Consider the following 50014-nt stretch of genomic DNA (forward strand, 5'->3'; position numbering starts at 1 on the left):
CGCCAACTTTAAATGGCCTATCCAGATAGATGACCAAACTGCCAAAGAAATTGGCGAGCAAATCCTTGGATGCAAACGCGATGGCTGCGCCACCTAAGCCACCAAAAGCCAAAAGCCCTGAAATAGGCAGGCCAAAAATCTGCATCGCCACCAAAATGGCGGTAATTGCAACTGAAATCGTTAAAAGCTGGCTCAAGGCATGTACGAGTGTTTTATCGATTTCTTTGCTGTTTTCTATGCAAAAGCGAATGTAGAGCTCTTCTGTGTTATGAATAAAACGGATAGCACACCAGCTTACAGCAAAGATTATTCCAATCTTTTTAATCTCTGGCAGGTATTGAAAAATGGTCAGATTGGGATTATGAGCGAAAACAACACTGGTTGCGATGGATAATCCTGTGAGCCAAATGAGGAATACCACCGGTGCATTTACAGCCTTCAATAACGCTTCATCATAAATAATTTTGGTTTTTTCAGATTTTTCGGCTAAACGGTTTAGTATGCGAGAAATAACCATATGCAGTAAAGCAGTCATAAATACCACAAAAAAAATGTGGAAAATCCAGGCATGTTCTTCTAACAGGCGGTGAACATCAGACATAAAATATTGTCTCAATTAAAACAAAAAGAGTAATGATCATACCTTATTTTACTGGCCATGCGAATTCTATGAGCAAAATGATCGGCGCAAAATAATACCGTCATGAGTTAATTAAATACAACTATATTGCTCGAATTATCGTCATCCTGAGTGAAGCGAAAGATCTCCTCGCTTCGCTCAGGATGAGGTGGTTTGCTTATATTATAGGCAAAGTAATGATTTTGCCCTGATAAAATGACTAAGTCACATTGTTACTTTGCCTGGTAGCGATTACATTGACTGCCTATATACATAATGATAAAGGCGACTGAAGAACCATACATCACGTTTAAAAATCGAGCTAAAACCACTTCAAATTGAGTTAGGTTAGGTACCTCAACGAGTAAAACCACCGATAAAGCCACACCCATGGTATTTGCCATTGGAGATAGCCAAGTATTTTGTCCTAAATAATAACCACAAATAAACAATCCAATAGCTAGCGGCAATAGAATTAGATTGTTCTCTGCAGTAATGAATAATGCAACGATGCTTGCGAAGGCGGTGATGACGATATGGGCTTTTATACGTTTCCACGCATTCTTAATAGTATGGCCTAAGTTTTCTTCTAACACAAAAAGACACGTGATGGTTGCCCAAAACCCTAATGGATACTTGAACCACTGCCAAGTAAAAAACGTCAGAGCGCAAGCAGCGCTCATAAGCACGGCTTCAATGATCATTCCATGATGAAAAATAAAACTTAACGACATTGCTTGCTTCTCGCCTTTCATGTGTGGTGCTAACCTTTGCAACAAGAGGCTTACTATAAAACAAACCAGGCATCCAAATATTACCTCATAGGTTCTTTCAATTGCGATTTCAACCACGTGATCGGTTATCCCTGCCGCAGCCACCAGTGAAAAAGTCAGACCTGCAATGATCATCATATATCGGTATTTGGTGGCAGCTAAGGTTAATAACACCGCAAGAAACATGCCGAGGAAAAAAATAGGAAAAAATAATATTTTTGGTAAGGCGATAACAAATAAATAACCAATACCTGCACCTATAATGGTTCCACTACTGCGGAGAATGACTTTTATAATGGTGTTATGCACCTTGTCTTGTGTAACTGCTGCTACAGTAATGACTGCCCAGTAGCCTTCAGACCATTTAAAATAACGATAACAACAAAAACAAATAATGGCACTTAATGTGAGTACGGTGGCTGGAAACAATCCATCATATTTTTCAAAAAAAATGCGTATTATTTTCATTTCGATGGTTTCCTTTGGCCTAGGCTGTCATACAGTTTCCTTGTTGGCAAGCGTTTCTTACCTGTTCGCGGCTAAGCCAAAGCGCATGGTCCGCGATAGGCTACGATTTTTTTTAATCAACCCGCAGAGGGTGAAAAAAATCTCCAATCAAGATAAAGAATGAATCGCTTCGCTGTCACACATGGCCAAATCAAAAGAACTGGATTTTTCTTTCACTTGTTTGTTTAACTCGCGTAAAGCCGTACGCATTCCTTCTTCAATAACCGGATGATAAAAAGGCATTTGCAATACATCGAAAGCAGTTAATTGTTTATGGATGGCCCAGGCTAATAAATGGGCTAAATGCTCACCGCCCGGTGCAATAAGTTCTGCTCCGAGCAACCTTCCCGTATCTTTTGCACCATACACTCGTAATAAGCCATGATTGCTACCCTTAATTTTTGCCCGTCCCTGATGCGTGTAATCGACTTCTCCAATGACAAATGAAGCAGGATTTTGATTTAATTCTTTAAACGTTTTACCAACCATTGCAATGGTTGGCTCTGTAAACACTATCCGGATGGGCGTTCGACGCTGGAAACATTTAGATGCATTCGCAGCATTATAAGCAGCGATTCGACCTTCATCGGCTGCCTCATGCAGCAGCGGCCTGAATTGATTCACATCTCCTGCCAGATAAATAGGTAAATTATGAACCTGCATCGTGGTTTCATCGTACGTTGGCATTCCATTTTCAGCCCTAGGAATATCAATATTTTTTAATCCCAATGAATCAATATTGGGTGTCCGCCCTATCGCTGCAATAATCTGGTCAATCGGTAGTTTTTGCTTTGCCTGAACAAATAACTGGTTGTTTTCGCTTATTAAGGATGCTTTTTCATTAAGATAAATGGGAAATTCTTTGCTCAAAGCAGCTACTGCGGCTGCATTCACTTTAGGATCGGTAAGGCCGCCAATAAAGCTTGTTGCATGATAAAGAGAAATATTAATTCCCAAGCGCGCTAGAGCCTGTCCAAATTCCAAACCGATGCTGCCTCCGCCGATAACTGCAATATTCTTCGCCAACTCATCTTGCTCAAAAATGGTTTCACTGGTTAATATTTTTTCTTTAAGTGTCTGCCATTCATCTGGAATAATGCTGCGAGAACCTGTAGCAATAATAATTGTCTCAGCAGTAATTATTTGTTTACCTACTCGCAGCGTATCTGTGGCGATAAACTGTGCGTCCCCATGAATAAATCGTTCTCCCAGCGACTGGGTATACTCAATCACGCCTTCCGTAAAATCATCTCTCATTTTGCGCACATACGCCAACATCTCTGAAACATTCACACTGAGTTTTTCAGAACCATGAATTCCTTGCTCTGCAAAATGATGTCTATCATAAAAATAATTTGCGGCCTGAATTAACGTTTTAGATGGCATACACCCCACCCGAGCGCATGTTGAACCTAAAGGACCTTTATCAATGATTAAGATATCTTTAGTATATTTAGCCGCTTCCTTAAACGCTGACAATCCCGCAGTTCCTGCACCAATAATGGCTATCTTGACGTTTTTATTCATTGATAATTTCATCCTGTATTCATATATACTCAAGATTGATTTAATCTATCCCTTTGCACCACGACCATCGTTAGAAGAAAATAAGGAAACTTTATGGGTCTTCGATTATTAACTTTAGCAGATGTACAACAAAGTATAAGCATGGAGCAAGCCATTGATGCCATGGAAAGCGCTTTTAAGCAGCTGGCCCGTCAAGAAGCAACCGTACCATTAAGAACCGCCATTGCCATTGAGCAAGAACAGGCAATGACCCTGACGATGCCCGCATATCTTGTTCAGGAAAAAATCTTAGGTTTAAAGGTTGTGTCCATCTTTCCTAACAATCTTGCTCATAATAAACCCTCGATTAACGGATTTATTATGTTGCTTGATGCTGAGACTGGTGAACCGAAAGTGCTGATGGATGCAGGCTATTTGACCGCAATGCGAACAGGGGCGGTCTCAGGCTTAGCCACTCGTTATTTCGCCAAAGAGGATGCTCATCATGCTGCCATCATTGGCTCAGGTCAGCAAGCCCTGACTCAACTACAAGCCGTTGCCGCCGTTCGTGATATCAAGCAAGTTTCTATATGGTCACGTAATAAAGTCAATGCTGAACAATTTGCCAAGCAATTTGCGCATGCATTTGATATTTCAGTGCACTCGTCGGTGTCATCGGCCGTAAAAAACGCAGATATTATCTGTACGGCAACCAGCAGCACGGAACCATTAATTCATCTTGAGGATATTGCCCCGGACATTCATATCAATGCCATTGGCTCCCACACCAGCGCCATGAGAGAGATTAGTAATTCTGTTTTGGGAGAAGCAATCGTCATTGCCGATCAACGGGAAGCGGTTCTTGCAGAATCTGGCGAAATCATGAGTGCCATTAATCAACACCATTTGGCTAAAGAATCCATTATTGAACTGGGCCATTGGCTTTTACATAAAAAGGACGATTATAAAAAACAGCTCACCATGTTTAAATCCGTAGGACTTGCCATCCAGGATTTAAGCGTTGCAGAAGTGGTTTATCAAAATGCACAAGCACACAACCTTGGTATGCCTTTTGCGTTGAGTTAGGCAGAAGCAACTATACTATTATACTACTCTTCGAATATAGCAAAGGAAAAATCATGCGCGTTCTTATTGTGGAAGACGACAAAACAAACCAAATGCTTGCCTCACTCTTTTTTAAAAAAGCAGGCATTGCGAGTGGCGATATTGTCATTGTCAATGACGGGCAAGAGGCTATCGAACTCATCACTGAGAATGCCGCGAATAGGGGGTGAAGAAGCAACACGAATCATTCGTTCCATTGAAAAAGAACATAACCTACCACCTGCCGACATTCGAACCTGTTCCAGCACTTATGAAGGAGCATTTCCCGGTGCCAATGGCCGCTTGAGTAAACCTGTTGTGCTAAAAGAATTTATCGAGTTAGTCCAAGAAAAAAGACATCAACAGGCAAGTAATCGCCCGCAAAGCCTCAAGCCAGGCCTTTTTTCAGGCTCCAAGCCCCGGGAGGTAAAAGAGGAACCGCCAACAGATCAATCGACTCCTCGCCAGGGTGGTTAGTTAACGAGGACTGACAATCGCATTAATTGGGGTTTTGACAATAGTCACCCAATTGTTTCGGCACTGAAATAGCTAATAGTTGAGCAAAATGTTTGTAAAATCCAATGCGGTTTTCCAATTGCGCATTCATTCCATAACCGCATTCAATGCCGCCATTAATAATATTCACCGTTTCACCAAACAAATCGTTTTTATAAGCGGCGGGATCGCCCATCATCACTTCATGCGCAGAAGGTTTAGGGGCTTGCGGTGTCATCCAAAACCAAATGGCAGTCTCCCAAGCTAAAACGGGATCCGTAGCCACCAAGCCAGGCTCTTGCAACAGTTTGCTGGCATTGCCATAAATCGCTTCACTGGCTTGGCCATAGTTATAATTCCAGGATAACTGCATAGCACCCCGACCATGATAAGTCTGACCAGCCACAGGTTTGTAGGCACTGCTGGGATCCGTATATTGGGTACAATGACCGCTTTCACAACCAACCTCCTGGGCAAAATATAATCCCCAAGCATAAGGTCCGCCCGGTGCAGTCGGCCACCCTCCGGTGGTTTCATGCGCCGCATTGGCTAAAAAAGCAACTAATTCTGATTTTATTTGTTCCTTGCTTCCTTGATTTAAAAAACCAGGGTATTTGGCTGCTGCCTGGACTAGCCCCTCATAAGTAAATACAGCATTTGCATTTGGAAAAAATGTCTTAAACGTTTGCTTACTAATAGGAAATTGTGCGCTATCCGCCGCGTGCAATAGATTAGGCATTAGCACGTTTATAATGATCGCAGCAGCGAGACTGAAACACCAAAATGTATTTTTTATAATCATTTAGTTTCTCAAATTGTCATGGTGATGATAAAAAAAGATTATACGCACAAATGCTTTTTAGGAAAATAGTTTCACTTATAGTGGTTTATTTTTATCGCGTACTTTCGCTGCTTGTATATCAGTCGTATGTTTACCAACAGCATTTTTAAAAAATGTATATGTTTTTGCTGCTCTTTGTTCATCGATCTTATGTTCTTTGGTTAGATAAACCCTGCCACGTTTTCCCAAATGTCGATGAGAAGCCAATGCCCCTAAAACATCGTTTGTTTCTTTTGTTTCTCCATAGTCAACCAGACCTCTTTGCTCCAATGGTACATGACTCATGGCCCGTTCAATTCTATCTGCTTTCATGTTTTTTTGGATAGTATAAAAACGAACCCCTCTGCGTAACATTGTAATAGCATCTCTTACAGCTTTTATAACCGGGTCTTGTTGAAAGGTATTTAGCACCCCTCTTAAGGATTTTTGAATTTCATTAAGCTGTTCATCATTGGCTTGAGATATCTCTTTTTTCTTAGTTTCAATAAACTTGTTCATTTCGATATCATTATTGCCAAATTTATGAATTTCAATTTGATTTAAAAGTTGATAGCATGATTCTTTAGCAGCAGCAATAGTCTGAAGGGCCGCTTCATCCAGCTCTTCTTGGGTTAATTGTTGCTCCAGATAGGCAATGCGTTTTTCACATCGACGTACTCTTTGTACTTGAGTGCTTGTTTTACTAGCTACTAACTCTTCTAATTTATCCTTACGTCCAATAATATCCACCAAAGCTTGCTCAAAATCTTCGTTCGTGCGTAACATACCAAGATAAAAAGTGGTGTCAAAAAGCGCAGGATCTATTTGATAAAGATAAGGTTGTATATCTTGATAACATCGTAAGAACTCATGTTTTACTGCAATCGACTCAAATATCGATGGCGAAGAAGAAAAATCAAATAATTTGGGGTCATAATCCTGATATTCTTGATACAATGCTTCTAGTTTTTTAAAGCTTCCGACTTGATAATGTCGTACATTTTCAAGTCTTACCTGCTGTAACTCGCTGAGTGCCCGGTACATTGCTCGTTCGTCAGAAACATTAGCCAGGTAACTGACATCAAATGTTTCAGGTAAATATGGATATAATTTAGCGTACCAGCCAACAAGTTCTCCTTTTATAACCATGGGTGATTCTTGATGCTCAAGCAAGCTATCTAACTCCATAAAATGGGTATTAATTTCTTCAAAATATTCAGGCGAAGAAAAAATACGTGCTTTTGTTCGCTGACGCTCTGAATCAGAAATTAGATATTGTAAGCGCTCTTGCTCCTTTCTGAAGCGATTTCTAGTTACTTCAGCACCTATTGCCATCCTCAAACGTTCATGTTCATTTTGAACCGGTAAATTTTGTATAAATGCTTCATAGAAATTGTTAAATTTTTCCGCTAGTTTTTCTGATAAAGCACCTGGTTTTAATCCAAGCTGATATTCACTGTCATCAGTGACTGTGAGTAATTTAGTCGCTAAGGCAACACTAAACTCTTGTGTCCTGTCTAAAATCAAATGACGGCTTTCTATGCCAATTTCCACAAGTATTTTATATAAATCGTCAATCAACCTCAGAATGTTTTTTAAAGAACCAGGACCAAAAGATAAGTCACGCAAAACATTCATTAAGGCAGACATTCGGCCTTGAATGTCTTCTTCATCATAGATAAGGTCTGTATTTGGAGAATTTATCTGCTGTAGTTTTCGGGAAACTTGATACAGTTTTTCCATGACTTTTTTGATATAAAATTCTTGAGCATTAGGAAAATTTCTTACAGAATCATGTGAGGCTTTAGCAGCAGAAGATACTGTCTCTAAAACAACCGGCCCTTCTGCATCACCGCTATGATAAAGTTGATATTTCTGTACATTTTCGATTCTTATTTGCTGTAATTCATTCAAAGCATCATGCATGGCCTTTGAATCCGAAATACGGGCAATGTACTCTGGGCCAAAGGAATTATCTCCAGGTAAATATTGATATAATTTGGCGTACCAAGCGACAAACACTTCCTTTCTATCCATCAGTGATTCTACGCTTTGCTCCTCCAGTAAATCATCTAAACCTAGAAAAATCTCATTAACGGCTTCAAAAGTTTCGGACAGAGAAAGCATGGCCTTTTCTGATGGAGCGGTGGTAGTGCCAGAAGAAGATAACTCTTTTGTAATAAACGCTTGTCGTTCTTCCCACAAAGCAATCATATCAAAGGGTTTTTCTGCCTCCGTAGCCTGTCTTTGGGTTGAAGATAAAGTGCATAAATGCCCTCCAATAATCGGGATATCTTGCAAAGGAGTCAACAATTGTAAAGCGTCCCGAACAAGTGGATTCAACGCAGGATTTTCTGCTGCTGCCTTAAGATAGAGAAAGGCGTTATAAAATTCTGGTGTTAGCATGTATGCCCTGGATAAGAGATATCCTGCCCTATTTCCCGTGCGAACAAGCCGCTCCTCATAAGAGAGCTTTGTTCTATAAATTCCATAGCCTAAATAACGATCATCGTCATTCATGGAATCATCCATTTCTTCTAATACATCAAAAGATTCCAATTTGGCCAATCCTTGTCGTATGTAAAAAAAAGCATTAAAAAGCCTTTTATACATGGCAACTTCCTCAGGGTCCCGGTGCAATTCTTGATAAGGTAACTCTTGTGCAGAAAGATGCTCTAATATCCCTGGCTCAAGATTTTCTTTTAAGACGTCCTTAAGTGTTTTTTGGATAAAATCCTTAATTTTTTCTGACAAATTTAAAACCCTGATATGGGCCAAAATTGTATTGAGTTTTGGGGTGGTTTGCTCGATTGGAGCTGGTAGTTCTTGTTGAGCTTGTTGAGCCATTTTTTTACAAACAAAAACATCTTTTTCATAATGCTTTATATATTTTTTAAGATGTCCCTCTACTGGTTCTAATATCATACTCTCTAAATCGGTTGTCCTTAAAGAATCAGAACTACTACTATGAGTTAGCACCTCTACGATGCGCTTATTTAATACTGGATTAAGATATTGAACATGCGTTTGAAATGCTTTATATAAATGACGCAATTTTTCTTTATCATCTTCATCCAAATTTCGAAGTTCTGGGTCGCTATCTGGAAACTTATTTTGGATGTATTCAAAAAAATCTAAAAGGCCTTCCTCGGCACTTTGCAACTTATATAATTCGATTAAAACAGTGATTCTTGTTTGTCGATAAAATTCAGCGGGTTTCCCTTTCTCAAGATCAAACTCATGTGTAACGAAAGGGGGAGCTGATTCATTCAACGGGGTTAATGTGTCTTGTACTCCATAAAGAAGTCTATCCCGATGCTCCAAGGAATGTTTTACAAGATTTACTTTAAGGAGCGCATCTGCTTTCGATCGCATCATGGCAATCATTATAGATTTTTCACAACTTAATACTTGCTTAAATTGGTTTTCTCCCCAAACTTGTTTAAAATCAGAATTATAGAATCGTTGAAAAAAGTTACCTTTATTAATTTTAGTGAGAGCCTCGATAATTAGTTTATCCATCATTGGATGATGTATTGAAAAATAAGGGCGAATCAACCGGTATTCCTTGAGCAGTTGTTGTTTATCATCCGAAGACAAATTCGCCAGGCTCCACCGATAACCTGCCTGAGAAAGCTTGCTGTAAGATTTTAATTTCATGAAAAAACGTTCTGCAGCTTTCTCGCTCTTCCTGTAATCAGCATATGCTTGTTGTGCATGAATTAAGCGCGCAATTTTACTTTCTCTTGCTGTCGTAACAAACTCGTCATCCCGTAAAGTGGTTAAGCCTGATGCTGGAGAGATCGCCTCACCAACATCCAACCTATCGGAACCAACCAGGCGCCTAACTAAGGCGACCGTTCCTTTGTTCATTTTTAATGCATAATGATCAAGTACTCCAGCAACCCCTGCAATTTCATTTACTCTGGATGCTAATTGAAAATAATAGTGCTCCAAGTGCTTGAAGATAGGCTCAGAGATTAAACCAGATTGTAAACCCATGTTTTCTTCAGCACCTTCTAATTCGGAGAGAAGCTGAGGCAATAACTCATGACGAATCTTATTAAGTATGACGACTGCTTCTAAATAAGCGTGTTTAGTTAATGGGGCCGCTGTATTCATTAAGTCAGTACTATGCTTGATTAACAACACCATTATTTTTAGATAGCTTGGAATTAATGTTAATAGATTGCCTTTTTCTGCTACATCAACAAAATAACTTGTGAGTTTTAAAGCTCTTTCATTCATCCTGCGTTGATAATCCTCTGATGTAATGGTTTCTATCGGTTCGACAACCATCAGCGCCTGTAGTTGTGCAAAATATTGAGGGAGTTGAATTAACAGATGCCCTAAAAATTCCGTACCTTGATGCGGTTTAGCTTTTTCATCAGGAAGAGCATGAATCAATGATACGAAGATACGGCCTGCCGCAGTACTATTTGAATCATTGGCTACTAATTTTAAACTTTGCACGATTGGATCTAATCTTAGTAAAATTTGGCTTAACTGAGGTTCAATAAGCACCTTCATTTCAATGGAACTATGGTTAATTTGCCGCATCGCAAGATATATGCCATCAACTGTGCCAACACATGCTTGAATAATATTTTTATAAAAAGCCAAATCAGAATCTGTATCCTGAAGATTTATCTTTTCCAGTTTACTCAGAGAATTTTTTACATAAAAAATTGCATTAAGGAGCTTTTTTAACGTAACAACACGAGAAGGCTCATCTGCCAAAATCCGATATTCGAATTCAGCATCAATGCTTGTACCGAAATAATGACTTAATTCTTCAGAAAAAATCCGTCTATTTTGCAAAGAAGTAATAATGTTTCTATGAATTTTATCTAATGCACTTGATAATTTTGCTTGTTTTAAATAAGCCAAATAAACTTCTATAGCACTTTTAATAGTCATGCCGGTCTGAATTTTCACGTCTATATCTGTATTATAAAAAAACAAATTGGTTTTGTATATAACAAAAATCCCGGTTGTGCGATAACCCATCAGGACTTAAGAAAAAATTTAAATTCTCAGTCAAAGAACAGGTGGATATAAGAAAAATCTTAATCATCTAATAGCGAAAGGATCATTTGAATTTTGGATTTTGTTATTTATTTTTTGTAGATTATTAGATTGAGTATGGATTAAGCCATTGTCCCGCCCAAAGAAGCCATTTAGCCGACTGGATTCTTGCCAATATTTATTGAGCAACCAGGTTAATTACACCCTAACGAACTATTCTGCTCATGTTTCTGAAGTGAGTCATGATTTGGTTAGGTTATACTTAGACCGCGACCGCTTAACGGCCAGCGGAGTATGGTCGCATGTAAAAGATGATATAGTTGTGAATGATGATGGTTATGTCATATTTTGGTAATGCACATCAGGTGATATGAGGAATTGGGCTAGTCAATTCGACTAAAAGGTATGCCTGAACATTTAGCGATGAAAATGTTTTCTGTTGCTGTTTCTTCCAACAGGACAGATTATGTCGTGACTAACGACCATTCTCAGCACTGCACTGATGATACAAAGAAAATTTGTGCCATCAGATGGTTTGTTGAGCAATTTCATCGCGAAATAAAACAGCTTACCGGAATTGATAAATGCCAATGTAGAAAGCAACGAATACAGCGAAACCACATTGCATCCGCTATTCATGTTTGGGTTAGTTTGAAAAAATTGGCATACAAAACAGGCCAAACTGTTTATTAGGTCAAGAAAAATTTGCTCAAAAATTATCTGGTATATCAGTCGTATGTTTACCAACAGCATTTTTAAAAAATGTATATGTTTTTGCTGCTCTTTGTTCATCGATCTTATTTTAATAAATAGAACTCTGCTTTCGCAAATCAAGCTCTTTTTTCCTGCCTTGACAATGTGAAGTAGGTAAATACGGATAGTCCCCAAATGCATATCGCATAGATTGCGAGAGGCAATAGTCTGGACAAATTAAGATTTGTGAGAATGAAAGACAAAAGCGCACCAGCTGCATAGACACTTGCGCCAATAATGGCATTACCAGCCCCTACGATGTTTTTAACAGATCCCATGGCTCCTGCATTTGCATTTGGAGAGATGATTCCCGCCGATAAAGTATAAAAAGACATAGGGAGTAACACCGTCATGATCGACAGAGGATAAATCCAGGCAAACCCAGTCAATAAAAAAGCAGCAATTGTGTTTAAGCCAATCCCGACCATCAATGCATGATCAATTCCAAAACGACGACTCAGTTTCCGACTGATGAATGCGCCCAAAATGTAGGTAGTGACAGTCGCAAGGGATAAATACCCATAGACATTGGCTGCCAAATGCAAATGTTGGATGAAAATATAAGGCGTTGCTGCATAATAGCCTAACATCCCACCAGTCACTAAATTATAAGGCATTAAATACCCCCAAAAGGTTCGATTTAAAAAAACGGATTTGTACTGCAAAATGGCTTGTTTGACGGTGAGATGTTTATTCAAGTAACGATTTTTTTCCTCCACTTCTCGATAAAAAATAAACAACAATAAGAAGCTATAGACGAGTAATACAAAAAAGATGCTGCGCCAACCCAATGTTGTTAACAAATGACCTCCAATAATGGGCGAAATAGCAGGCATGATATTGGTCAAAATCGTCGCCGTGGCAATGATCCCAGCCAATTCGCTTTTCTCATAATAATCCAGTAATAAAGCCCGGCCGAGCACAGGAATACATCCTGCCCCAATGGCTTCAATAATACGTCCTGAAATAAACACCTCAATATTCGGTGAAATCATAGCAATCACCACGCCAATGCAATTGATTGTCAAAGCATGAATTAAAATTTTTTTCCGGCCATAACGTTCAGACAAAGAACCCCAAAACAGTTGTGCTGCCGCAAATCCGAATAAAAATAGCGAAATGGACAATTTCAGATTTGTGTCTGAAGTATTGAAATACTGGCTTAAATAAGGCAATGCGGGTAAATAAATATTGACGGAAACCCAAGCATAAACAAATAACGCGATGACTAGTGAGACAAAAGCAGTGCCAGGTGTTTTAATCATTTCTTATTCAACATAATTTGTTTGTTCTATTCTGATATCCGCCGAGAAACTTTTCAATCACTTCTATGTGGCCTTTAGAATCATATCTTATAAACATTTTTTTCTTTTATATCTCTTTATGCTACCTTGAACCGGTTAAACGGATAAATCAATGAAGATAAAAATTAAAAACAGGAGTGCATTTTTTAAGACCCTGATCATTGCAACAAACCAGTACATGACTAAATAGCAACTCATTAACGAGGAAATCAAATCCCCCATTTTATTCTATTTAGATGTGAGGATTTTGATACATTGATCACTGTTTGCTTCTCACGAAAACCAATGGTCATCTAATCCAGATAATTGCAATAGCACATCAAACTCTAACGTTCGGCCATTCATATAAGAATTATCCTTCGCTTTCAACTGCAATCCAGTACAGGCATACAGGGCACCGGTCATTAATGAACCGATAAGCATCGGTGTACATAGAAATACTGCATTTTTTATTCATTGTATTCTACCCCTTCTTTCTTAAGATCAAAGGGTTTTAAGAAAAGCAGTAAGGTCTTGTTTTTCTTGAGTATTCAATTGAAGTTCCAGCACGATATTAAAAAACTCCACCGTATCGGCAAGCGTCAAAAGACGGCCATCATGCAAATAAGGTGGGGAATCTTTAATCCCTCTTAAAGGAAATGTCTTGATGGGGCCATCGGCCGACGCTTTCCTGCCATTAATCATCTGCGGCTTAAAGAAACGTTCCGTTTTCAGATTATGCATTAAATTATCGGTATAGTATGGAGGCACATGACAGGTAGAACATTTTCCTTTACCAAAAAATACTTCCTGTCCACGCAATTCCGCCGGAGTCGCCTTTGCTGGATCCAGTTTTCCTTCCCAGTTTAATTTAGGGGCTGGTGGAAAATCCAACAATTCCTGAAACTCTGCCATGAAATGGACTTGGCTTCCACGCTCTAAAATGTTCACTCCTTTTTTGGTGGCTATCACTGGATCGCCATCAAAATAGGCAGCGCGCTGCTCAAACTCAGTAAAATCTTCTACCGTTTTTAAAGCACGCTGCGATCCAAACAATCGTTGAATATTTACACCACGCAAACTGGGTGTATCGATACGATGGCGGAATTCCTGGGGCCGAATATCCCCGACTAAATGGGTAGCCGCGTTCGTATGGCCATTGGCATGGCAGTCAAAACAAGCCACCCCACGGCTTGGTGTTTTTGTACGTCGATCATCTGTCTGGTTAAATTGCTGCTGTGGAAATGGCGTGACTAATAATCGCAAACCTTCCAATTGCTTTGGATTAAGAATGCCGTTGAACAATTCAAAATAATTTTCAATGGTAACCACTTTGCCCTTCGAAACATCCCCCAAATCAGGGCGAGTGGTCAGAAAAATAGGCGCAGGATAAGGCGGCAAAAAATGATCGGGTAAATCAAAATCCAAATCAAAACGGGTTAAATCACGATGCTCTTGCTGATTAAGCTCATCGATGACAAATTGCGGAAAAAGCATACCTCCTTCAGCATGATTCGGATGAGGTAAAGGCAAAAATCCCTTAGGAAACAATCCTTTTTCCTTAATGTCCTCCGACGACATGTTAGACAGCTGTTCCCAAGTCACTCCTTCTGGAAGCTTGACACGAACACCTTCCTGGATAGGTTTTCCACTTGACATTTTTGTATCTTGGGAAGGTTTGTTACTTAAATCATAGCGCTGTTTGAGTAAATCTTGCTGTCTATCATTAATGGCTTTTTTCTCTGCCATCATTTTATTCATGGTAGTTTTAAAATCCTCTTTCATCACCACAGGAGAATAACTCGATGGAGGGGCATCAGCCTGGGCAGAGAAGCTGATAACAGCCACTGCCATTGAAAACATTGCCTTCTTAAGCATAAGAAAATCCATTTAAATGTTTATTCAATAGAATAAAATAGACCTGTTCATATTTCAAGAATGCTCATTAACACTGAAGTGGAAGATTATTTTTTATTGAGTTATCTCAATTGACTCACCGATCTCTTTAGATTTCTTTTTTTAACCAAACCAACCTAACACTCTCAATAGTTTTTATTTAACTTTCAATTAAACAGATATAGAATCTCCATTTTAAAAAATGGAGATTCTAATGCAGTCAAAAAAAATTCTACGGGCGTTGTTATTTTTATTGCCTACACTTCCAGCCCATGCAATAGATAAAGATTTGCCAAATTTTAATAGCTATACATACTTTGGTTTATCAGGTGGATATGGAAATATCAAATCCAGCAGAGAACCATTTATTATTAAAAGTGGACTCATTAATCAAATACAAGATCAAAATACTTTTATTGGATTATTGAATGTTAACCCTGAGAATGGCGGAGCATCAGGACGAATATATACGGGATTTTCAGCAAAAATCTCCAACCGGTTTCCTATATCATTAGGCCCTGAAATTGGTTATAGTCATTATGCTTCCTCCACCGTTTCCGCTTCAGAACATATTGCTTTTGATCCTTACGTCGATCTTAACTATAACGATCAAATAACAAATAAAGCTTATGGCTTGGATTTATTATTAAATGCATCCTTCACTTACCAACGCATTATATTATCGTTAAAACCAGGCGTACAATATGCTATCCAAAAAGGGACCGTATACAGCAGACTAACTGCTGCACAAGAAGGAGAGGAACTAATAGATTTGCCTCTAAGAAATTCTAAGTTTAAGACTAACAAGGTCTTGCCAGAAATCGCGTTTCAAGCAAAATGGCAAGTTATTCCCAATAAGCCAGTCTTTTTAGGTTTATCTTATCAATATGTGCATGGTCAAAAAACAGATAATTACGAAGATAATAAATTTGACCAAGTCAATACTAGAAATATGGCAAGTATTGATATTGAATTGCATTTCAGCTAAGTGTTAGAAACATCTTGTATTCATAATAATCATTAGAAAATCGGACAACAGACATGCTGTCCGATTAGATTAGCACTCGTCATCTGGATAAATAACTGAATTATTATGATTTTTATACCATATTTCTTCCTCACTCAACGTGGTTTCAATTAATTCTATCGGTGCGTCAGAATCAATGATCATAACCACCTTAAAACCACTGAACGGTTCATAGGGTCCAAGAATGATTTCCTGACCTTCTATGGCAGCTTGTAAATCATCGACCTGAAACGCCACATGCATCTTCGTTTTAATTAATGGATGCAATGGACAATCCTCTTCAAAACGATGATATTGAATACGATAAGGACTCTCTTCACCACCACTGGTGTACATCTTAAACGTTGAACTGTATCGCTCTCCTTCTCGTCGAACCGTTGTCGGTATACCAATGTGATGAAAACGATAATTGATTGTTTTAACCGGCATCATGTTCTCCAATTTTTTAAATGAATGGTATTGAACGGCCTGGTAGCATATCAATATAAAACACAAATTTAAAACCAACCATTCAAGATGAAAACGCTTTAAGACCTACTATGCCAGACATGATGAGCAATAAAGAAATTATTTTAAGCAAATTTTTCGGCTCACCCAAAAGGATGATACCAAATACGGCTACTCCTATTGCACCGATTCCTGTCCACACTGCATAAGAGGTACCAATGGGAATGGATTTCATTGAATAGGATAATAGCCAAAAGCTGATGACCATAGCTGATATGGTCCATAAAGAAGGGAAAAAACGCGTAAATCCATCGGTATATTTAAGGCCAATAGCCCAGCCACATTCAAAAAAACCTGCCAATATCAAAGAAAGCCATGCCATGTCTTTTCTCCTTGCCCCTGATGCTATAAAAATATCTTATACCCTGCAAAAAGTATTTACGAACTCATCAATGGACGTTACAATGAAATAATGAAAAAATGCCCACAACTTGTATTTTTACTGATCATATTCGGCATTCTTATCATGCCACTTAAAGCGTTTTTGAATATTCATCAATCCAAACCTGTTGAAATTTCTATTCAAAACAAGATAAATTCTTGCCCTAATCAACTGGGAACAACGGCTTCCTGCTCCTCAACGATTTACTGGTTTCAAACCGAGTCCGAATTATCACTCCATGACATAGGGATGCTCATCGCTGGTATATTGAGCTTTTTCCTCTTATGTTTAGCGTATCAAGCGCCCCAAGGAACTATTTTCAAGCCGCCTGCATTGTTTTGATTACTGTCTTTATTGTTTTCACAGTAATTTAACAAACAGGAAATCCAATGAAAAAAATTATATTAAGTCTAAGCCTACTATTGTTGGCTTTACCGCTGTCTGCTGCAAACATTGGCAGCACTCACCCTGCTGAGGTTATGACGTTCATTCAAAATCATACTCCTCTGGTATACCTGACGCTATTTTTTGGTTTAGGCATACTTCTTGCATTTACTCCATGTGTACTACCCATGGTTCCCATTTTATCCGGAATCATCACCGGCCAACAGGCAAGTACGGGCAAGCGTGCGTTTCGATTGTCATTAGGGTATGTATTAGGCATGGCCATTACTTATGCTGCCGCAGGCATGTTGGCTGCGTATTTTGGCAGTACAGTCCAAACCCTGATGCAACAACCAATCATCATCGCATCCTTTAGCGGCTTGTTTCTTCTGATGACTCTTTGGCTGTTTGGCCTATTTGAGTTACGTATACCCGCTTTTTTACAAGCACTCAAGCCAAGGAGCACACGAAAACAACCAGGCGTCATCTCTGCAATGACCATGGGGATACTCTCCACGCTGGTTGTTTCACCATGCGTCACCGCACCTCTCATTGGTATTCTTGCCTATATTGGTCAAAGCGGGCATGTTTTACAAGGAGGGCTGATATTATTTGTCCTTGCCTTGGGAATGGGATTGCCTTTATTAGTGGTGGGGGCAGGATATGGAACACTGTTGCCACAAACAGGTCCCTGGATGATAAAAATCAAACAACTTTTTGCCCTGTTAATGCTTGCGATGGCAATATGGCTGCTTGGCCGTATTTTGTCTGAATTTTGGCTATCATTACTTTGGGCAAGCTTTCTTGTTCTCAGTGCGTTTATTTTTATTCAATGGCAACAGCAATCACCGAGGTTGAATCAACGTTTTTTTCAAGGATTAGTCATCGTTACGTGCATGACGGCCGGTGCTCTGGCTTATAAAAGTATTGACCCTGAAAAAAACACGAATCACCCCGCCGCGGCACCTTCGCCATTCATTATGGTTCATTCCTTAAATGATCTTCATCAGCGTTTGGCACAAGCGAAAAAACATCACCGACGTGTGTTCATCGAGTTTTTTGCTAGCTGGTGCAGTGATTGTCAAGCCATGGATAAACGGGTGTTCAATCAATCCAGTGTACTTGCTGCTATGAACGGCAGCCTTAATTTGCGAGTCGATATCAGCGAAAAAAATGAAGAAGTTAGCGCGATTCGCAAGGCATTTAATATTTATGGCATCCCAACCATGCTGTTTTACAATACGGCTGGGCAAAAATTAGATGATTTAACATCCGTTGGGCAAATCACTAAACATCAAATGCTTGATTTATTGAAGCAGTTCAACGAGTCATCAGCAAAGACCACCATACACTAAATAGTCCAAACCTACTTTATTAACCCGGCATGCAAACGCTTGTATGCCGGGTTAAATCACCTGCCCTGCTGCCCAGCCTGATGACCAGGCCCATTGAAAATTATATCCTCCTAGCCATCCAGTCACGTCCAATGCCTCACCAATGAAATAAAGACCAGGAATCTGTTTCACTTCCATGGTTTTTGACGACAACGCATTGCAATCCACGCCACCAATGGTCACTTCAGCCGTTCGATACCCTTCCGTACCATTGGGTTTTATTTTCCAGGCATTTAGTTGGTCGGCAACTGCCTGAAAATTATGATTTGCAATGTCTGACAGTTTTTTCTCTGCCAAATGCTCGGGAATAAATAAATCCACCACTCGTCTTGGTAAGTACGTTGAAAGAAACGAATTCAATTGTTTTTGCGGCATGGCCATCCTTGCCGCAACGAGTTCTGAAAAAAGATTAACCTCGGGTAATAAATTGATAACAACAGACTCCCCCGGATTCCAATAAGAAGATAACTGCAAAATTGCTGGCCCGCTTAATCCCCGATGAGTAAATAATATATTTTCCCGAAATTGATTTCGTTCATTACTCACTAAACTGTCAATAGCAATCCCTGATAAGACACCCAGTTTGTCTTTTATTTTGGGGTCTAAGGTAAAAGGAACAAGTCCCGCGCGGGTTGGCCATACTTTAATGCCAAATTGCTCGGCAACTTTATAAGCAAATGGACTTGCCCCCATCGTTGGAATAGAAAGACCACCTGTGGCAACGATGAGCGATTGGCAATGAAATTTACCCTTCGTGCTGTTTACTTTAAAGTTATGGTTCCCTACTCTTTGAATACCTTCGATGACTGTATTTAATAGTATTGTCGCACCGCCATCATCACACTCCTTAGAGAGGATATCGACAATATCTTTTGATTTATGGTCACAAAACAATTGTCCCTTTGTTTTTTCGTGAAAAGCCAAATGATGCTTTTTTACCAAATCGATAAAATCCCATTGCGTGTACCGCATTAAAGCTGATTTGCAAAAATGAGGATTGTGGGAAATATAGCAATCTGGATGGATATGGTAATTCGTGAAGTTACACCGACCACCTCCAGACATTAAAATTTTTTTCCCAATTTTATTGGCGTGCTCTAAAACCAATACTTTACGCAAACGCTTGCCTGCTTCAATTGCACACATTAATCCCGCAGCACCTGCTCCAATAATAATCACATCAATTTCTTTCATAACAGAGGCTATCTCATGCAATCACCCATCTTATCTATACGTACAGACAAGATATGTATTTATAAAGGCTACATTTTAAAACATTCATCTTTGCATTCATACGTGATATAAAAAGACGTTTCATACGCAAAAAACAGGATTTTTTAAGGATAATCTAATGACTTGTATAAAAAAAACAGCTATAGCCGTTCTAATCTTAAGTAACAGCACAGCGTTTGCGGGAAGCATGGCTTCCGAAAACGTCAATTCCGTGCCAACCGCGCAGTGGGGCGTTGGCATTCAAGGTCTTTATTTAAAACCTTCTTTTAATGGATTCATGGGCGGCCAAAACACAACGTTTACTGAATCTGAAAATTCCTCTACGTACCAATCAACTTTAATTTCCAATAATCCGTCATGGCGATGGAGTTTTCGTCTGGAAGCGTCATATTACTTTATTAAGGATAATGATTTAAACCTTAACTGGTATCATTTAGGTCATAAAAAAAACACGGATCGCAGTTCTTACCTTGATACTGAGGAAAGCACCCAGTATGCATTTTCCAATGAGCCGCACTGGGATGCAGTAAATTTAGAATTTGGCCACCAGGTCAGTTTTACTGAACAAAATAAAATTCGTTTTCATGGTGGTGCGCAATACACCAGACTTAAAAACCGTCATACCGTCCCCCAATACACCTCGGTGACAGAGGAAGATGACGTCTTAGAAACATCAAACGTCACAAAAAACCAAGAAGCAACCTTCACAGGCTTTGGTCCTCGTATAGGCGCCGATATGTCTTATCATTTAGGGAAAGGATTTGCCGTGTTTGCCAATGGCGCTGCCGCTATTTTAGCAGGGACCAGCAAAGCCACTTTCACCACCACTCAGACAACCACCAGCACTGAGACAACCACCACTACTAATGCAAATGCTTCTATACGTTATAATCAAACCGTCGTTATTCCTGAATTGGAAGGAAAGCTTGGCCTTGAATACACATATCCCACCCCCCCGTGGCAATCTGATTTTGAATGCCGGTTATTTATGGATTAATTATATAAATGCCACCCAACCATTTGCTCAGGTACAACGATTCGCCGACGCGCCTCCCGTTCCTCTCAAGGAAGACTTTAACTTACAAGGGCCTTTTGCCAGTATAAAATGGAATGGGCATCTCTAAAATTCTAATGGACGCCCTCGAATGCTTATTATTCTGCGAGCCGTCGCAATAGGCACGGCACGCAGAATTTCAAAAGGATTACTAAAAATCAGTGTTCAATTTTCGGTCGCATGTTTTTTTGAAATAACTATAGTTTGTTTAAATGGATTCCATGGAAAAAGATAATGCTCAACTCAACATTAGCCCGCGAATTTTATCAAGCGTTGCTTGCTAAAAATAGCGAATACAACGGTATATTTTATGTGGGTGTCAAAACAACCGGTATATTTTGCCGTCCTACGTGTCCTGCCAGAAAACCCAAATTTGAACACTGCGAATTTTATCAGACAGCGCAAGAAGCTTTATTGGCCTCTTATAGGCCTTGCAAGCGCTGCCAACCTCTCTCCCCGCCTAACCAAGTCTCCGACTTGGTGCGCCAATTGGTAGAAGCGGTGGAAGCTAATCCGACAAAACGCTGGAAAGACCGTGATTTTGACGCACTGGCCATCCATGCCGCAACAGCCAGACGCCAATTTAAAAAACGTTTTGGTATGACCTTTGTTCAGTACGCACGTGCCAGACGGATTGGGATTGCGATGAAGCACATCCGTCAAGGTGATGCAATCATCGAGGCACAATTGGATGCCGGTTATGAATCAAGCAGCGGCTTTCGCGACGCCTTTACCAAAATCATGGGAGCGGCACCGACCAATATTCATCAACAACACCATATTCTCAAAGCTTCTTGGCTGGATACCCCATTAGGGCCGATGATTGCCATTGCCAGTCACACAGCCTTGTATCTTTTGGAATTCATGGATAGACGGGGACTTGAGCGCGAAATAGAACGATTAAGGATACGCGCAAAAGCCGCTATCATCCCTGGCACATCACCGCCTATTGAGTCCATTGAATCAGAATTAAACGCTTATTTCGCCGGCACCTTGCAAGCATTTAAAACCCCCTTACACCTCATGGGTAGCCCGTTCCAGCAACAAGTGTGGAATGCTTTAAGAACCATTCCGTACGGTGAGACAAGAAGTTATGCAGAACAAGCTCAACTTATAGGAAGACCTACGGCATATCGCGCTGTTGCCAATGCGAATGGTGCCAATCAATTGGCCATTGTGATTCCCTGTCATCGGATTATTACCAGTGAAGGAACTCTGGGTGGCTATGGCGGAGGCGTTACCCGTAAAAAATGGTTGCTGGAGCATGAGTATCGTCAAAAATAAAACATATTGACTTATTTTTAATCTTGCCCTTTAACAGCCGTTATTGAGGATTAAGCGACAGGCTCACCTGCACCTGCAGACCACCTTGGACGCGATTGGTAAGTATAATAGTGCCTTGATGTGCTTGAATAATCTCTCGGGCAATGGTCAATCCCAATCCTGTACCCCCTGTGCTGCGTGAACGTGACTGTTCGCCTCGATAGAAAGGCATAAACACTTGCTCTGCCTCCTTCTCATTCAAGCCTGGTCCCTCATCGGAAATAGTCACCTCAATTTGATGGTTAAATTCTCGTAAATGAATCACTGCCAGCTTGCCATAATAAACCGCATTATTAATGAGATTTGAGAATGCTCGCTTCAACTGGTTAACCCGCCCCACATAAATCAGTTTATCAATGTCTGCATCAAACGTGACATTATAATTCAACTCATTTGCATCAGCGGTTAAAGAACTCAGCATGGCAACTAGATCAAACCGCTGTGCCTGTTCTTCACTGTTTACATCCCTAAAATAATCCAGAGTTTCTCTAATCATCATTTCCATTTCATTAATGTCCATCATAATTTTTGCAAAAAGCGGCTGATCCTCCAAATATTCAGCCCGCAGCTTCAAGCGGGTCAGGGGGGTGCGTAAATCATGAGAAATAGCCGTAAAAACTCGGGTTCGTGTCTCCAGTAATTTTCGCACATTCTCTTGCAAGTCATTAATTTTTTCAAAAATCAATTTTTGATCAGAATTACCCATAACGGGAATGGGTAACCAATGTTCACGATTCTCAATATACTTAAGACTTTGTATCAATGTTTGTACCGGTTGGTTTAATATTTTTACAGCCCAATAATTTATAAAAAACAAGATGCAAAGCAAAATCATTAATAAGATGACAATAGTTACCTGAATGCCCAACGGGTCAGGTAACGGGGGGAGCATACGGATATTAAGCCATTTTCCTTCCTTAATAAAAACAGAAAATTGCAGTTTTTTATCCTGCCTGAGTAAATCATGGACAATAGGTTGCCGCAACATCAACAAAGCATTGTCCTCATAAACGGGCGTTGATGACAAGGTTACTTTTGACCATGGGAGTTTATTTCTACGTATGATTCCAGGCCACTCAGATTCAGGCTTACCCTTGATGAAATGAACAAATTTTATGATGGCATGAACGGTCGCCGGTGGAACAACGGGCTTAATATTGACGGAATAAAGGTATTGAACTAAAAGAATGCCTGCCACAATCACTAATAAATTGCCAACCAGCAACCCGGCATAGGTTTTACGAGCTGATTTAGTTAATCGACTCATACCCGTTTGACCTGTGCCTTTAATTGATATCCACCGCCACGTACAGTTACCAGTAATTTAGCATTTTTTGGATCTGATTCTATTTTTTTACGCAAACGCCCAATCAAAACATCAATGGTTCTATCCATTGGATCACATTCTTTATCGTATAAAAGATCCATCAATTGATCCCGGCTTAAGATTCGTTGTGGATGTTCCAGAAAAATGAGCAATAAATTATATTCACGCTGACTTAAGGGAATAGCAACATCATCTTTTGAAATCAGGCAATGATTATTTCTATCCAATTCCCAATCAGCAAAACCAATTCGTTGCAATGGACTTAATCGCCTATCATTTTTTTGCAGCTCACCATACGTTCTTCGTAATTGCACCTTAATTCTCGCCAGTAATTCGCGTGCACTGAACGGTTTTGTAATATAATCATCAGCACCCAGCTCCAATCCTACAACACGATCTTCAGTACTATTAGCAGCACTCAACATAATAATGGGAACATCCTGTGTTTTGCGAATCGTCCGACATACACTTAACCCGTCTGCGCCCGGCAACATAACGTCCAGAATGATAAGATCAAATAGATTTTCTTTTAAAAGTCGCTCAATGTGCAAACCACTCAAAGCCCAGGTTGTTCTGTAGCCATGCTGAGTCAGGTAATCACTGATTAGTAAGGTTGTTTCCTTATCATCGTCAATAATTAAAATATGATTTTTTTTGGTGTCCATGAAGATCCAAAAAGTAATTGATGGCACGCCCTAATTATAACCAACATCATTGCTCTCCCCCTAATCATGTAACAAAGTTGTTACATGATTCTTCTCATTTGTCACACTTAGATTACATAAGACAACTAATCTTACTCATGAAACTCATCAATGGAGAAAAAAATGAATATGAAACAGTTAGCATTAACCAGTGTTCTCGCATTTTCATTACTTGGCGCACCAGTAGCCTCCGCTAATCCACCGAATGATAAAATCGTATCAACAAAAAATCATCAACATTGCCATTGTCATAAAAAAATGGGCAATCTATTGAATAAACAACAACGTCAGACATTATATACCATCATGCGGGAGAGCCGCGGTCAAATTGCTCCCTTGTTGCAGGAAAAAAGAACGCTTAGATTACAGCTCATGGGTAAGCTGGCAACCCCAAACACTCAATGGAATGATATTGCGCCGCTCATAAAACGCATTAATGAAAATAATGCAAAAATTACTGAGCAATTCGCAAAAACACAGCTTAAAGCATTTCAGGAAGTTGGCGTATTATTACCTCCCCCAGGAAAACATATCCATCACCACGCCCGAGCGTTCTAAACAGGCTACCATTATCTTCATTCAGAATACTATTCAGTTTCTTTAAACTTGACTAATGCCTCCTTTAAAAAAGGAGGTATTTAATGAATTGCTTTCATTGCAAAGAGGAATTAGGAGATCTTAAGCCCCTATTGCATCTAATTCTTTAATAACCTCTCCCATTCTTTTTGATACACAGATGGTTCTCTTATAAATCGGTCAACCACACGAGGTTGCAATTAAGAATACACAGGGTGTTTTGTAAGATAACGTGATGTTTTTGAAAAAGAATCTATAATTAGTTATAAATAATATTTTTTATTATCTAGTGATTGCTGCTTACAAATCTACATTAAGAGGTATTTATGCGCCGTCAATGGTACATAGGCTTTGGGATCGTTATTTTAACGTTGTTTTTAATTCTGGTCATGCTGCATGACACCATTTGGTTTCTGGCTCTTTTAATCCCACTCATTTTATTGTGGCTCTACGATTTACTCCAAACAAAGCATAGTATTTTACGCAACTTTCCTGTTCTGGGTCATATTCGTTACATTCTAGAATTTTTTCGCCCGGAAATTCAGCAATACTTTATTGCTAATGATGAAGAAGAACGTCCATTTAATAGAGAAATACGCTCCATCATTTATGAACGCGCTAAAAATGTTCAGGATACCGTGCCCTTTGGTACAGAAAGAGATATCTTAGAAACAGGTTATACATGGGTACTACACTCGTTAGCCCCCAAACATGTATCAGAGATTGAGCCTCGTATCGTCGTTGGCGGTCCAGATTGCAAGAAACCCTATAATGCTTCTCGATTAAATATATCCGCGATGAGCTATGGTGCTTTATCTCCCAATGCACTTATGGCCTTAAATAAAGCGGCGCAAATTGGTGCATTTGCTCATAACACAGGAGAAGGCGGCTTAAGCCCATATCACTTGCAGGGGGGCGATGTTATCTTTCAAATTGGAACGGCTTATTTTGGATGTCGTGATGATGAAGGAAACTTTGATGAACAGGAATTTAAACAAGAAGCCAATCGTGACGAAGTAAAAATGATTGAAATCAAACTATCACAAGGCGCCAAACCTTCTCATGGAGGAATATTACCAGCAGCAAAACTGACTGAAGAAATCGCAAGAGTCAGAAAGGTAAAAATGGGACATGATGTGATCTCTCCTCCAGCCCATACTGCCTTTGATTCTCCAATAGGATTATTACAATTTATAAAAAAATTACGTGATTTGACGGATGGTAAGCCTGTAGGATTTAAGCTTTGCGTAGGACGTAAATCTGAGTTTTTAGGGATATGTAAAGCCATGTTGGAAACCAACATCTTGCCTGATTTTATTACCGTTGACGGTGCTGAAGGCGGTACTGGCGCTGCTCCACTTGAATACACAAACAATGTGGGTGAGCCATTGGAAGCAGGATTAATTTTTGTTCACAACGCCCTCGTCGGCATTAACGTACGTGACAAAATTCGCTTGATAGGCAGTGGCAAGATAGCAACTGGCTTCGACATGGTATGTAAAATTGCACTGGGAGCAGACATGTGTAATTCTGCACGAGGAATGATGATGGCCGTTGGCTGTATTCAATCCAAGCAATGCAATAAGAATACCTGCCCAACCGGTGTTGCCACCCAAAATATCCGCTTACAACGAGGCTTGGTCGTTGATGATAAAAAACATCGTGTTGCCAACTTTCATAAAAACACGATGAGGAGTTTTCTGGAAATGATTGGCGCGATGGGATTAACCAATCCAAGCGATCTTAAGCCCGATTTTATTATGAGACGCCTTGATAATGAATGCGTTAAGTCTTTTAATGAAATCTATGAATATTTAGAACCTGGCCAATTATTAGGTAAAAACATTCCCGCGAGCTTTGAAAAACACTGGCAATTAGCCAATGCTGATAAATTTTAGCCAGCACCGGAATAGACCTATGTTCAATAGAACAGATCATTGGCAAAAACCATGAGAATAATTTTGTAAATTTTTTAATGACATCATGAAGGAATAAATATTGATGGATAATAGTGATCTAATCTATTCCGTAGATGACAAGCCCCCATTACCTAAACTAATTTTGCTTGGCCTACAGCATGTGATACTAATGTCCGTTTATTTAGTTCTTATTGTCATTATCGTACGAGCCGCCCATTTATCAGATACGACTGCGCTTAACGCAGTCAGAATGGGAATGATAGCACTTGCCATTGCTACTACCATTCAAGCCTTACGCCCACCTATCGGCTCTGGTTATCTCGCAGCACCGGTTGTGTCTGCTATTTATCTTAAAGCATCCTTATTGGCTGCCGATGCCGGAGGATTACCATTAGTGCTGGGCATGACCATTTTTTCAGGTTTTTTGGAAATCTTGTTCTCTCGTTTTTCATATCGCTTGCGGGTTATTTTTCCACCAGGCATATCCGGTTTTATTATTGCTGTGGTTGGAATCGAATTGGGGCTGGAAGGACTGTCTCAATTTTTAGGGGTAGCAAGAGCAGGCGCTTACAACTATGAAAAGCATTTATTGATTGGGTTACTAACATTAGGCACAATGGTTGCATTAAGCATTTGGTGGCATGGCCTAGTTAAACTCATCTGTTCTTTTCTCGGTTTACTGGTTGGCTTTATCACTGCCTATTTACTGGGCGCTGTTGACGTTGCAAAAATAACTGAACTTAAAGTTATCCCTTATTTTGCTCTGCCAAGCCTCAGTTTTATTTCTTACAATTTTTCATTTTCAATCATTCTACCCTTTATTGTCGCCAGTATTGCCGCAGCTTTACGCGCCGTGGGCGTGATAACAACCTGCCAGAAAATTAATGATCCATCCTGGAAGAATCCAAACTTAAAATCAATTCAAGGAGGAATCTTCGCCGATGGAATGGGGGCGGTTATTGCCGGGTTATGCGGCTCGCCTGGCATCAGTACTGCTCCAAGCTTGGTAGGAGTCTCTTCTTCTACTGGCGCCACAAGCCGTTATATTGCATTTGCCATCAGCATTATTTTATTTATCTTGGCCATGCTGCCTAAAATTGCCTCTATATTACTGATTATGCCCATGTCTGTAATCGGTCCCGCCTTAATGTTTACAGGAAGTTTTATGATCGTCGGCGGAATTGAAGTCATGACTTCCCGAAATGTTGATACACGCATGACTTACGTTATTGGTCTTGCACTTTTATTTGGATTAAGTAAAGAAATATACCCGGCATTTTATTCCTCTTTACCTACTTTCTTGCAATCTATTACATCCACCACTCTTTCTCTTTCAGTGATTGTTGCCCTGACACTTCATTTGATTTTTCGACTTGGCATTCGTAAACATGCGATATTTACCTTTGAAAGTGAAACGGATATGCCGACAACAAGGTTAGCCGATTTTATGTTAGAACGTGGCAATCAATGGAAGATAAACCATGAGACCATAGAAAGAATTACATTAACCACAAAAGAAATGATTCAATACATCCATCATGCCCACCTCGCTCATGGAAAAACCCATGTTGATTTAAGCTATGATCAAGTCGATGTTCTGGTGGAAATTCGATATACAGGAGATTTATTAAAACTTCCTGAGGTCAACCAAAATAAAAAAACTTTTGTAGAAGAAGAAGCCTTTTATTATGGGCTTTCCGATTTTTTAACAGGTGTTTATCCTGATAAATTTGAGCGCTCTATCATTAAAAATGAAGTCTGTTTAAAACTTTATTTTAATATTTAGAGAAAGCTGACAATACTCTATCATGGAGTGGTTCTGCTATATTTAAGATACACTTCTCAGATAAAAACAACTTATGTCAAACGCCAGTAAAATTTCCGAAAATCTGCAAACAATAAAACAACATTTCGACTACGAAGCAAGCAATGATATTGATAAAGTGATCACAACATACACCGAGGATGTCGTATGGGAAGCACCCGCCCGTCATTTCAAAGTGAGCGGAAAAGAACAGGTAGCAGCGCATTATCGCGCTCTATTTGCAACGCTAAAAGATGTTTCAGCCGAAATCTTTACACAATTTGCAACTGAAGATTATGTATTTGATGATCGTTTGATGCAGTTTACCATCACTGCCTCAGAAAACATTTGGTCTGCACAAATTGGCGATACCGTCAAGCAAAGACTGGTCCACTTATTCGAAATGCGGGACGGAAAAATCAGCAAAGAAACGGCTTATGAACTATGGGAAATTGTAAAAAAATAATTACGTTTAGGGTCTGTTGACATTTCATGTTGCGAAGCGAAAATTTGGATGATTGTGTGCCATTTTGTGTTTGAATGAGGCGAATAGCAAGCTCTATTTAACGAGTTCAAACACAAAATGGTGCTAATCAGCTGAATTTGCAGCCGTGAAATGAAATGTCAACAGACTCTCTTGATTATAAATAGGAATTCGATTAAATAGATATGTTTTTATCAACAGGCCCTAATATTAGAAGGAATTTATATGTCGCTTACCTCAGTCAGGAAAGTATATGACACTTACGCATGGTTTTACGATTTTGTATTCGGTCGAATATTTCATCCGGGCCGCCATTTTGGTACGGATTTAGTGAATAAATACGCGGATAAACATGCCTGCATTTTGGAATTAGGCGTAGGAACTGGATTGTCTTTGCCACTTTATCGTACGGATTTAAACATCACCGGCATCGATATTTCAGAAAAAATGTTAAAAAAGGCTGAAAAACGAATTGCCGCCGAAAAATTAACCACAAATATCTCCCTAAAAGTGATGGATGCAGGTAACTTGACATTTCCTGATAACAGTTTCGATTTTGTCGTCGCTATGTACGTTGCCTCGGTAGTGCCTGACGTTGATGCTTTTCTTAAAGAAGTAACGCGCGTATGTAAACCAGATGGAGACATTTTGTTTATAAATCATTTTGCCTCGGAGCAACCCGTGATGCGTTTTCTTGAACAGCGGTTTGCCAGAATTCAAAAAATAGTGGGATTTAATTCAAATTTTTCCATCCATTCCATTTTGGAACACAAACAATTTAAATTATTGGAAACGCACAAAATTAATTTATTTGGATATTGGAAAGTATTACGCTGTAAATTAAATAAAAACGCCGAGGTATTAAAATAATACCGAAACAAATACCGTCTATAAGCAATAATTTTTAACATTGACAGATAGGGCTGTTTAATGCAATCAAAAACAATTTTTATTACCGGCTGCTCCAGCGGCATAGGGCATGCAGCGGCGCTTGCCTTATCCATGCGAGGTCATAAAATTGTTGCATCCTGCCGTAAAAACGAAGATGTTCAAACCCTGCTCGGCTTAGGGATTGACACCGTGCAGATGGATATGAATGATTCTTTGTCTATTATGGCAGGATTTAAAGATCTTTTAGCAAAAACAGATGGACGTCTTGATGTGCTCATCAATAATGCCGGGTATGGGCAAGCAGGTGCTCTAGAAGATTTGGATCGCGAAACCCTCCGACAGCAGTTTGAAACTAATGTCTTTGGCTTGATGGAGCTGACTCGACTTGCCATTCCTGTGATGCGCCGACAAGGTCAGGGACGAATCATTAATTTAAGTTCTGTGCTTGGCATCATAAGTTTACCATTTCGCGGCGCTTATAATGCTTCTAAATATGCGGTGGAAGGATTAAGTGATACCTTGCGTCTGGAGCTCAAACCTTCAGGAATTGCTGTTATTTGTATCCAACCTGGACCTATTAACAGCCAGTTTAGAGATAACAGCATTGAGTACGCCCTTAAAGAAATCGATATGGAAAACAGTCATTTTAAGAAACAATACCAGCAAATGCTCGGCGCATTTCGTCACAGTAAAAACGAATCCATGTTTACACGCCCACCTGATGCCGTTGTTCGCAAGTTAATCCATGCCATTGAATCCAAAAAACCTAAAGAAAAATATCCGGTTACTTTTCCAGCGCATTTTTTTGCCATTCTAAAAAGACTACTCAGCATAAAAATGCTTGACCGACTGCTTATGATGATTTCCAAAAAAGAGTTAGGCTAAAATCTATTGATGATGTCTTATTTACAAAACATGCCCACCATCCACTGCAAACACTTTCCCAGTGATCCAATCGGCCTTGTCTGAAGCAAGAAATATGGCCATATTGGCAATATCATCGGGTGTCCCAGGTCTTTTTAAAGGAATATTGCTTATGTAATAATCCCAAAGCTCTGGATTGCTCATCGCCGTATCCTGATTCATTCCCGATTCAATCACACCTGGGGCAATGGTATTTACTCGAATGCCATATTCTGCCAAGGTTAATGCGGCATTTTGCGTCCATTTATTCATGGCCGCTTTTGAAGCAGCGTAACCAATACCTTTAGGCATGGTGGTGGTTGCACTAATGGAGGAAATATTCAGAATGCATCCTTTTGTTTTTCTTTTTACCATATCATGCGCACACAGTTTAATAAATACAGTGGGGAAATCGTATTGACTTGAAAGACTTGTTGCATTTTTTCCGGAGATAATTCAAATAATGTTTCACGACACAACATTCCCGCATTATTAATTAAAACATCAACATGGCCTAAATACTCAATGGCTTTTTTAACAAAAACAGCCACATCACCCATACACGCAAAGTTAGCGTAGAGTGCTAGGGCATCACGTCCAGTGGCTTTAATCGCTTCGAGTGTTTCTCTGGCTCCTGCCTCATCACTGCGGTAACTTATCACAACATCAGCGCCTTGCAGAGCAAAAGCAAGCGCCATGGTTCTGCCCATGCTGCGATTCGCACCGGTTACGATTACTTTTTTATTCATAAAATCCATACTGAAAATCTCTCATTGAATTCATTAAACTTAGAACCTGTCTTCATAGTCTAACTATGTAATGTCTTAAGCATATACGCGCCTGCCAGTTATCGCCGAGTGATTAACCAGACAAACCGAAATTGAACTATTATAAATCAATAGATTACCCCAAAAATAATCGTTGTTAAGACAGGTTAAGGATATTCTATGAGTCTGGAAGACCATCATAAAAAAAGAGATTTTAGTAAAACACCGAAACCTAAAGGTGAGCCGTATGAATGTCATCATAATCTTTATGTGATTCAAAAGCATGCTGCCCGTAAGTTACATTATGATTTTAGAATCGAACTCAATGGTGTGCTTAAAAGCTGGGTTATTCCCAAAGGGCCATGCCTGGATCCTTCCATAAAACGGCCTGCCATCCACGTTGAAGATCACCCCATTGCATATGGCCATTTCGAAGGAGTTATTCCTAAAGGTGAATATGGCGCAGGAACCGTCTTGCTTTGGGATAGAGGCTCACGGATTCCTCTGGCCAAAAATCCTGCCATCGCTTATCAGAAAGGACTTCTGCGCTTTATTTTGAAGGCAAAAAAATTAAATGGGTAATGGGACTTAATCCGTATTAATCAACAAGAAGACACATGGCTCTTTATCAAATACGAAGATGAATATGCAAAACCCCTTGATCATTATGATGTTATTCACGCCTTACCAGACAGCGTTTTCTCAACCAATATTTAGATGAAATTAGAATGCGAATCCAAAGCAAAACTTAAACAATCAACTTTATTTTTAACAGTTTTCTTAAATCCCGCCTCTTGACCTATTCGTGAGTCGATTCCATATCAAATGATAAATTTTAAAATTTAATCATCCTGTTATAAACTTAACTTAAAGTAATTTTAGAGCGGAACATTCATGCGCATTCCATTGACTGAGCCTACCTCATTGAAATACCTCTACATTAATCCCGAAACCAATCAAGTTCATCTCCTGGTTCCCTTCATCGCGGGCATTGACATCAGTACTGACAATACTTGTAAAGCAAGCCTGGAGTTAAGAACTTTTTTTGCGGAAGGCGGCGCCATCAATGAACTAGAGTCTTATAAAAGCGCGCTTGAATTTGACATGTCATTACTGGAGAAAGGAAATCCTCTGCATCAAGCGAAAGAAGAGCGATTGGCTCAAATCAATAAATACCTGGAAGCGGTAAAAGTCATGAGGGGTAGCTATAGAGACTCTGTCACCCATTTTCTCTCCAAGCCCTCCAATTTATTCAGCATTCAATTACGACCACGTGTACAAGACCCATACTCCACCGTAGCGAATCCAGTCTTTAATGTAAACCGGCGTAATGATGGGGCAGGCAATCCTTTATCTCCTTTGTATCAAAGCCTGCATGGAAACTTCCCTAACGTCACCCTGGCACGACCCAACCCACGCACAAAGTTAATCGATGCAGTGTTGAAAGCCTTGCCGGAAAGTGCTGCCTTTGAAGACATCCAGCGGGTTTTAAAAGAGCAATGTCAAACCCTATTTGGCATGGAGGTTGATTTTCAGAGCTATTTTAAACGCACCCGTGATGGAACAGTAAAACAAGCGGTCGATAAAGTGCACATTGATGCGTTAATGGGTTTTGGTGACAATGCAACAACAAAAGATTATATCGAGGCGCTCCTGGGTACTTGTGCACCCAATCTCTGGACTTTACTTCAAGGGTCACCCTTTTATCTTGGTATTTATGCGAATAATGAAGACAAAGCCGAGTGCCTGTCCATCCTGACGCAATTTTACTTAGGTGTGATGAATGTGTATTGTCGCGCCCTCGGCATCAGTGATAAAAACTTTGGGGTGATTTTAGACGGCAACCCAGCGTTAAGCAAAGAGTTAGCCGAGGTTGTGTTCATCGCCTTAAGTTCGGGTGATGACGTGGAAGGACAGCTTTGTGCTTTTTGCAACATTCATGCAGCTGAATTCGGACTAACTCGCTCTTTCAGTACAGAAGATAAGGACAGCATTCAACAAAAATTTGAAACCACTTATCGAACGGTCACGGCCACCAAAGAAAATCCGCATATGGATGATTTCATGATATTAGACACCGAGGCGACAGGAGAGAAGGCTAAATTTGTAACCCATCAAGGTTTGATTTGCACGGATTTTGCGAACATCGTTGACCCCACAGCCCCTCATCAAAAATACTTTGAGGAAGTTCGCAAAGAATTTGCGGCTCATCCCGAAATCCTACCCAGCCAAAAAGAATCCATTGCCGCAGTGGTTGATATCGAACCAGAAGCCTTAATGGATAAACTTGGCGATGTCCAATGGGAAAGACTACCCAAGGAAGTCAAAGAGGCGTGTTTTGCATCCCCCGCCTTCCAGGTGCGTCAATTTTTACATGATGTGGCGAAAGGCAAACAAGAGGAAGCAGAAAGCGTTTTGAATGCTCAACAGGGCTTGCAGGTTCTTCTCAGAACCGCGGGTAAATTTACCGATTACTCGGGCCGTACCTTTAACTGCACCGCTTATGAATACGCCTATTGGGCCAAAGATACCCATATGTGCCGCATGTTGGAGCGTCATATGGATGAGGAGACTAAAGCTCACCTTTTAACTCGGATAGAGACAATGGAAGAAAAAGGGCTAACCTACCAACAGCATGGCAAGACTGTTGAGCATTCAAAACATTTTGATTTAAAACCTCTCATTAACGCGCTGGATACCTACGTGAAAGGCTATGATGGTTGGATTAAGGAGAAAAATTGGCATGAGTTAGGGGCGGCCTGGATGGCCGTGGGCAAAGCCCAGCGGGAGGTTCCTGCGCATGTCGCACAAGAATATTGCAGAAAGGGCCGCCCGTTTGACCCCACCCCATCCTTCAGGGAGGGAACATTGCCCAGGACATTGGCTTTTTATAATTATGTGAAAGGCGGCAAGGATTCTTGGTTCCCTCTAGCGGAGCATTCTACTTCTGGACTTGGTTTCGATTTTGCGATAATTCGCGGGCAGCGCCGGCTACGGCGTTCGGTGGCCGGCGATGTTGCCGGTGGTCATGTCGGGGGTGCTGTTATCGATTTGGCGGCTGTTCGCCGCCTTGATGAAGCGAGAACTGTCGACCTCACGCTATCGCACGAGCATTTAAACCCACCGGCAAGTGGTCTTGGTCTATTGGTGTAGCCTCTTGGAGTATTTCGGCGGCGACCCTCGCGACCGCTGCGTCCCGGCAGGCTTGTAAAAACCACATCAATAATTCTTCATATTGCCAATTTTGTGACGATCTCTGTGACGATCTCACCCACCACGCGCACCAACGACGCAAGTAACTCTTGATTCGGCGGAGAGAGACTCCATCAGTAACCATTTGTTTAACTTGTTCGCGTGCATTTCGTAACGTTCGCGCATGCGGAACGATAGTCTCATGCAGAGTATCCGAATGACCAGCTGCAACCGAACTGTTCCCCCCCCTCCATTGAGGTTAAATACTGTTCATATTGTTCTTGAATAGCCGAATCAGAAGAGTCCTGTGTGACGTTGGTGCCCAAAAAATGAAACCCTTTATCGATAGCGCCTATGCGTGTTTTTTTACGTGATAATCGCAGCCGTCTTTCTATTGAATCATTCTTCAGCTGGGTAAATGAAAAAACTGGGATTCAAATTGCCAGCAAGGTACGCTCGTATCAAGGTTTAATGGTGCATGTTTTTGGACGATTGGCTGCCGCATTGTTTATTATGAGAGACAAAATGACTGATATTGCTTGCTTATGAACAATATTTTGCTCTGAATTGGCATTAGAGAAAACGATCATGCCATCTGGTCCAGAAAGCCACAGCAATGCCATCGACCACTATGAACCAATTCATCTTGATTTACCACCGACCCCTTTTCCCCTCACGATGCTTATTGTTGTACCTTCGTTCGTTTATCTTTTTCTACCATCCTAATCTCCTTATCAAATGAGCTCATGAAGTACAGTTCAGATTTTTAATGGTGAAGTGGCTGCCCTATAACACTTAATTGCCGAAGCACCCAGGCTCGTGTCGGCCATAATGCAACAATCAAACCAGGAATCGCCAAAAAGGAGGTCGCCGACAGAAAATAGCTAATATCCCCATACCCGAAAAACCCAGGGATTGCAAAAAAACCAAATAATACGGCAACACACAAAACCATTAAACTCGCTTTCAAGGATGTCGATACAAAGTTTAAGCTAATAAACGCTAAAATCATGGTTCGGGTAAAAAAATGCCAGATTAAACAGGCAACAAGGTACCCCCCACAGGCATATACCCCCCAAGGAGATATCCCTAAACCCATCACAACATGGGCCACATCTCCGTGGGTTACGAACGTCCTAATAGGCACATAATCATAAAAATTGCCAAGATTCATTAAATTAAACAAAAACATAAAGTAAAATAAATACGGTTGCTGCTGAACACGTTCCCTGCTCAGTAGCCAAAAAGACAATATAAACAATAAACCATTGGCAATGCCCGCTCCTGCAAAAGCAATCAACGCAGCCTCATGGTTATGTCCTGCCGAAAAAATCATGGCGTAATCCACCTGTTCATCGATATGAGTCAATAACAACAGATTTGGCCAGCTTGTTCCCCCGTAGTTAATAGCCAATGGATTGCTTTTATAACCTAACACCCATGCCATAAAAGAATGGGCATACTCGTGAGGAAACACAGCAAGATAATGAGTTAATAACAAAAATAATGGAGTTAACAAAATCAGCTTGATTTTTACGGCATGCATTGGACCTCTTCTTCTGTATTTTTTAAAGAAAACAATTTGCCAGAAGTCCGCCACAAAAGAAATAAAAACCTATTTTATCTTGATAAAGGGGGGCCTATGCCTTGGATAAACATTTACATTTATAAATCTTCAACTACTCTTAAAACACCCATGACAAAGCCAAGGAGAACTACATGGAAAAGCTTAAAGGACAAACAATCGCTATTTTAGTGGCAAATGGTTTTGAACAGGTAGAAATGGAGAAACCAAGGCACGCTTTAGAAAAAGAAGGCGCAAAAACGGTTTTAATTTCACCGGAAAAACATGACGTCCAAGGTTGGCATCATATGGAGAAAGGAAGCACATTTACAGTGGACATTCATTTGGATGATGCCAATGCGGATGATTATTCCGCGTTGCTTTTACCAGGAGGCGTTTTCAATCCAGACCACTTAAGGCTGCTTCCCAAAGCGGTTGAATTTGTAAAAGCAATCGCTCGTCAACAAAAACCAATTGCCGCCATTTGCCATGGTCCATGGTTATTGATTAATGCAGACCTCGCAAAAGACCATAGACTCACCTCATGGCCATCCATTAAGCTTGATCTCATGAATGCGGGAGCTCACTGGGTTGATGAACCAGCCGTTTCTGACAAGCAATTAGTAACCAGTCGAAAACCGGATGATATTCCGCAATTTAATGAAGCAATGATCAAACTATTTCATGCACACGCTTAAGTCCTGCTGAACAAGCAGAAAACCCAACAAGTACGTTGGGTTTTGATCTTTCTTATAAGGTTATGATTTTGAAAAAATTTATTATAGCAATTTACCTTATCAGTCAATTCATCCACACTGCCTCGGCCACAACCCCAACGGTTGATTTAACAATCTCCTACAACATGGTCAATTTTAATGGGAAACCAAGTCGCGCCATAACCATTAACAACCAAATTCCAGCCCCCACACTTCGCTTTAAAGAAGGCGATACAATTACCATAAACGTGCATAATCATTTAGATAAGGAAACCTCCATACATTGGCATGGTATTATTTTGCCTTGGCAAATGGATGGCGTCATGAATATTACGCAAAGGGGAATTCCACCTGGCAGTACCTTTCAGTACAAATACAAACTTCGTCAATCCGGTACATACTGGTATCATGCTCATGCCGGGCTGCAAGAACAAGAAGGATTATATGGCGCATTTATTATTGAGCCCAAATCTCCACCTCCTTATCACTACACAAAAGATTATGTGGTTGTCTTATCCGACTGGAAAAATACCAAAGCAAACCACATCCAAGCGAACTTGAAAAAAGATGGAGAATATTACTCACCGAATTTTCCATTACAACCATCACTTGAACATTTTCTTCGCAGCCATCATAAATCTTCCACCAAAGAACGTAAAAAATTATGGATGGATTATAAAATGATGCAACGTATGAGAATGGGTATTTACGACATTAGTGATGTCGCTTACGATGCTTTTTTATTAAATGGCCATTCAACACATAAACCCTGGACTGCAGCAGTAAAAGTCGGCGATGTTGTGCGCTTGCGTTTTATCGATGCGGGGGGCAATTCATTTTTTCGTATCAAAATTCCAAATGCACACATGACTATGGTCCATGTACAAGGCAATGATGTGATGCCTTATCCTGTAGAACATTTTTTAATGGGGCCTGGAGAAACCAATGATGTCTTAATTAAAATTGAACAAGATCGGCCTTATATTATTTATGCAGAATCGGCCGATAAAGTAGGAGCAGCCATCGGCGCACTGACAACGCATCCCAACCAAACCATTGCTTATCATCAAATAGAGCCATTTCCTGAACCATTGCCAGTCACACGTGAAAAAATGAACAATGAACGCAAGCGCGGCTTAGATCCGATGAAACATATGGGGATACGCCATACCCTAAATCATCAACCTATCGATATGGCCACACAGGAAAAACAACCTCACGCTCATCACGGAAAAAAGGTCCAGAAAAAGCAACATAAAGAAGACAAGATTCAAACCATTGGCACTAAATATCAACAACTAACAGCTAGAGTTAAAACGAACGATCCTAATAAACCAGTTTACAAAACGATTAAGCTCGAATTATTTGGCTTCATGGACCGCTTCATCTGGTTGATCAATGGAGTCCCTGAATACAACGCCAAACCGATAAAACTTTTACCAGGGAAACGATACCGTCTTGTTTTTACCAATAATTCGATGATGCATCATCCAATGCATTTGCATGGTCATTGGGTCATCTTGCGTAATGGTCATGGCCATTACGATCCCTTATTACATACCATCGATGTACCACCAGGAAGCCTAGTAACCGCTGATCTGGACACGGATGCGAGCGGACAATGGTTTTTTCATTGCCATATGCTAAACCACATGGTTTCTGGCATGGCCCGCACCTTTCAATACACATCCATCATTGAAATCGCCAAAGGAAAAGAAAACCCAAAGCACATCATTAAACAAACTCCTTACTATAATCGACCTATTGTAAGAATCGATGAATTACGACCTATTCCTTTACCAATGGTCCAAAATCCACAATCACATCCGCAAAAACTCTATACGGCAAGTCTATTAGAATTAGGTGGTGATTTTTCGCATAATAGACAGACACTCACTTATTATGGCTTATATGGTCTAGATTTTAATAAATTGCAATTATTTATTAATGATGCAGAGATGCAAAAAGGCCAAATTGAAAATGCAGACATTGATGTTTTTTATTGGCGGTTAATCAATCAATTCTGGTCCATTAAGGGCGGAGCCAATTATTTTTATCGTCCATCGCAAACACCTTATTGGCAGCCTGGTGTTGGAATAGAAGGATTGATGCCCTACTTCATTGCCAATAACACCCGCTTTTATTATCACCAAGGCAGCTTTAAAATGGACGTTGAATTTGCCCGCAATACACAACTGACCAATAATTTTTTTCTTGGCTTGGAAGTACGCGCCATTGCTGCGACTAAAACGGTGGTCAAAGATGAAATCGGCAATGGTCTGAATGAAATATACTATATTATTCGACCTAATTATCGACTGTCTCCAGGCCTGGTAGCATTTATTGAATATGAGCATCAGCAGTATTATGGGACATTGAAATTGCTTCGCCGTCAACTTAGGAAAACGACGAGCGAAGATTCCGTATTTTTTGGATTATCCTTCTTAATTTAGACCACTGATAAGGCAAAAAGAAATTTTGATGAGAGAGTTTAGACTACGGCATGTCTCCACGGTATGATTAACCAGAGTTAGTACCCAAGAAAAGAAGGAAACACATGAATAACGTCGGTATTTTAACGGCTACAATCAAGGATGAACCAACCACAGCAGAACATCTCAAATCCATCTTCAAGGGCTCGATTGGAAATTTAATAGAATGGTATGATTGGTATGCTTATGCCGCCTTTTCCATTTATTTTGCCAAAGTGTTTTTTCCTAATGGCGATACTACTGCTCAATTAATGAATACAGCGGCTATTTTTGCCGTAGGATTTTTCATGCGTCCTCTCGGTGGCTGGTTAATGGGCGTCTATGCAGACCGTAAAGGAAGAAAAAAAGCGTTATTAACTTCCGTATTTCTTATGTGCTTTGGCTCCCTTATGATTGCATTTACTCCCTCTTATGAAACCATTGGCATTTTTTCCCCTTTATTATTAGTCTTGGCCCGTTTATTACAAGGCATATCAGTCGGTGGTGAATACGCCACCTCAGCCACTTATCTTAGTGAAATGGCCACCAAAGGAAAAAGAGGATTTTTCTCAAGTTTTCAATATGTGACCTTAATTGCCGGGCAACTCCTTGCCTTGGCAGTATTAATTTTACTGCAGCAAGTTGTTTTAAGTGCAGACCAGTTAGAACGCTGGGGGTGGCGCATTCCTTTTCTCATTGGAGCTCTGCTCGCCATCATTGCCTTATACCTGCGCAAAGGCATGGAAGAAACGGATTCCTTTGTGCACAAACGATGTGATCTACAGGAAAATCTCCTCTTTGCTCTGCTGCGGCATCCTAAAGAATTATTTACCGTGGTAGGACTTACCATGGGCGGAACGGTAGCCTTTTATACCTACAGCACCTACATGCAAAAATACCTTGCAAATAGCGTTGGTATGAGCAAAATGGATGCGACAACCATTTCTGCAGCCACCTTGTTTCTTTTTATGCTGTTACAACCGCTTATTGGAGCCTTATCCGATAAGATTGGTCGTCGTCCAATTCTCCTTGCTTTTGGGTTGTTTGGCACTATTTTTACCGTGCCGATTCTTTCGATGCTCAATACAATAGAAACTTGGCGTGGCGCTTTTTTGCTCATTATGGCTGGTTTAATTATTGTCAGTGGTTATACATCCATCAATGCGATCGTCAAAGCGGAATTATTTCCAGTCGAGATTCGCGCCCTTGGCGTAGGGTTACCTTATGCAGTTACGGTCTCACTCTTTGGCGGTACGGCTGAATACGTTGCTCTGTGGTTCAAAAGCCACGGTATGGAAAGTGGTTTTTATTGGTATGTTACCACTTGCATTGCGGGCTCATTACTGGTTTATCTATTCATGCGAGATACACAACAATGCTCCCGCCTGGATGATCAGGATATAAGTTCGATATAAAAGACATTATGTCTTTTATATCGCCAAATAAATATTATTCCTATAAAAACGAAGTTTATGAATCTATTTTTAGCGAAATAATCGATTGAACTAACGTCCATTTTTTCTAAAAAATACTCCAATCATCGCCAACCCATAAATATATGGGAATCATTATATTTTTCTGATTAATTATTTAACTTGCATAATAAAAATCTTTATGATTGTATGTGACTGGACATCGTTAAGTTATAACTCAGTTAATTTATTTTTAAGGAGAAAAATGTGAGTTTTACCTTTAGATCGTATGATGAATTAAAAGCTAGATTTGCAGAAAACATCACATTCCTTTGTGGTTATCATCGCGCCGATTCCGTGGAAAATTTGCCGCCTTTACGTCGCTCACAAATACAATTCCTGCAGGAAACGATCACCGCACTGGATGCAGATGCAACAGAGATGACTCCCGAAATTAAAGCAAAAATAGTAAGCGGTGCGATGCTGGTCATTCATAATGAAATTGAAGAAAGCTATCGCTATTCAGACCCAACTCAAAGTGTGCTTTATCAAAAACTTACAGAAACCATGGGAATATCCATGGAAAATTCCATGCAAGCGGAAGACCGATGCGACTGCGTTGGCAAGGTAATGAAATTTCTTCACCGCACCATTTTTGTGGGAGGAAAATCCGAAACAGGTCTGAATATAGAGCATCCTTATCTTAAAGACAGAGCAAGATTGGAAGAAGTATGGAAACGCGGCGCCGATCTGGTAGCCGCTGCCAGTAAAGAAATGCTCACACGCAATCTGGCAGAACTAACCATTCGAGAAGCCAGAGAAGCCGAGGAAGCCAAAGCCGCTGAAACTGCCGCACACGGAAGAACTTCACTATTAGGATGGTTTGCTGGACGAAGTGCAGCCCCCGTTTCCAGCCCGGAAACAGACAGGGCTACTGTTGAAGGAGGTGTTCTTCCCCCAGGAACAAGCCCGACCTAATAGTCTATCCTATCACCTGGTTAGCGTATGACGTTGTTAACCAGGTGAAAAACTCTAACCCGTGCTATTATTCTTTTGTATTTTTGTTCAAAATCAGAACCAATAGGCTATCATATACAATAAGATTAAAATTCCAACGAACAGGCTGATGCCGGTTACAACACCAGCATCAGAATGTATATTTAAACAGGATGGATTCATGCGTTTTTTTAAACCTGTATTAAAGGGTGGAAGAGTGATTTCTCATTTGACTGACGTAGAAGGAAATTGGCGTTATCTGCAGCGATGGGCAGATCGCTCTCGCACCATTCAATGGCGAGAAGGAGCGTTAGCTTTTCGTCAACCCACAAGACCCATAACCCCAGCGTTCGTGTATGGGGGTGACTTTTGTGATAAAGGTCCAGGGGATTTGAGGATTGGGACAGCCCTCACGAGGTTTAAACAATCACACCCAACTCAGGTTCATTTGCTTGCCGGCAATCGTGAAATCAAATGCCGTCGATTTACGTATGAACTCGACCCCAATAAAATAAGAGAGCGTCTATTGCGCGGACCTGCTGCTTTTTGGCGGACAGAAGTTATGCCGCGTGACTATGTTATTCGACAGATGCAACGAGAGCACGCCACCGTTTCTGAAGATGAAGTAGGGCGGTATATTGGCAGACTGAGTACAGAACAATGTCAAACTCTCTATCTACAATGGATGTTAAATGAAACGATGGGATGCGCTGCCTTCAAAGACAAGCCCAGTACCTTTGAATATCGACGCATGGAATTGGCAGAACTGTCAGGGCAATCACCGGATAGCATTCGTGATGAAACGGTGACTCAAAGCTTTATTGATTCTGTTTCTCCAACTGGTGTTGTAACGGAATATCTGAGAAACGCTCAACTTGGCGTCCTATTAGGCGAAACTTTATTTCTACATGGTGCCGTAACACCAGCCAATATTGGCTACGTTCCTGGACTATCGGAATCAGGTAAGCGTATTGATAATGCTAAAGAATGGGTTGACGCGCTTAATGCATGGTATAAGGCACAAATTGAAGATTGGGAAAAAAAACCGGTAGAGGATGAGATGACACCCCCCGGCCACAAACCCTTGGATCGTTATGTGCTCTTTAATCCAAAATCCGTGGTGACTACCAACTGGTATCAACATAATCAGTTAGCGCCCATTTCAGAAGACGTTGTGCGCTTTTTAAATCGCGCTGGCATTTACCGCGTTGTCACAGGCCACCAACCCTTTTCCGATTTTCCTTTAATCATCCGACAGCCGTCATTGGAGGTTATTGTTGGCGATACTGGTTATAGCGATCCTGACAATCCACATGATAACCGCGGCAAGGCCATTCATAATTTAGAAATAACCGAGAAAGGAAGTGCAGAAATTGATGCTGTAAGACAAGATGGTTCTTCGATGGAGCTACACTTGCCATCTAAAGTACAAGTGCGGATGGGACGAGATATTGAACTTGGCCATTTTACTGAAGATGCTCGTCTAATTCGACCAGGCAATGATGCTCAATACGTCAGCAGCCAATTGGATGGCTTTGCCGTGAGAGATCGTCCGATCGAACTGCCCAGAAGTCGTTCAACGCTTTAAGGTCTGTCATCAACAGACCTTAAAGCCATCCTAAGGATGGCGCCGAATCACCCATGCTCTAGGTTTGATCCATGAAATTTTTGTTCATGAAATTTGCTATAAAATTTGTTTAATAATTCAGAATGAACAGGTATCCTCATTTTTTTCTGTTGTGCAAGCTTCACCAAATGCTCATTAAGATAATATATTTCTGTTTGTTTATTGTTCTCTATATCTTTATACATGGAGGAATAATTATCGGTAGTGCTTTCAATCACAGAGATAACCTTATGAAATAACTCTTCAGCGGATAAATCCATTCCATAAACACGGATTACTTGGGTAACTTCACAGGATAAATTTTTCAATATCTCCTTATGGAAAAGCAAATCCCCATTTTTGCATTTGAATAACGCTGTCAATAAATTGATACAGCAATTGATTGCAAATTTTTCCCACAGTATAGGCTGGATATTTCCTACCCATTGATAAGGGAGTTTTGCTTTTGCAAAAGTAGCACAAACGGACTTTATTTCTTTTGGAGTATATTGACCAATGGCTTGACCTAAATAAAATTTGCCTCCTAAAAACGCCCTGACTGCAAATGCACTTTCCTGATAAGCACCGATGGTACTAATACCTAAAATAACGCGCGATTGCGGCAAAGACGTTTTAATTTCATCTAAAACGCCCAAGCCATTATGAATTAAGATAATGATACTGTTAGGATGTAAATTTTGTTTTAACCGCATTAAAAGTCCGGTGATGTCATAAGCTTTTACACAACAAAGCAAATAATCAATTGGCTCATCACCAAGATGATCCAGCACAGTGGCTTCAGGACAAGCAGTAAAAACAGAGTGTGCTTTTAAAATGGTTAACTCTGACTGTTGATAGATGGATAATTGTTGCTCGTTTTTTAAAATCAAACGAACGTCCACACCGGTTTGATGGAAACATCCAGCCACCACACTACCTAAGGCACCAATGCCTGCAATATGCCAAATTGGATCCTGTTCAGTAACAGTCATTATTGACTCCTAGGACTTAATGGAGGATATGCTGGAACTAGCCAATAGACCACGTTCGTGTGGGGAAGTTCATTGAGAGAGTATTCTTCAACTGCGGCTTGAAGTGCAAGGCATACATTACCTAGGTCCTCCTTTGAAAAATCAGGCGCAAGATTTCCTTCGTAAAGATCAAGAGGTCTTGTCAAGTAATCTGAATGTAATAACCCTGTTAAAACAAAAGAAGGAGGACTAGCGATTGTTCTCATCAATATATTCCATGCGAAAAATAAAATGATACCAAAACTACAAAGTCAGGACTTATGAAAAACCTCAAGGTCAAGGCAAAAATAAATTTGCTGAGGAAGTTTAGACTAACTAAATGACTGAATCAAAATTTCTTTTTAACGCAGAAAAATTGGGAGTTTTCGTAAATCCTGAAGGTTAGTAAAAACACAGCCGGCCATGTAGTCTTAAATAAATCAATAAACACTTCTTTGTGCATTTTCATATATAATTCTATGACCTTAATTCAATCAAACAACTTAGATTGGGCGCACCCCATTGTTCGCAATTGGTTTATTGATAAATTTTCCTTACCAACAGAACCACAGACACAAGGGTGGCTGCACATCCTTGGCTGGTATTCTTGTGCCGCAAATGCAAGTTTTATACATATCTCCTCTAAAAGTGTCCTCTGCATCATTGCAAAATTTATTGGTCTTAAGTCATGTGGCAAAAACCATCTATGCGTATTTGCAAGAGCATGGCGCTTCTTTTTTTGTCGATATGGTGGCTGACGTTGGTCATCTTCGCTCAAAAATCGAAGCAGGATTGTGGGAACTTGTTGCTGCCGGTCTTATTACCGCCGATGGCTTTGATAACCTTCGATCCTTAATTGACCCACGTCGCCGCTTGCGTAGGCGAGGGCATTATCCCTCTGTGATGGGACGCTGGTCGCTATTATCCATCAAGAAATCGGTTGACCCAGTCCGGCAATTAGAAGCCGCGTGTTGGATACTTCTTAAACGCTACGGTGTATATTTTCGGGAATTATTGGTCCGAGAAAAAATAGTCCACGTTGGCATACGTTGTTAGACACGTTTCGCCTATTGGAAGAACGAGGAGAAATCCGAGGGGGTCGCTTCATCCAAGGCTTCACGGGCGAGCAATTTGCCCTTCCTTATGCCGTTGACTCCTTACGGGCTATGAACAAATCAAAGCCAGAAACACCGACCATTACTCTTTCTGCAGCCGATCCATTAAATCTTGCCGGCATTATATTAGCCGGCGAGCGCATTCCGGCACTGTCAGGAAAAAAGTGCTATTCCAGCACAGTGCTTTACAAGCCTTGTCTTCATAAACAACCTCATTTTACAGAGTAAAAAAACACGCCTCACTTCCTGCCAAGTCGTTGCTCGTGATCTTCTTCTTGTTCTACGCCGTCTTCTCTTACATCATCTAATGTGATTTTAAAAAATCTTACTTTATCTCCGCGAGCAATTGTACTCGTAACATCAGTAACTACAGGCGTAGCAACAGCGGGGGATGCATCCATTTCACCAAAAGAAGCTAAAGCAGCAGCCAGAGGATCAACGTTCCGTCCTTCAACAGAACCATCGCTCATCCTCATCGTGCCAGTATCATCCCTTCGCACCATCGTGCCAGTATCGTCTCTTCGCACCATCGTGCCAGTATCGTCTCTTCGCACCATCGTGCCAGTGTCATCGCCCATCAGGCGTATCATAGTGCCAGTAGCATCGCCTATTTGCACGTGCAAATCATCACCATGTGCCACTTCCTCCGTTTCTTCCTTCCTATCTCTTTTCTCTAAAGTCTCTAAAACTTGGCACAAATCTTTTTGCAGAGGGCTAACTTGATAGCCAGCGTCGGAACATATCACCAACAATTCTCTAGTTTTTGCATCTGGGATAGGAATGGTTGTTACGTCTAAATCTTTAATCTTCGTAACCCGAGGCACTTCTCTAATGCCCAACTTGTGCAAAAACCAATCTCCCAAGCTGGATTTTCTTAAATCTTCTGCAAGAAGACGCTCTTCCACTTGTTTAAAATAACCATCCAAACTTGCTTTGATGGCACTTCTGCTTAAAAGCGATTTTAAATTACGGATCCCAGATAATTGCTCTTTATGTGTAGGAGTTATTTCTTCTGCGGTTAATACCTGACGTATGAGTTGTAAATTTTCTGCGTCTTTCTGACGACATACTATGGAGGAAGGCGAACACGCTCCAAGTTTTTGTAAAAATATCGTTGATGGTAAATGAATCTCTTTTAATAGTGCATTAAAGTTTTGGATGGATAATCTATCTTCAGGTGTAGAGCGGGTTAATTCTTCAACAAGTATGGAAATATTTCGAATTTCATTAGAGGGATTTTTTACAAGACTACTGATAGAATTCCACTCTAGAAATTTTTGAAAACCTTCGTCCTCTGTCATATCTAAAGGTATTAACTTACTTTTACACATAAATTCTTTTAATGCCATACCCACCTGATATGACATATAAGAAGGCATATCAAGAGTAGTTTTTCTTGCTTTTAGCATGTTCATTCCAACCTCGTCTGTTGTCAGACATGCTTGGTATTCAGGTGCGGCATAAGCTGGGGAACTACTAATGTCCATGACCTTAGGATTTTTCTTATCGGTGAGTGTTTTTCGATCACTGATGACAATTTTTCCATCGTCAACCAAAAAATTCGATAACTTAATGTCAGGATGATAATGACCAGAATCCATTAATTTTACGCAAAAATCAGACAATTGAGAAAAGAGATTTTCTGCTTCGGCAACAACCCCTTCAGGCTTCTTGTCAGCCAGTGTACTGGCATAACTTTCCAGATCGCCTCCTCTTGCCAACTGACTCACCACGACAGGTCTATATTCCGTGTCTCCATCTATATCAAAAGGAACCATTAAAGTCGCATAATCTTCAGAAAAATATTCACTGACTTCATGAGATTGCAATCGTTGCTCTTTTCCCAGGCTGTTTCTATCTTCTACTCTGATGACCAGTTTTTCCCCTTCGCTGACCGTTAATATAAAATTTTTATTATTCCCATCAGGATTCCCTAAGACACTGGTTTCATATTCATCAAAATATTGACGGACATACCCCTGAATAGCATCCACCTTTGCATAGGTTAAAGCCAAAAAGTTTGCATGCCGAGCAACTTTTTCCTGAAGCGCTTCATCCCTGGTATACTGATCAAAAATAGCAAGGTTGCTTTTAGCAAATGCCTCTATTGTCGCAGGAGTGACTTCATCTGCACTAAAGAGGGCATCTCTGCTGCTCATCGCTGCAAAAAGTGACGTCTCATCAGCAACAATATCTTCAGCAAAGCGCTTTACCGCTTGGGCAAACTCAATACTTTGCAATAACTCAGATGAGTCACGATGAATGCCATAAACTTGCAAATGAGCTTCCAATCCTTCACGACCTAATTGATTTCTCCATGAAATGAGTTGAGGATTTGTTGTGCCCTTGAGATAGTAATTAATTTTTTGTAAGTAAAATAATTTTTCTAAATCACTATTTTCTTCTTTATTGTATGCTTCAATTAAATCGTTTAATGTTTTAGGCAGTCTATAACCTGTTTTATTTAATTTGGGCATAACGACCTCACAATAACAGCGTATTTAATTTAAATTTTAGAACAAATATTGATCATATGCTCAAATAAAGATCATTTGCACCAATTGATTTTTAAATATCCGCTGTAAAAATAGGCGGGCCGTTAACCCTTTATAAGTTGGCCTCCTTGCGTCAGGAACATAGAAGGTTGAATAAACTTAGCTAGTATTCGCCTGAGTTAGAGATAGACGGTCTATGGAATTTTGGCAAGCGATTAAGCTTGTTCGATGAAATGATTAATCTTTAAAGATGACATTAACTCATTAATCAATGACTGGATGCGTAAGATGAGTTATATAAAATCAGCAATTCTACGTTCATCATCCTGTAGTAAAATTGTCATGGTACGATTCAATTCATAAGCTATTTGATCTTTACAGTCTTTTGTTAATGGCCCATTAATCGAAAATCGATATTCACCATATTGATCCTTTGTAAAATATAACCATAAAGCTTGATTACCTATAGGGCGATCCACCGTGCCATAATGATAAGGGGTACTGGACTCAAGGCCTTCGAAATTCATATCCCTAGGTCCTTTGATAAAAAAGTTTGCTGTAATGTTAATCGCTATTCTTAAGCGAGCCGGCTGTTGCAACGGCAGATTTAACTTAAGTAATTTATTGAGGTAATATTTAACTAAAATCTCTAGTCGACGTCCTCGTGCTTGGCTCAGACTTCTAAGTTGGTAATCCACTACAGTTGAATTAAGCTTACTTTTTTTGAAATGTTTTGTAAGAGTAAATTTACTATATAGATAGATTAAATATTGTCCAAACGATAACCCAGAACCTTGTAAGCCCGTACTTTTGATGGTATGGGGACATTTTTGATAGGGCGCCGTGATTGCAAGCTGTTCCTCAATTGACCTGAGAAAATCAATAAATTTATAGTCTTCATTTAAGGTAATATTTATTATTTTATATTCTGTAAACAAGCCGATAACCGATCTATAACGACTACCCTCTCTGGCGCTGTGCAATATTGTAATAGGAATTTTCTTTTGATTGCTGAGTTTGTAAAAAACAATTTGGCATGCAGCCATTAAACCGATGCTCACATTAATATTTTTTTCTTGGTGCCATTCTTTAAATGTTTCAATAAGTTGAGCATCCATAGGATAATGAAATAAATTTTGGGGTTGGTTGGCTGCATCAGGCAAGTGGTACGCACGACCGAAACTCAACCTTTGAAATTTTTTATTATAAGCTCGCCAAAAAGCAATTTTATTTTGTAAGTCTTTTTCATAATGAGCATTATTTTGTTTTACAAAATCAAAATAGGTATATTTTTCTGATACAGGCACAAGGCTTTTCCCTTGCAGAAGGGTTTCGTAGTTTTTCCTGAATTGATCGAATAGCATTCGGTACGAAGGGTCATCGATTATAATATGAGGTATCATGATGTGTAATTCATGCAGATCATGATTCAATTTATAAAGATAAACCCTAATCAGAGGTGGTTCTGTTAATGGAATTAACTGTTGTATATTGTCATAAAATATTTTATTTAACGTATTCTGATCATAATTTAAAGAAATGTCTTCATAGATCAATTTGAATTGGCCTTGTTTTTTTAGCATTTGGATGGGTGCCTTTTCGCTAAAGTTTATCCAAAAAGCACTATTTTGCTGAATGGTAAAACCAAAGGCCTGCTCCAGGTATTTCCTGTTTAGATTACCGCATAGCTGTAACTGCATACCGCAATTGAAACTGGCGCCTAGTTTGTTGAATATCCAGAATACATATTGAGTATCACATAAAGCCATTTCTTCATTGGATGGATGTTCAAGAGTCAGCGGCTCACGTATTTTCTCGAAGACTGGTTGTAATTCATTGGCAATATTTTTTGCGATTTTGTCGATTCTTGGTTCATTAATAAAATATTCGATGGGCAGGCTAAGCGCAGGACAGCACAATTTATCATGAATTCGGTTTCTAAGTTCCAACGCCGTCAGGGAATCCATTCCCAGG

The 50014-nt window shown here is 40.1% G+C and carries 44 protein-coding genes and 2 pseudogenes (1 of these 46 running past the window's edge); 27 read left to right on the forward strand and 19 right to left on the reverse strand.

Annotation, left to right across the window (positions count from 1 at the left end):
* From E1O52_RS09200 to E1O52_RS09210, 3 genes are all read right to left on the reverse strand, one after another.
* Positions 1 to 601, reverse strand: partial view of a mechanosensitive ion channel family protein gene (locus E1O52_RS09200; RefSeq protein WP_133128418.1) — the 5' portion only. It extends 497 nt beyond the left edge of the window; only the first 601 of its 1098 coding nucleotides appear in the window; its start codon is at positions 599 to 601; its stop codon lies beyond the left edge, outside the window.
* Between the two features lie 251 nt (positions 602 to 852).
* Positions 853 to 1860 carry an FUSC family protein gene (locus E1O52_RS09205; protein WP_133128419.1) on the reverse strand — a complete coding sequence of 336 codons (1008 nt, stop codon included), beginning with the start codon at positions 1858 to 1860 and terminating at the stop codon, positions 853 to 855.
* Positions 1861 to 2007: 147 nt separating this feature from the next.
* On the reverse strand, positions 2008 to 3426 hold the full coding sequence (locus tag E1O52_RS09210) for a dihydrolipoyl dehydrogenase (RefSeq protein ID WP_165474759.1): 1419 nt from the start codon (positions 3424 to 3426) through the stop codon (positions 2008 to 2010).
* Between the two features lie 93 nt (positions 3427 to 3519).
* Here E1O52_RS09210 and E1O52_RS09215 point away from each other — a divergent pair, with 93 nt between their 5' ends.
* From E1O52_RS09215 to E1O52_RS09225, 3 genes are read left to right on the forward strand one after another with little or no spacing between them, the layout of a single operon-like run.
* Positions 3520 to 4491: an ornithine cyclodeaminase family protein gene (locus tag E1O52_RS09215; protein WP_133128421.1), complete on the forward strand. Its 972-nt coding sequence runs from the start codon at positions 3520 to 3522 to the stop codon at positions 4489 to 4491.
* Positions 4492 to 4544: 53 nt separating this feature from the next.
* On the forward strand, positions 4545 to 4700 hold the full coding sequence (locus tag E1O52_RS09220) for a response regulator (protein WP_133128422.1): 156 nt from the start codon (positions 4545 to 4547) through the stop codon (positions 4698 to 4700).
* Complete coding sequence (locus E1O52_RS09225) at positions 4681 to 4986, forward strand: response regulator (protein WP_133128423.1); 306 nt, start codon at positions 4681 to 4683, stop codon at positions 4984 to 4986. The genes E1O52_RS09220 and E1O52_RS09225 overlap by 20 nt, the downstream gene beginning before the upstream one ends.
* A 22-nt stretch (positions 4987 to 5008) precedes the next feature.
* Here E1O52_RS09225 and E1O52_RS09230 read toward each other — a convergent pair whose 3' ends face one another.
* Both E1O52_RS09230 and E1O52_RS09235 read right to left on the reverse strand, forming a co-directional pair.
* On the reverse strand, positions 5009 to 5806 hold the full coding sequence (locus E1O52_RS09230) for a chitinase (RefSeq protein ID WP_133128424.1): 798 nt from the start codon (positions 5804 to 5806) through the stop codon (positions 5009 to 5011).
* Positions 5807 to 5881: 75 nt separating this feature from the next.
* Entirely contained in the window at positions 5882 to 10744 is a 4863-nt protein-coding gene (locus tag E1O52_RS09235) for a hypothetical protein (protein WP_133128425.1), read from the reverse strand.
* 498 nt (positions 10745 to 11242) lie between these two features.
* Between E1O52_RS09235 and E1O52_RS13475 the strand changes: the two are divergent.
* A pseudogene (locus E1O52_RS13475) lies at positions 11243 to 11542 on the forward strand (transposase); the annotation flags it as partial.
* A gap of 140 nt (positions 11543 to 11682) precedes the next feature.
* Here the strand turns inward: E1O52_RS13475 and E1O52_RS09245 are convergent.
* From E1O52_RS09245 to E1O52_RS09250, 3 genes are all read right to left on the reverse strand, one after another.
* Positions 11683 to 12870 (reverse strand): multidrug effflux MFS transporter, encoded by a 1188-nt coding sequence (locus E1O52_RS09245; protein WP_133128426.1) that lies wholly within the window; start codon positions 12868 to 12870, stop codon positions 11683 to 11685.
* 312 nt (positions 12871 to 13182) lie between these two features.
* On the reverse strand, positions 13183 to 13332 hold the full coding sequence (locus tag E1O52_RS13180) for a hypothetical protein (protein ID WP_165474760.1): 150 nt from the start codon (positions 13330 to 13332) through the stop codon (positions 13183 to 13185).
* Positions 13333 to 13392: 60 nt separating this feature from the next.
* Complete coding sequence (locus tag E1O52_RS09250) at positions 13393 to 14751, reverse strand: cytochrome B6 (RefSeq protein ID WP_423202728.1); 1359 nt, start codon at positions 14749 to 14751, stop codon at positions 13393 to 13395.
* A 247-nt stretch (positions 14752 to 14998) separates the two neighbouring features.
* Between E1O52_RS09250 and E1O52_RS09255 the strand changes: the two genes are divergently transcribed.
* A complete protein-coding gene (locus E1O52_RS09255; protein ID WP_133128428.1) occupies positions 14999 to 15772 on the forward strand; it encodes a hypothetical protein in 774 nt (257 codons plus the stop codon).
* A gap of 69 nt (positions 15773 to 15841) precedes the next feature.
* Here the strand turns inward: E1O52_RS09255 and E1O52_RS09260 are convergent, their stop codons facing one another.
* Together E1O52_RS09260 and sugE are read right to left on the reverse strand one after the other, a co-directional pair.
* On the reverse strand, positions 15842 to 16243 hold the full coding sequence (locus E1O52_RS09260) for a VOC family protein (protein ID WP_242602219.1): 402 nt from the start codon (positions 16241 to 16243) through the stop codon (positions 15842 to 15844).
* 79 nt (positions 16244 to 16322) lie between these two features.
* Entirely contained in the window at positions 16323 to 16640 is a 318-nt protein-coding gene (sugE, locus tag E1O52_RS09265; RefSeq protein ID WP_133128429.1) for a quaternary ammonium compound efflux SMR transporter SugE, read from the reverse strand.
* Positions 16641 to 16730: 90 nt separating this feature from the next.
* Here sugE and E1O52_RS09270 point away from each other — a divergent pair, with 90 nt between their 5' ends.
* The gene (locus tag E1O52_RS09270; RefSeq protein ID WP_133128430.1) at positions 16731 to 17042 is read left to right on the forward strand and encodes a hypothetical protein; all 312 of its coding nucleotides are present in this window, start codon (positions 16731 to 16733) and stop codon (positions 17040 to 17042) included.
* Positions 17043 to 17089: 47 nt separating this feature from the next.
* Complete coding sequence (locus tag E1O52_RS09275) at positions 17090 to 18439, forward strand: protein-disulfide reductase DsbD family protein (RefSeq protein WP_133128431.1); 1350 nt, start codon at positions 17090 to 17092, stop codon at positions 18437 to 18439.
* A 51-nt stretch (positions 18440 to 18490) separates the two neighbouring features.
* On the opposite strand, the gene E1O52_RS09280 is transcribed toward E1O52_RS09275, so the two are convergent.
* Positions 18491 to 19672, reverse strand: a complete 1182-nt coding sequence (locus E1O52_RS09280) for a BaiN/RdsA family NAD(P)/FAD-dependent oxidoreductase (RefSeq protein ID WP_133128432.1) — start codon at positions 19670 to 19672, stop codon at positions 18491 to 18493.
* A gap of 157 nt (positions 19673 to 19829) precedes the next feature.
* On the opposite strand from E1O52_RS09280, the gene E1O52_RS09285 reads away from it, so the two are divergent.
* The 3 genes from E1O52_RS09285 (at position 19830) to E1O52_RS09290 (ending at position 22049) form a co-directional block, all read left to right on the forward strand.
* On the forward strand, positions 19830 to 20708 hold the full coding sequence (locus E1O52_RS09285) for an Lpg1974 family pore-forming outer membrane protein (RefSeq protein WP_133128433.1): 879 nt from the start codon (positions 19830 to 19832) through the stop codon (positions 20706 to 20708).
* Positions 20683 to 20835 carry an Lpg1974 family pore-forming outer membrane protein gene (locus E1O52_RS13480; protein WP_165474761.1) on the forward strand — a complete coding sequence of 51 codons (153 nt, stop codon included), beginning with the start codon at positions 20683 to 20685 and terminating at the stop codon, positions 20833 to 20835. The genes E1O52_RS09285 and E1O52_RS13480 overlap by 26 nt, the downstream gene beginning before the upstream one ends.
* 164 nt (positions 20836 to 20999) lie before the next feature.
* Positions 21000 to 22049 carry a bifunctional transcriptional activator/DNA repair enzyme AdaA gene (locus tag E1O52_RS09290; protein ID WP_133128434.1) on the forward strand — a complete coding sequence of 350 codons (1050 nt, stop codon included), beginning with the start codon at positions 21000 to 21002 and terminating at the stop codon, positions 22047 to 22049.
* 40 nt (positions 22050 to 22089) lie between these two features.
* On the opposite strand, the gene E1O52_RS09295 is transcribed toward E1O52_RS09290, so the two are convergent.
* Positions 22090 to 23355 carry a sensor histidine kinase gene (locus E1O52_RS09295; protein ID WP_133128435.1) on the reverse strand — a complete coding sequence of 422 codons (1266 nt, stop codon included), beginning with the start codon at positions 23353 to 23355 and terminating at the stop codon, positions 22090 to 22092.
* Entirely contained in the window at positions 23352 to 24080 is a 729-nt protein-coding gene (locus E1O52_RS09300; RefSeq protein WP_133128436.1) for a response regulator transcription factor, read from the reverse strand. Before E1O52_RS09300 ends, E1O52_RS09295 begins: the two co-directional genes overlap by 4 nt.
* A gap of 162 nt (positions 24081 to 24242) precedes the next feature.
* Here E1O52_RS09300 and E1O52_RS09305 point away from each other — a divergent pair, with 162 nt between their 5' ends.
* The 6 genes from E1O52_RS09305 to E1O52_RS09330 all read left to right on the forward strand — a co-directional run bounded on the left by E1O52_RS09305 (position 24243) and on the right by E1O52_RS09330 (position 30678).
* Entirely contained in the window at positions 24243 to 24677 is a 435-nt protein-coding gene (locus E1O52_RS09305) for a periplasmic heavy metal sensor (protein WP_133128437.1), read from the forward strand.
* Between the two features lie 344 nt (positions 24678 to 25021).
* The gene (locus E1O52_RS09310; RefSeq protein ID WP_133128438.1) at positions 25022 to 26593 is read left to right on the forward strand and encodes an FMN-binding glutamate synthase family protein; all 1572 of its coding nucleotides are present in this window, start codon (positions 25022 to 25024) and stop codon (positions 26591 to 26593) included.
* Between the two features lie 103 nt (positions 26594 to 26696).
* On the forward strand, positions 26697 to 28400 hold the full coding sequence (locus E1O52_RS09315; RefSeq protein WP_133128439.1) for a uracil-xanthine permease family protein: 1704 nt from the start codon (positions 26697 to 26699) through the stop codon (positions 28398 to 28400).
* 73 nt (positions 28401 to 28473) lie between these two features.
* A complete protein-coding gene (locus tag E1O52_RS09320; RefSeq protein WP_133128440.1) occupies positions 28474 to 28884 on the forward strand; it encodes a nuclear transport factor 2 family protein in 411 nt (136 codons plus the stop codon).
* A gap of 243 nt (positions 28885 to 29127) precedes the next feature.
* Positions 29128 to 29772 carry a phospholipid N-methyltransferase PmtA gene (gene pmtA / locus E1O52_RS09325; RefSeq protein WP_133128441.1) on the forward strand — a complete coding sequence of 215 codons (645 nt, stop codon included), beginning with the start codon at positions 29128 to 29130 and terminating at the stop codon, positions 29770 to 29772.
* Between the two features lie 60 nt (positions 29773 to 29832).
* Entirely contained in the window at positions 29833 to 30678 is an 846-nt protein-coding gene (locus tag E1O52_RS09330; RefSeq protein WP_133128442.1) for an SDR family NAD(P)-dependent oxidoreductase, read from the forward strand.
* Between the two features lie 21 nt (positions 30679 to 30699).
* Here E1O52_RS09330 and E1O52_RS09335 read toward each other — a convergent pair.
* Positions 30700 to 31454: pseudogene (locus E1O52_RS09335) on the reverse strand (SDR family NAD(P)-dependent oxidoreductase).
* Between the two features lie 189 nt (positions 31455 to 31643).
* Between E1O52_RS09335 and E1O52_RS09340 the strand changes: the two are divergent.
* Entirely contained in the window at positions 31644 to 32045 is a 402-nt protein-coding gene (locus E1O52_RS09340) for a DNA polymerase ligase N-terminal domain-containing protein (RefSeq protein WP_242602220.1), read from the forward strand.
* A 312-nt stretch (positions 32046 to 32357) separates the two neighbouring features.
* Positions 32358 to 34616 (forward strand): hypothetical protein, encoded by a 2259-nt coding sequence (locus E1O52_RS09345; RefSeq protein WP_133128443.1) that lies wholly within the window; start codon positions 32358 to 32360, stop codon positions 34614 to 34616.
* Positions 34617 to 34730: 114 nt separating this feature from the next.
* On the opposite strand, the gene E1O52_RS13405 is transcribed toward E1O52_RS09345, so the two are convergent.
* The gene (locus E1O52_RS13405) at positions 34731 to 34859 is read right to left on the reverse strand and encodes a hypothetical protein (RefSeq protein WP_278043952.1); all 129 of its coding nucleotides are present in this window, start codon (positions 34857 to 34859) and stop codon (positions 34731 to 34733) included.
* Between the two features lie 150 nt (positions 34860 to 35009).
* On the opposite strand from E1O52_RS13405, the gene E1O52_RS09355 reads away from it, so the two are divergent.
* Entirely contained in the window at positions 35010 to 35204 is a 195-nt protein-coding gene (locus E1O52_RS09355) for a hypothetical protein (protein ID WP_133128445.1), read from the forward strand.
* Between the two features lie 39 nt (positions 35205 to 35243).
* Positions 35244 to 35381 (forward strand): hypothetical protein, encoded by a 138-nt coding sequence (locus E1O52_RS13190; RefSeq protein ID WP_165474762.1) that lies wholly within the window; start codon positions 35244 to 35246, stop codon positions 35379 to 35381.
* A 40-nt stretch (positions 35382 to 35421) separates the two neighbouring features.
* On the opposite strand, the gene E1O52_RS09360 is transcribed toward E1O52_RS13190, so the two are convergent.
* Positions 35422 to 36201, reverse strand: a complete 780-nt coding sequence (locus tag E1O52_RS09360; protein ID WP_133128446.1) for a hypothetical protein — start codon at positions 36199 to 36201, stop codon at positions 35422 to 35424.
* A 173-nt stretch (positions 36202 to 36374) separates the two neighbouring features.
* On the opposite strand from E1O52_RS09360, the gene E1O52_RS09365 reads away from it, so the two are divergent.
* From E1O52_RS09365 to E1O52_RS09385, 5 genes are all read left to right on the forward strand, one after another.
* Positions 36375 to 36917 carry a type 1 glutamine amidotransferase domain-containing protein gene (locus E1O52_RS09365; RefSeq protein ID WP_133128447.1) on the forward strand — a complete coding sequence of 181 codons (543 nt, stop codon included), beginning with the start codon at positions 36375 to 36377 and terminating at the stop codon, positions 36915 to 36917.
* A 62-nt stretch (positions 36918 to 36979) separates the two neighbouring features.
* Positions 36980 to 39388: a multicopper oxidase domain-containing protein gene (locus E1O52_RS09370; RefSeq protein ID WP_133128448.1), complete on the forward strand. Its 2409-nt coding sequence runs from the start codon at positions 36980 to 36982 to the stop codon at positions 39386 to 39388.
* A 104-nt stretch (positions 39389 to 39492) separates the two neighbouring features.
* Complete coding sequence (locus E1O52_RS09375) at positions 39493 to 40821, forward strand: MFS transporter (RefSeq protein WP_133128449.1); 1329 nt, start codon at positions 39493 to 39495, stop codon at positions 40819 to 40821.
* Positions 40822 to 41085: 264 nt separating this feature from the next.
* Entirely contained in the window at positions 41086 to 41796 is a 711-nt protein-coding gene (locus E1O52_RS09380; RefSeq protein ID WP_165474763.1) for a hypothetical protein, read from the forward strand.
* Positions 41797 to 41995: 199 nt separating this feature from the next.
* On the forward strand, positions 41996 to 43402 hold the full coding sequence (locus tag E1O52_RS09385; protein WP_165474764.1) for a metallophosphoesterase family protein: 1407 nt from the start codon (positions 41996 to 41998) through the stop codon (positions 43400 to 43402).
* A 47-nt stretch (positions 43403 to 43449) separates the two neighbouring features.
* Here E1O52_RS09385 and E1O52_RS09390 read toward each other — a convergent pair whose 3' ends face one another.
* Entirely contained in the window at positions 43450 to 44412 is a 963-nt protein-coding gene (locus E1O52_RS09390) for a ketopantoate reductase family protein (RefSeq protein WP_133128452.1), read from the reverse strand.
* Between the two features lie 636 nt (positions 44413 to 45048).
* Here E1O52_RS09390 and E1O52_RS09395 point away from each other — a divergent pair.
* The gene (locus E1O52_RS09395) at positions 45049 to 45486 is read left to right on the forward strand and encodes a hypothetical protein (protein WP_133128453.1); all 438 of its coding nucleotides are present in this window, start codon (positions 45049 to 45051) and stop codon (positions 45484 to 45486) included.
* Positions 45480 to 45773, forward strand: coding sequence for an Lhr family helicase (locus E1O52_RS09400; protein WP_133128454.1), 294 nt, complete (start codon positions 45480 to 45482; stop codon positions 45771 to 45773). Before E1O52_RS09395 ends, E1O52_RS09400 begins: the two co-directional genes overlap by 7 nt.
* Before the next feature lie 11 nt (positions 45774 to 45784).
* Here the strand turns inward: E1O52_RS09400 and E1O52_RS09405 are convergent, their stop codons facing one another.
* Together E1O52_RS09405 and E1O52_RS09410 are read right to left on the reverse strand one after the other, a co-directional pair.
* Entirely contained in the window at positions 45785 to 48022 is a 2238-nt protein-coding gene (locus E1O52_RS09405; RefSeq protein ID WP_133128455.1) for a protein kinase family protein, read from the reverse strand.
* A gap of 311 nt (positions 48023 to 48333) precedes the next feature.
* The coding region (locus tag E1O52_RS09410; RefSeq protein ID WP_242602221.1) for a condensation domain-containing protein at positions 48334 to 50014 on the reverse strand (1681 nt) is incomplete at its 5' end.

It is taken from the genome of Legionella nagasakiensis (assembly GCF_900639915.1).
In the GTDB taxonomy this organism is placed as follows: domain Bacteria; phylum Pseudomonadota; class Gammaproteobacteria; order Legionellales; family Legionellaceae; genus Legionella_A; species Legionella_A nagasakiensis.

Coding starts and splice junctions, on each gene's coding strand:
- E1O52_RS09320 (WP_133128440.1), top strand. CDS start 28,474: ATGTCAAACGCCAGTAAAATTTCCGAAAATCTGCAAACAATAAAACAA.
- E1O52_RS13405 (WP_278043952.1), bottom strand. CDS start 34,859: ATGAGACTATCGTTCCGCATGCGCGAACGTTACGAAATGCACGCGAAC.
- E1O52_RS09295 (WP_133128435.1), bottom strand. CDS start 23,355: ATGAGTCGATTAACTAAATCAGCTCGTAAAACCTATGCCGGGTTGCTG.
- E1O52_RS09385 (WP_165474764.1), top strand. CDS start 41,996: ATGCGTTTTTTTAAACCTGTATTAAAGGGTGGAAGAGTGATTTCTCAT.
- E1O52_RS09370 (WP_133128448.1), top strand. CDS start 36,980: ATGATTTTGAAAAAATTTATTATAGCAATTTACCTTATCAGTCAATTC.
- E1O52_RS13190 (WP_165474762.1), top strand. CDS start 35,244: ATGCCATCTGGTCCAGAAAGCCACAGCAATGCCATCGACCACTATGAA.
- E1O52_RS09255 (WP_133128428.1), top strand. CDS start 14,999: ATGCAGTCAAAAAAAATTCTACGGGCGTTGTTATTTTTATTGCCTACA.
- E1O52_RS09250 (WP_423202728.1), bottom strand. CDS start 14,751: ATGTTTTCAATGGCAGTGGCTGTTATCAGCTTCTCTGCCCAGGCTGAT.
- E1O52_RS09215 (WP_133128421.1), top strand. CDS start 3,520: ATGGGTCTTCGATTATTAACTTTAGCAGATGTACAACAAAGTATAAGC.
- E1O52_RS09305 (WP_133128437.1), top strand. CDS start 24,243: ATGAATATGAAACAGTTAGCATTAACCAGTGTTCTCGCATTTTCATTA.
- E1O52_RS09395 (WP_133128453.1), top strand. CDS start 45,049: ATGCAAGTTTTATACATATCTCCTCTAAAAGTGTCCTCTGCATCATTG.
- E1O52_RS09235 (WP_133128425.1), bottom strand. CDS start 10,744: ATGACTATTAAAAGTGCTATAGAAGTTTATTTGGCTTATTTAAAACAA.
- E1O52_RS13180 (WP_165474760.1), bottom strand. CDS start 13,332: ATGCTTATCGGTTCATTAATGACCGGTGCCCTGTATGCCTGTACTGGA.
- E1O52_RS09390 (WP_133128452.1), bottom strand. CDS start 44,412: ATGACTGTTACTGAACAGGATCCAATTTGGCATATTGCAGGCATTGGT.
- E1O52_RS09230 (WP_133128424.1), bottom strand. CDS start 5,806: ATGATTATAAAAAATACATTTTGGTGTTTCAGTCTCGCTGCTGCGATC.
- E1O52_RS09315 (WP_133128439.1), top strand. CDS start 26,697: ATGGATAATAGTGATCTAATCTATTCCGTAGATGACAAGCCCCCATTA.
- E1O52_RS09405 (WP_133128455.1), bottom strand. CDS start 48,022: ATGCCCAAATTAAATAAAACAGGTTATAGACTGCCTAAAACATTAAAC.
- E1O52_RS09340 (WP_242602220.1), top strand. CDS start 31,644: ATGAGTCTGGAAGACCATCATAAAAAAAGAGATTTTAGTAAAACACCG.
- E1O52_RS09270 (WP_133128430.1), top strand. CDS start 16,731: ATGAAAAAATGCCCACAACTTGTATTTTTACTGATCATATTCGGCATT.
- E1O52_RS09290 (WP_133128434.1), top strand. CDS start 21,000: ATGCTCAACTCAACATTAGCCCGCGAATTTTATCAAGCGTTGCTTGCT.
- E1O52_RS09280 (WP_133128432.1), bottom strand. CDS start 19,672: ATGAAAGAAATTGATGTGATTATTATTGGAGCAGGTGCTGCGGGATTA.
- E1O52_RS09205 (WP_133128419.1), bottom strand. CDS start 1,860: ATGAAAATAATACGCATTTTTTTTGAAAAATATGATGGATTGTTTCCA.
- sugE (WP_133128429.1), bottom strand. CDS start 16,640: ATGGCATGGCTTTCTTTGATATTGGCAGGTTTTTTTGAATGTGGCTGG.
- E1O52_RS09355 (WP_133128445.1), top strand. CDS start 35,010: ATGCGTGTTTTTTTACGTGATAATCGCAGCCGTCTTTCTATTGAATCA.
- E1O52_RS09260 (WP_242602219.1), bottom strand. CDS start 16,243: ATGATGCCGGTTAAAACAATCAATTATCGTTTTCATCACATTGGTATA.
- pmtA (WP_133128441.1), top strand. CDS start 29,128: ATGTCGCTTACCTCAGTCAGGAAAGTATATGACACTTACGCATGGTTT.
- E1O52_RS09310 (WP_133128438.1), top strand. CDS start 25,022: ATGCGCCGTCAATGGTACATAGGCTTTGGGATCGTTATTTTAACGTTG.
- E1O52_RS09245 (WP_133128426.1), bottom strand. CDS start 12,870: ATGATTAAAACACCTGGCACTGCTTTTGTCTCACTAGTCATCGCGTTA.
- E1O52_RS09210 (WP_165474759.1), bottom strand. CDS start 3,426: ATGAATAAAAACGTCAAGATAGCCATTATTGGTGCAGGAACTGCGGGA.
- E1O52_RS09285 (WP_133128433.1), top strand. CDS start 19,830: ATGACTTGTATAAAAAAAACAGCTATAGCCGTTCTAATCTTAAGTAAC.
- E1O52_RS09225 (WP_133128423.1), top strand. CDS start 4,681: ATGCCGCGAATAGGGGGTGAAGAAGCAACACGAATCATTCGTTCCATT.
- E1O52_RS09360 (WP_133128446.1), bottom strand. CDS start 36,201: ATGCATGCCGTAAAAATCAAGCTGATTTTGTTAACTCCATTATTTTTG.
- E1O52_RS09375 (WP_133128449.1), top strand. CDS start 39,493: ATGAATAACGTCGGTATTTTAACGGCTACAATCAAGGATGAACCAACC.
- E1O52_RS09300 (WP_133128436.1), bottom strand. CDS start 24,080: ATGGACACCAAAAAAAATCATATTTTAATTATTGACGATGATAAGGAA.
- E1O52_RS09345 (WP_133128443.1), top strand. CDS start 32,358: ATGCGCATTCCATTGACTGAGCCTACCTCATTGAAATACCTCTACATT.
- E1O52_RS09330 (WP_133128442.1), top strand. CDS start 29,833: ATGCAATCAAAAACAATTTTTATTACCGGCTGCTCCAGCGGCATAGGG.
- E1O52_RS09220 (WP_133128422.1), top strand. CDS start 4,545: ATGCGCGTTCTTATTGTGGAAGACGACAAAACAAACCAAATGCTTGCC.
- E1O52_RS09365 (WP_133128447.1), top strand. CDS start 36,375: ATGGAAAAGCTTAAAGGACAAACAATCGCTATTTTAGTGGCAAATGGT.
- E1O52_RS09275 (WP_133128431.1), top strand. CDS start 17,090: ATGAAAAAAATTATATTAAGTCTAAGCCTACTATTGTTGGCTTTACCG.